The sequence below is a fragment of the Comamonas sp. genome (assembly GCF_036643215.1).
In the GTDB taxonomy this organism is placed as follows: domain Bacteria; phylum Pseudomonadota; class Gammaproteobacteria; order Burkholderiales; family Burkholderiaceae_C; genus Comamonas.
Genome location: NZ_JAVXSJ010000024.1, coordinates 1 through 57671, shown reverse-complemented (window position 1 = coordinate 57671; position 57671 = coordinate 1). Strand labels below are relative to the sequence as shown.

The following is a 57671-nucleotide window of genomic DNA, read 5'->3' as shown; positions in this document are numbered from 1 at the left end:
ACTACGATCACTTCTTTGCGGAGGTGGGCTTGAAGATCACGCAGTACTCACTGCTTTCCCACGTTGTCAAACTGGGGCCGATACGGCCGGTGGATCTGGCCAAGCGCATGCAACTGGACGCCTCAACATTGACGCGCAATCTTCAGCCGTTGGCAACAATGGGCTTTTTGACGATTGGTGCTGGAGCCGATGCACGCAGTCGTCTAGTCGCCGCAACAGAAGCCGGCGTGTCCAAACAGGCACAAGCACGACAGGCTTGGAAGGCCGCGCAGCTTGCTTTAAACGCGCAGTTGGGGACGGAGCGTGTGGCGGCGCTGCATGTCCTACTCGATTCCTGCATTGAATGCCTGGAGGGCGATGAAGGGGGCGACGATGCACAAACCGACTGAATCCACGAAATCCCTGTCCGGCGAATTGCTGCTGATGCTCGCTGGTCTGGCAGCGCTGGGATCGTTGGCCACCAACATCATCTTGCCAGCCTTCCCCTCCATAGGCTCCGAGCTTGGGACATCTGTCAAAGACCTCAGCGCCACTCTGAGCACCTTCTTTGTGGCTTTCGCGTTGGGTCAGCTTTTCGTGGGACCATTGTCGGATCGCTTTGGACGCACACCCCTAGTGGTATCGGGTTTGTGCGTGTTTGTAGTCGGTAGCGCGGTATGTGCCTTTGCGACAAATCTTCCCCAACTCATCGTCGGCCGAGTGATTCAAGCCCTTGGTGTTTGTGCTACGTCCGTTCTATCTCGTGCGATTGCTCGAGATCTGTTTGAAGGCGATGCGCTCGCTCGAGCGCTTGCACTGGTGATGGTCGCCATGGCAGCTGCACCCGGTTTCTCTCCACTACTGGGCGGTATCTTCAACAGCTTTTTAGGCTGGCGCGCAACCTTTGGCGTTGTCGGGGTGCTCGCCATCTTGTTGGGTGTCCACTATGTTTCACGGCTTGGCGAGACCCATAGCTCCGACTTACGCCGCCCGTTGGCGCTCAGTGCTATCGCCGCGACCTACAAAGCACTACTGACTGACCGTCGTTTTATTGCACCAGCAATATCTGTCAGCTTGGTCTTGGGCTCTCTGTATCTTTTTTTTGCAATGGCACCGGCCATCTTGATGGAAGGGTTTGGTTTTTCGCCCTTGCAACTCGCACTTTTTTTCGCGTCCACCGTCTTTGTTGTCTTTGGCGCTGGCCTGCTCGCTCCTCGACTTGCGCACCGGTTTGGCACACTGCGCGCTGCCCGTGCAGGCATTTTCATTGCCTTTGCCGCTGGTGCGACCTTGCTGGCTGTCCCGGAGCAGGTGTACTACTTTTCGGCGGCGTTGACAGTGTTTTTGATTGGAATGGGCCTGATCAATCCCTTGGGAACTGCCGTGACCCTGCAACCCTTTGGCCAAAACGCTGGGGCAGCCTCTGCCTTGCTGGGCTTCCTGCAAATGGGCTGTGCTGCTATCTCCATTGCAATTACCTCAGCCCTGCCGCTTTCACCCTATTTGGCATTCAGCGCTGTCATCGCCACCAGCTTGCTGATGGCTTTGGTGACGTTTGGGGCCGCAGTAAAGCGCTGAACGTTAAAGCTCAGGCCACATCAGATTGAGTAGCGTGAGCCGCTGCGGGAGGCGGTACGCCCTCTTGCTCCGCCAGCGTGCCAAGGATCTTGTCCCGACACACAGCCAAGATTTCGTCGGCAAGTGGTGAATCATCGGGAAAGGCCCGAGACATGACCAAGGCCCCGACGATATGCGCAAAGGTGTCGATGGACTTGGCCCGCACCTCGTTATTTCCTGCTCGCTCCGAGGTCGAGCATTCCTGTTCAAGGGCCTGCAGCAAGCTTTCGATGCCTGCAGCAAATGTCCTCTTGACCTCTTGCGTCTGGCGCGCTGCATCGAAGCCCAGAGCGGCCATGGTGCAGCCTGCCGCCCGATTGTCACGATGTCCCAAGGGCGCTCCAAAGGCAAAGTCGTAGTGCGGATGCAATAGGAGTGCATAAAAACTATGCACTCAATGATGCAAGTCCTAAGCGACATTCAGGTTGAGGGAAGATTTTTCCCGAAAGGTAGCCAATTGCACGTAATCGAAGCAGGCGATAGCTGCTTGGTACTGCCAGACCCCGACGCCCACACTACGCTCTGTGCGGTGCCACGTAAGTACCTCGGCCGTTTGGCACTGATCCGTTTAATGTTGCTGAACCATCGAGTCGGCCTCATGAGTGAACAGAGGAGATGGGGTCTTAACGCGGACGACGTTTGCTCAAGCATTGCAGATTCCGCACCGGAATGCGAGGTTCTCGAAATCGATGAGATTTCTTCGTGAGCGATTCTCACTAACCTTTGCATTTTCCCTCGGAGGTCGCCAACTAGCACCTAAGTGATAGGCTCGGCGTGACAATTTTCACAGCGGAAATTCAGGCAGAGCGCCTCGCACAAGTCTAGTGTCTGCCTCAGCCGTCATCGATCAGCCATAAGTCGATGACGGCTTTATGCCTGGACCCGCCGTTCGCGGTCACGTGCCGAACGACAGCTTCAGGCGGCGGATTCAACCGGTCGATGCAACACACTATGACCCGGCCCAGGCCGAAGGAGTGCTGCAGATGAAGTACCGGACACGAATCTATTACACCGACAGTCAAAAGGCATTGATGTAGGAGCGCTGGAAAGCGGGCTGGACTCTCCATCAGATTGCTAAGCTGTTTGATCGAGGGTGTGGTTCGGTAGGAGGCATCCTGGCTCGAACAGGCGGTATCCGTCCGCCCCAACGATATCGCTCCAGATTGGCTCTGACGCTGGCCGAACGAGAAGAGATTTCGATTTCTGTCGCGAAAGGGCTATCAATCCGTTCGATTGCCGGCAAGCTCGGACGCGCGCCGTCCACGGTCAGTCGAGAGATTAAACGCAACGGCAATCAAGAAGGATACAGAGCGACTCAGGCTGACAGCGCGGCCTGGCAGCGAGGGTGTCGACCCAAGGTCTGCAAGCTGGCTGAGAACCGTGTATTGGCCCGAATCGTGGCGAACAAGTTGCAGATGCTGTGGTCGCCAGAGCAGATTGCTGGCTGGCTCAAGCAGGCTTATCCCTGCGACGAGAACCACCACGTGTCACACGAGACCATCTACCGCAGTCTATTCATTCAAACGCGCGGCGCCTTGAAGAAAGAGCTGCTGGAACACCTCAGGCGCACCCGCAGAATGCGACGTTCACGGCACTACACGCAAAAGACAGCCATCCACGGCCAGATCGTCGATGCGATCTCGATCCGTGAGCGCCCGGCCTGCGTCGAAGACCGGGCGGTGCCTGGACATTGGGAAGGTGATTTGGTCTTTGGTAGCGGCAACAGCCAGATCGCGACGTTGGTCGAGCGTCAAACGCGCTACGTGATGTTGGTGAAACTGGATGGTAAAGACTCGCAAACAGTCGTCAAAGCGCTCATCAAGAACGCCTGCAAACTGCCACAAGACCTCTACCAATCTCTGACCTGGGACAGGGGCACCGAGATGCATGCCCATAAACAATTCACCTTGGCCACAGATATCCAGGTCTACTTTTGCGACCCACAAAGCCCATGGCAGCGTGGAAGCAACGAAAACACGAACGGTCTGCTCAGGCAATACATGCCAAAGGGCATGAATCTGTCAGGGCTGTCGCAGCATCAGCTCAACGCGATAGCGAGACAATTGAATGAAAGGCCACGCAAGACGCTCGGCTTCCATACCCCCGCTGAGATGTTCAGCTCATGTGCTGCATCGACCGGTTGAATCCGCCGCCGATAGTGTGAGCACACGTATGCACCAGGAAGCAGACACCCCGCCACGCGAGTCAGCTCGGAAAGATCAGCGCTCAGCAAGGTCCACGGACTGGTGCTATCGGCGGCCGGTAGCGGTCGCTCGTCTTATGAAAATGGTTTACCTTGTGAAGGAAATCACTGACATTGGCAAGCGCGGTTCCTCCCATTGGTAGGCCTTGCTCAAGACATTGCGCTCAAGGGATTGGCTGCTCCAGCAGATATCCAGCAGATCTGCAATAGTCCATGCAGCCCAATCAGAGCGGAAGGGTCTCTCTGCAACGTCTTCAGGCAAGTCTGGAGAAGATGAGGCTCGCCAGATAATCGCGGGAATACGGTAGCCAGCCTCGGTGCTCTTGCTGTGCCCAGCATGGTTGCGGACATGGCCCACTTCCTGGCCATGGTCGGATAGATACATCCATGCCACCTTACCTTTCACCAAAGCTGCAGATTGGGTAAGGCGCAGTGTTTCCGCCACCACATAATCGTGATATAGCAGCGCTGCATCATATTCTTGCCGTTGCCTTCGTACCCATAAGGAGGTACCTTTGTTCTTCAGCGATGCATCAATCGCATCAGCTTCATCATCGAACGGATTCTGGCCCTTGGGGTATCGCAGGCTGTAGTGCGGATGGGCGCCAAGCATGTGAACCACGATGAACTTGCGCTCGGAAGGCGCATCAAGAGCTGTCTTCAACTCATCGACCATTTCCCCGTCCAAAGAGACCGAGGAACGCCCTGGAGAGCGATTTACCATCTGCACGATGTCAGCCAGCTTGGCATGCTGCTGCTCGATTCCTACATCGTCGTGGTTACTGATCCACCAGACCTTGTAGCCCGATGCTCGAGCAAGCGCGATCAGATGATGGGAATCAGGCGAGCTTGGGGCACCGAAGCCAAACAAGTTACGCACTGCGGGCAGAGTACTGGCATCCACAGACCATGCATTGCGCAGCACGGTCATCTGGGCCCCAGATGTCCTTTGATACTCCTGAAGCTGAGGCGTTGTCTGCCTGTCATAGCCATAGAGCGACAAGTTGTCTCGATTAATGCTTTCACTGAGAACCAGCACTACGGTAGATGGACCAGCATTCGTCAACATAGGCTTTGCTTGAATGGCATGGTCAAGCAGTCTTGCGCGTTCCTCATGCTGGTCGGCCAGACTGGCTTTCAGTTTTTGAGCGGAGTGAACCCATTGGGTCCAGAAAATCGCGGGATGCAGCCTGCGCCAAGGCTTGCTGGAATAGGCCAGCGCACACACAAAGGCCACGACCAATGAAAGCACCACCAGTCTTCTGCCCTTGCGCAAGGCATCCCATACAGTTCGCCCCGTGAGATGCCACACCAGCAAAGCAAGCAAGACAAGGCCGCAGCATATAAGCACGACACTGCGCCAGTGCATTGACAGATATTCGGAGCTTTCACGCCAGTTGGTATTGGCCATCGCACCGATCACCATGGCGCCCTCTGGTGACGACTGGTACAACTCCATCAAATAGGTACGCATGGTGCCGTCCAATGCAAAAAGCATCACCCAGGCAAAGGAGAGACAACGTCGTGCCTTGAGCCAGGCAGAGCTGCGCATCGGCCATGCCAGCCAGATTAGTACTGGCAGCATGAGTACCAGCAACTGGGCGACGCGCCGACCGTCATGACCCAGAACAATGAAGAATAGGGCAATGGCAGCCAAGCCGCTTAGCGTAGACCAAGAGACGCGCATGCCGTAAGACGCACTGTAATCAATGGGGATGGATGTTTGGAGCAAGACACTTAACTCATGAAGTTCCGTGAACGCAGCAAAATTTTCTTCAAGACTTGGAGAAGCGAATAACTCACTTACCGAACCTTCTTGCTGCTTCGAAGGGATTCGCTATTCGACCTGCGCCAGTGAGGCGCGCTGGTGAATACTTCTGCGAAGTTATGTGTCTTTTGTGCTGAAGTTGACGCTAGCGGCGCGATCCTAGCACCTTTTTTTTCAACGCAATGTAGCGTTGCCGGAAGCTTGCTAATTGAAAAATCTAAGACCGCTTAGAGTCGACAGCACCTATTCGCGGGCCGAGATAGCGGACTTCCAACATTCCGAGGACAGCCTGTTAGCGAGGGACTGCTGCTGACCTGAAAGCAGCCACTGGAGAGGCGACTGTCTTGGCGCTCTGAATGACCTCTATGAGGCGGTGACCGGTAGTTCGCCCTGCGGCCATGAGCAGCAGTAACCGCTGCAAAGCCGAAGTTGGTGCCTAGGAGCGGCTTCAGGCTGCGGATTCAAGGGACACAGAAGGCTACGTTATGGCTAACAGCACAGCCAGCCATATCGGTGCTCGCCATCGTGGCGACTGATAAAAATTTACGGACTATCAGAAATATTTTGCACAGCACTTGCTGGACGCAGATAATTTCTTACAGAGCAGAAACTTTTTCACCTTTTCCTGGTGAAGGTCAATAATTTCTGCAAGTCCGAAACTATGGTTAGACGCAAAGAATACACACCACCACCTGCCCTTGTTGTGATCGACACCCCAAAGGATGTGGGTGAACACGTCCGCGCCTCTCGCAAGGCGCAGCACATGAGAATTGATAACACCGCAGAGCTGAACAACGTTTCCGTAGACCTGCTTTCCCGACTGGAAAATGGCTCTGGCGGCGTACGCTTGGACAAGCTGATCACGGTCCTTGATGGCCTAGGCCTGAAACTCATGATTGGAGAGGCCGATGAAGTGGCCCGCCTGATGCATTCTCGTATAGAGCGCCAGGAACCACGATAACCAAACTCTTGCTGGTTACAACACGGTCGGAACCACGTTACCGATTTGTATTCTGAGCCAGAAACGGGGACTTGGGGTTTGGCCTACAGCTAAGCCTGGCTCACCAATGAACGAACCTTCATGCTCAGCCGCTGCATTTTCTTGGCGGACTGCTTCAAGCCGATTGCGACAGACCCATAGTGCTGCAATGCGCTCAGTGCGGGGACGCTTGAAGTGTGCGGCATTCGGGTGAATCGTTCGCTTGCTTCAGGTAAGCAATCAAGTCGCTGCGCTCCTTGGGGTCCGAAATTCCGGCGTACGTCATCGCGGTGCCTGGAAGCGTCTTCATCGGCTGAGCCAGAAAGCGGTCCAGTGTTTTTTCGTCCCAAATGAAACCGGAATTCTTCATAGCGGACGAGTACGCAAAGCCGGGTACAGAACCCGCACGCCTTCCCAAAAGACCGCAATGATGTGGCCCTACCCTATCAAATGCCAGAGCATGGCAGGCCGCGCAGCGGGCATAAACCTGTTCGCCCGGTAACTTGTCTGGGGCTGCATGCGCTGTCTCGGCGAACGACAGCACACCAAGCAGCAACCACTGTGCGGTACTCATGATACGAAAGCTGCGGGGACTGGCGCTTCACCTAAGGCATGGCGCAATACCGCCCAGTGCATGGCCTCATCGCCCAAAATACTGGCCGCAGCCTTGGACAGCTCTCGATTGCCGAATAAAGGGACAGCTCCTAGATAGGCGCTGACGGCACCTTGCTCCAGTCGCGCCGCAAAGCGCAGCACATCTTCCTGTGATTTCAGCTGATTGACCGGAAAGTTGTAAGCGTTTTTTGGGACTGCGGGTTTGCCACCCAGTTTCTCAATGGTCTTGGCCAGCACATCGGCATGTGCTTTGTGATGGCCTTGGAAAGTCAGGGCCAGATCCAGCACCGGCTGTTGTAGCAGTTTGCTTTCTGCACCTAGCTGATAAGCGGCAATGGCCTCCAGCTCCGCGCCCAGGGCGGTGTTCAGAATTTGAGTGTCCTGCGCTTTCGCATCGCCGGTCTTGGCAGCCAGTGCCTCATGGCCGGCCAATAGTGCAACAGCAGCTCCAGAAAGTATCAGTCCAGAGCGGCCAAGAAAGAGGCGTCGTGCCTCTTGTGGGTGAGTGATATGCAAGAACGACATGACGCACTCCTTCGTGGGTGATGAGACCTACGCTCGGTGTCCGAAAATTCGGAGCCCAAGGTAAGCACTCATCCATTGGATGGTTCGGCGCTTCATCACGTTCCGCCCCTGCTGGCAGCAGGGCCGACGATCCGGTCAGCATGGGAACGCTTAGCCCGGGTACACCATCCAATGGTCATAGGAGGCGTACATGCCGCACACCCAATCTTCGAGCCGTAGCGCTGTGGCTGCTGATGCATCGGATCTGGAGCTCGCTTTTCGAGCAGCAGATGGTGACGAGGTGGCCTTCGAGGCCATCATGCGACGTCACAACCGCTTGCTGTTTCGCACGGCACGGGCAATTTTAAAAAGTGATACGGATGCCGAGGATGCCTTGCAGCAGGCCTATTTGCAGGCTTGGCAGGCGCTGAAAAATTTCAGGGCGGATGCCAAGTTATCCACCTGGCTGGTGCGCATCGTTGTCAATCAAGCACTTGGACAGCTGAGACGCAGTCAGTTGAGAATCGTGCCGCTGGAGTCGGTGATGACATCGAAGGAACCCATGGAAACCCATTGGCAGCAGGATGATGTGGACCGTAGCCCCGACCACACGGCCATGCGTGCGGAGCTGCGTCAAATAATGGAAGCACGCATTGATATGCTGCCCGACGACTTCCGCCGGGTTTTCATGTTGCGTGGCGTGGAAGAGATGAGCGTGCAGGAAGTTTCGCTGACCTTGGAAATCCCGGAATCGACGGTACGTACGCGGTACTTTCGTGCTCGAAGCATGCTTCGTGAAGGACTATCACAAGACCTTGACATGGCTCTCTGTGATGCATTCACCTTCGACGGTGAGCGGTGCAATCGCATCGTTTCCTCAGTGCTGGTGCGACTACCTCCGCGCTAAGCACAAATCGACCAGCGTTTTGTAGATAGTTCACCCGCAGCCGTGAACTACTGAGTAATGACGGCCAGACTACCGAGCAGCAAACGCTGATGAGAGAGCTTGGGAGCGGGCTCTTCGCCCAAAGACATGCAAATTGGCCAACAGCCCTGAGCTGAGCTGACTCAAATCTTGGCGAGCAAATTACTCGGTGGCTCAAGCAAACTTACCCCAATGACAAAGATTTTCAGGTGCCTCATCTACTCAGCCAGCGCCATCGAGTTGGTGAACATATGCTTGAGGAAGCTGTCCAAGATCCGAGGCTCGTTCCCCAGCGATGAGATCGCTATCCAAGCTGTTCTACCTGGCCCTGCGCAACATCAGCCAGAAGTGGCCTATGGAAGGCTGCGCTGAACCGCCCTACTATTCAGTTCTGAGGCTGCATCGCTATCCATTGTGTTCGAACCGTTCACACAAAAAATTGGGCACACTCGAAGGTGAACTTGGCGCACGAATCTAATTTGCGTGTTTGTACTTGGACATACATTTTTCATATTTCAATTATCTAATGTTTGTTTAGAAAGCCTTTATATAAATTAAGACTTGTTTAAACACGCTTTGATAAAATAATTGTCATGAAGAAATCGTCACACACTGCCATGCTCCCTTTTGAGGCGGAGGATGTGGCACGGCTGCTGGGAGCGAAGATACGCACAGCAAGAATTGCTCGTAATTGGACGCAAGTGGACTTGTCAGAGCGATGTGGCATCTCAAAAAGCACCGTCTTGAATATTGAAACGGGAGCGGTCAGCGTCCAATTCGGCTTTGTGCTTAAAGCTCTATGGGCTGTGGGTCTTATAAACGACGTTCTTGATCACCTGAAGAACGTTGGTATCAATGATCATGAATTCGCTCTGCTGGAGTCAGCGCAGCCTAAGCGAGTGCGTGACAGACGTAATTCATGACTGAATCGACCAGACAGCTTCAGGCTGGTTGCAGCCGCTGAGCTTTGGCAAGCTTGCGACCGCTGCCGCCAAGACCAGACGTTGACCCGCTATCCGGTCAGATGTCCGCTATGAGCCTCAAACCGGAAATTTGCTGGTTCACAGTACCTCGGACAGCCCGAACGGCAGCTCTCGCAAGCTGCGAACAGGTGCTGACGACCCAAAGCAGGCATACGGAAATTTCGAAAAGACTGGTGTAACTATTCGGGCGTGCTGTTGTTTCCCTTGCAAAACAAGCGTCTGTACTCAGAAGGCGATGTCTGGAGCTGGTTGGAAAAGTGCTGCCGTAGTGACAGCGCAGATCCAAACCCAACCTCAGTGGCAACTGCTTCGATAGATAAATCGGTGGTTTCCAATAACTGCTGCGCCCTTGCTACTCGTTCAGCAGCTAGCCACTTGACCAAGGTAGTTCCGGTCGCCTCGCGAAAGCGGCGAGTGAAAGTTCTCCGACTCATGCGCGCCACATCAGCCAAGGCATCAACAGTCAATGGGTCTGAAAGGTGGCTTCGTGCCCATTCGAGAACTCCCTGTAAGCGGTTCTCACTGGGAAGCTCGGGTACGGGCTGCTCGATGTATTGCGCCTGGCCTCCTTGACGATGCGGAGGCGTGACCAGTAGTCGGGCCACACGATTGGCTACATCAGCACCGTGGCGCTTTCGCACCAAATTTAGACAACAGTCAATCGCAGCAACGGTTCCGGCAGAAGTGATGACGTTGCTGTCGTCCACGTAAAGAACATCGGGATGAAAGTCGGCCTTGGGGAAGCGTTTTCCAAAAAGCTCACGGCATGCCCAATGTGTGGTGACTTGCCGTCCGTCGAGCAAACCAGCATCTCCTAGGACGAATGCGCCAAGACACAAACCAACCACCTGCGCACCGCGTGCATGAGCTTTTTTCAATGCATCAGTCAGTACGGAAGGTGCCACGTTTTCAGGATGATTCCAGGCGGGAACGATGATGAGGTCTGCATTCTCCATGGCTTCCAAGCCGCCCGGCACCTCAATTTCCATACCTTGGTCACAGCGCACACGCCCGGGTGTCGGTGCGCAATAGCTAACCACATAGGGCGGTAGTCCTTGGGGTGCGGGTGATACGCCAAATACGATGCCAGGCACAGAAAGGTGAAACAGGCTGACTCCCTCAAAAGCGAGAACAGCGACTCGTACTGGCTGCATGTCTACTCCTGATAGTTTTCAAACTTGGCCCAATTTTATCGTTAGTTGTCATTTGGGCCAATGGTGCTCAACCCCTTCAATTTAGACAATTGAACCAACGCGCATTCAGAACCTTTATTGCGCGGACTTAACCATCTACATGAGTAAAGGAAACACCATGAAAGTTTTGAACATATTGCGAAGCGCTGCCGTTTTGGGTGGTATTGCCACTCTCGTTGCATGCGGAGCAACAAGCTCCAAAGCAGCTTCTGAGAGTAAGCCAGAGGCTGCGGCCAAGACGGTTGAAATCCAGCAAGTTCGCAATGCCACCATCAAAGTCAACTACGCAGGAACCGCCTTCCTCATCGACCCGATGCTGGCAAAGAAAGGGGCTTACCCCGGGTTTGAGGGAACCTATAAGAGCCACCTGCGCAACCCACTGGTAGAGCTGCCAATTCCAGTTGAAGAAGTGATGCAGGCTGATGCGATCATCGTCACGCATACCCACCCTGACCATTGGGATGAGGCCGCTCAAAAAAGCCTGCCGAAGAACATGCCCATCTTTGCGCAAAACGAAGCTGATGCACAAATCATTCGCAAAGATGGATTCACTGATGTGCGCGTATTAACCAAAGACACTGTGTTTAACGGCACGCGCCTGATCCCAACGGGTGGTCAGCATGGGGATGACAAAGCCATCGCTGTCGCTGGTGAAGTTCTCGGTCAAGTGATTGGCGTTGTTTTTCAGCGTGAAGGGCACAAAACGGTTTACGTCGCTGGCGACACGATCTGGAATAACCATGTGGAAGCTGCTATCCGTCAATACCAGCCAGATGTGATTATTCTTAATACTGGCTATGCCCGAATCCTGGGATTGGATGGCTCAATCATCATGGGCAAAGAAGACCTTTATCGCGCATCTCAAGCGGCACCAAATGCCAAGATCATTGGTAGTCACATGGAAGCAGTGAACCACGGCATGCAGACGCGCAAGGAATTGCGAGACTACATTGCAGAAAAGGGATTGGACTCCAAGCGCATCTTGATCCCTGCTGATGGTGAAACCTATCGCTTCTAACGATATACACTTCCTTGAAAGCCTGCCCCCTCTCATTCCATCGGTAGGGGGCAGGACTACCAAGTGTGGTTCTTGCGTTATGTCCGCTATTGGCCGATCTGCGACTGTCGCTGACCGCCCCCTTTGCAGACCTCGCACCCTCTACTCTAGCGAAAGAGTCATCTGGGTTTAAAAGGATGCAGCACTTGTTAGAGCCGATCCAATCTTGACCACCAGTGCCAATCGAATATTGACCAGGGACTAGAGTTGCCTTCGAGAAGGCCAACTGTGAATAACTATAGGCTGCTTGCCTCGGTTGCTCCTCCTTTTCTTGAGTCGATCTGTAGTTTTTCCGAGCCTTTAGGCGAGGCCCCTTACTCCAAGGTATTGCTGGCTTGGGCCTCTCGGGCAGTTGCCATCTTCCTTGCTTGCTCTCGTGTCTTGATGCGGCCTTTGGCCTCGTTGCTGCTGTGCCGGTAGCGGTAAGACTCGCTGCCAGTTTCGATGATGTGGCAGTGGTGTGTGAGCCGATCCAGCAGCGCAGTGGTCATCTTGGCGCCCCCGAACACCGTCGAGCATTCGGCGAATGTCAGGTTGGTGGTGACGATGTGCCCTGCCCACTCACAAGGCACGGAGTAACGGTTGCGACTGGCCGCGCTACCAAGCAGGTGCTGCTGACTCGTGCCAACTTCTCCACGTAGCCATCGAAGGGGGTCGGCATCGACATGAGGTGGCCTTTTTCCAACTCCCACATCTCGGCCACGGTGAACTGCCGATGGATCGGATGTGCGGTGTCGGCCCACACCGAGCGACAGCGCTCCGCCAGCCAGGCGTTGAGTTCGATGAACGAGCCGAAGCCGGCGTGCGGAGGCTTCGATCCAGATGCGCCGGCGGCTATCCTGCACGTTCTTCTCAACCACGCCTTTCTCCCAGCCCGAGGCGACGTTACAGTAGTCGGCGTCGAACAGGTAGTGGCTGCACATGGCTGCACATGGCTGCGAAGCGGGCGTTGACGATGCGTTGCTTGCCGCGCTGGACTTTGTCTACGGCGGTCTTCATGTTGTCGTAGATGCCACGCCGGGTGACACCCCCCAGCGCCTGGAAGGATCGCGTGTGCGCATCGAACAGCATCTCGTGCCCTTGGCTGGGATAGGCCACCAGCCAGAAGGCCCGACTGGCACATAGCTTTAGGTGCGCCACCTGGACGTTGTAGAACACCCCGCCGACCACCATGCCTTCGTCGCTCCAGTCGAACTGGAAGGCTTCACCGAGTTCGAAGCTCAGAGGAATAAACCTTTGGTGGGGCTAGAGACCGACTCCACCCGCCAGCGGCGGATGTACGCAGTGACGGCGCTGTAGCCGCCGCGGTAACCCTGGGCCTGAAGCTGTGCAAACAAAGCCTGGCCACTGCGTCGTCCCTGCCTTGGACGATGGCTGTCGGTCGTAAGCGCTTGGTGTAAGGTTGGTTCAAAGGCGGTGAGCTTGCCCTCGACGTTGCCCCGTTCGCTCCGAGGAACAACTTCGCTCGGGGCCTTCAGCCACTTCTTGACCGTGTTGCGCGCCAAGCCGGTGCGCTTCGCGATTTCGCTAATGGGGAGCTGGTCGCGCAGTCTCATGCGCCTGACCCTGCCAATCATGTCCATGGTGATCACCTTGTATCCCCTGCTGAAAGATTCAGCAGGCCAGTGGAACACCCTGGTCAATTTTGGATTGGCACTAACGTTGACTGCTCATATGGACTCCTATTGGAACGGAAATAGGAGGCTTTTGGCTATCTAGGAAACTCTGGTCGATTCACCAGATACTGGGCCTAGTACGCATAAGGCTTGCATGCGACATATATGAATTTTAAAACCGGACAGTACAAAAATACCTCGTTCAGTTTATAGTTTAAACTGATCAGTTCATTTTTTGGACTTTTGGGTTTTCATCGGTGCGTAGCCAACGCACTAGGGAGCATTCATGTCTCGTTTTATTTTTGTGAGGCGGTGTGCCCCCTGTTTACAAGCACACAGAACTAGGCACCGAACGCCGAATGCAAATCACTTTCTCACCGGGACAGCCTATGAGTGGTGAGCAGGCAGCGAGCTCAATCAGCAACTGGTCTTCAGGCGGTAAGTGCGCAGTGGGGCATTCGCCAAGCGTTCCGTCGCGTGTCACACGCAGAGGTGTTCAAAGAGCTAGGTTGCAATTCGTTTGACGAATAAGACTACAGACGAATTGGCTTGCTTTTAGGCTCACATGACGGAGCATTTTTGCGACTTGGCCTCAATCAAAAACGATCCACCATACCTGCTTAAGCACCGAAATTTGGCATAACGCTCGCCGTGTATTACGAACAAGCAAAAGGACCTATATGCATATCTCAAGAAGCTCATTCATACGCGCGACAGCGCTTGCGACGGTCCTTGTGGGGGCCAACGTTGCTCTATCGGGTTGCGCCGTTGATGTCCCCAATGGGGTGAAGCCAGTCACCGGTTTCGATGCCAAGCGGTACATGGGGACTTGGTACGAGTTGGCACGCATCGATCACAGCTTCGAAAAAGACTTGACCCAGGTCTCAGCTAGCTACAGCCTCAACGATGACGGAAGCGTTGCGGTGCTGAACCGAGGATTCGACTCAATCAAGCAGAAATGGCGCGAAGCCGAGGGCAAGGCTCGATTCCTAGGTTCGTCAGATGTGGCGGCTCTGAAGGTATCTTTCTTCGGCCCTTTCTATGGCGGCTACAACGTGGTGAGCCTTGATGAGGACTATCAAACCTCTTTGGTGATTGGCAGCAGCATGGATTACTTCTGGCTTCTGTCACGCAATAAGACCATTCCCGAGCAACAGTTCAATCTGTTGCTACAGAAGGCCAAAACCCTGGGCGTAGACCTGAGTCGTGTCACGAAGGTCCCTCAATCGAACCAGCCTTGAGTTCAGAAAAATCATTTCCCTGCGACTTTGCGTCCACGCGGATGGATCTTGTACTTAGAGACTTTGAATTCCCATGAGCACCCCCAACCCTACAGAGAACAGCAACAACAAAACCATCGCAATCATTGGCGCAGGCATATCTGGGCTGGCCTGCGCCCAGGCCTTAGTCGAAGCGGGCCACTGCGTCCATGTATTTGACAAAAGTCGGGGCCCCTCCGGCCGAATGAGCACGCGCCGCAGCAGCGATGGAGACATTGATTGGCAGTGTGACCACGGAGCCCAGTATTTCACGGCATATCATGCTGAGTTTCGAAAACAGGTCTCCGATTGGCAGCAGGCAGGCGCTGCGCAGGTTTGGCAGGGCCGCATCGGCAAACACGATGGTCATGACTTCGCCTTGCAAGACAGCTTTTTGGAGCGCTTTGTCGGCACCCCACGCATGACCTCTCCGGCTGCACATATGGTGCGCGACATGCATGCCATATCGCAATCTGTGCGTTTTCAGTGGCAAGCCACCGTCCAGCCTTTGCAACCGCGTTCGGCGTTTGGCTGGATGCTGCAAAGCCAGGAGCATGGTACCGAGCCACACCGCTACGAAGCGGTTGTGCTTGCCGTTCCGGCACCCCAGGCCGAACCGCTGCTGGCAGGTGTTGCACCGCAAGCCTCTGCCCTTGCACGCAATGCCAGGATGCTGCCCTGCTGGGCACTCATGGTGCGCTGCCATCAACCGTTGTCATTGCCGGTAGACGGCTGCTTTGTCGAGCACAGCCCATTGCGTTGGATCGCACGCGACAGCAGCAAACCTAGCCGAGGCGGCACCGAAACCTGGCTGCTACATGCCGCACACAGTTGGAGCGAGGCACATTTGGAAGACGATGCCGCAACTGTCACGGCCGCACTGCTGCATGCATTTGCGCAACTGGGAGGCCCCGATCCCGCCAGTGTTCTGACTACCGCTCATCGCTGGCGCTATGCCGACACCGCCAACCCATTGAACGCGGGCGCATGGTGGGACGCTGCAGCAGGTTTGGGAATGTGCGGAGACTGGATGCACAGCGGCAGCGTGGAAGGTGCCTGGCTGAGCGGACGGAGCCTGGCCCGGCATGTCCACACCGCGCTGCACGCATACGCGGGCTGAGACCGAAAGAGGTATACCGTGCACCGCAAACCGCATTTACCTGAAAAGTTATGCCTTTGCTGCGGGCGCCCATTTGCCTGGCGCAAAAAGTGGGCTCAGGTGTGGGACGAGGTCAAATACTGCTCCGAACGCTGCCGACGGCAGCGCAAGCAGTTACCTCCATCTGGGGAGCAGACATGAGCACGGTGCTGCTCTGGTTACGCAACGACCTACCTCGGCAACCGTGTGCGCCAGGTGGCGGCCAGCTATCTGATCCATGATCTTGGCTGTGACTGGCGCGCCGGCGCTGCCTGGTTTGAGTCACAGTTGCTTGACTACGACGTCTACAGCAACCATGGCAACTGGCTGTACATTGCCGGTCGGGGTACGGATCCACGCGGGGGGCGCCGCTTTGATCCTGTCAAGCAAGCTGCGACCTACGACGCTGATGGCGCCTACCAGCGCCTGTGGGGTAAAGCATGAGCGATAGTACGACCGCCACCCACAGCGCACATACACTGCGTCTGGTACTGGGAGATCAGCTCAACCCGGAACACAGTTGGTTTCGGCAGGTGGACCTGCAGGTGGTGTATGTGCTGATGGAGGTGCGTCAGGAAACCGACTACGTGCTGCACCACGCACAGAAAATCCTGGCCATTTTTGCTGCCATGCGCGACTTTGCGCGCAAGCTGCGCGCTGACGGCCACCGGGTTCGTTATGTGTCGATCGACGATGCCAGTAACCGCCAGTCCATACCCGAAAACCTGGCGGCGCTTGCTGTGCACTACGGTGCCCGCACGGTGCAATGGCAACAGCCCGACGAATGGCGGCTGAACTCCCAACTACAGGCCTGGGCTAGCAGCCAGCAGCTGAGCTGCACTGCAGTAGACAGCGAACACTTCCTGACGGCACGCGATGACCTGGCGACCCAGATGCGTGGGCGCCGCCAGTGGTTGATGGAGCATTTCTACCGTACCATGCGCCGCCGTTACGGACTGCTGCTGGACGAGCATGAACAGCCCGTTGGCGGACAGTGGAACTTTGACCACGACAACCGCAAACCCTGGCCAGGAACCCCTGTCGAGCCTGAGGACTGGCGTCCCCTTCACGACCACAGCGCGCTCTGGGGGATCGTGCAGCGCAGCGATGTGCAAAGCTTTGGTGACGCGCAGGCGGACGCCCTGCGTTGGCCATTGAACCGGCAAGAGGCAATGCGCTGCCTTGGGGCATTTGTCACCCATGCACTGCCGCACTTTGGCGAGTATGAAGACGCCATGTCCAGCCAAGCGCCGCGCTTATTCCACTCTTTGCTTTCGTTCGCGTTGAACGTGAAGATGCTGCGACCTCTGGAGGTGCTGCAGTCTGCCGAAGCCGCATGGCGCTCAGGCCACGCGCCGCTAGCTGCTGTGGAAGGCTTTGTGCGCCAGATCCTCGGCTGGCGTGAGTACATACGCGGCATCTATTGGGCACATATGCCGGGCTACGAAAGTCGCAACGCGCTGGACCACCACTTGTCGCTTCCGCACTGGTTCTGGACCGGGGACACGCATATGCGCTGTTTGCAGCAGTCCATCAAGCAGTCGCTGCAAACCGCCCATGCCCACCATATCCAGCGGCTGATGGTGATCGGCAACTTTGCCTTGCTGGCGGGGCTAAATCCGACGGAGCTGCACCGCTGGTACCTGGGCATCTACATCGACGCTTTTGAGTGGGTAGAGCTGCCCAACACCCTGGGAATGAGCCAGCGCGCCGATGGCGGCCTGATTGCCACCAAACCCTATGTCAGCAGCGGAGCCTATCTGCAGCGCATGGGCGACTATTGCCAGGGTTGCGCGTACACCCCAAAGCAGAAAATCGGCCCGAGTGCCTGCCCTTTCAACGCTCTCTACTGGGACTTTTTTGCGCGTCATGTCGAAGAACTTGGCAGCAACCACCGGTTGGCGTTGGTCTATCGACAATGGCAGAAATTCACGCCTGAGCAGCAATCAGCGTTGCGCGCACATGCTCAGCAACTGCGCGAGCAGCTCGACAACCTGTAGCAACGACATCACCGAGGCCTACCATGCAATCTCTGCCCACTGGTTACCGTGCTCTCATTCTTGGAGCCTCCGGCGCTATAGGCGCAGCCATTGCATCGCAGCTGGAGGCAGATCCGCGCTGTGCCGCGGTCGCCGCTCTGAGCCGTAGCAGCAGTCCCGCCGTCGACTTTGGAGCCCTGGACTCCATCGCAGTTGCCGCCGACTCGCTGCGTCAGCAAGGTCCCTGGCACCTGATTGTGGTTGCCACAGGAATGCTCAGCGGCCCAACCGGCACTCCCGAAAAGCGACTGGCTGACCTGAACGCCGCACACATGGCAGCCAGTTTTACCATCAACACCATCGGCCCGGCCCTGGCCTTGGCACACTTCTCACAGTTGCTTCCAAAGAACGAGCCCGGCGTGCTTGCGGTTCTGTCGGCCAAGGTTGGCAGTATCGGCGACAACCGTCTTGGTGGCTGGTATAGCTACCGAGCCTCGAAGGCAGCACTGAACATGCTGCTCAAGACCGCGTCTATTGAAATGGCTCGCACCCATCCAAAAGCTGTCCTGGCAGCCCTGCATCCCGGCACCGTTGACTCGGCTTTGTCGGCTCCGTTTCGCGGTGCTCAGATCGGCCGCCACCCTACCGATGCTGCGCGGGATTTGTTGGCGGTATTAGACGGCCTGCAGCCAAAGGACAGCGGCGGCTTCTGGGCATACGATGGAGAACGCCTGCCCTGGTGAGTCTTTTGTTCACTTCCAAAAAAGGAGAACCCCATGCGCATCCTGTTAACCGGAGGCACCGGACTCATTGGACAAGCCCTCTGTCGGCTCTGGCGGTGCCAAGGTCACGACCTTTGGGTGTGGAGCCGAACGCCTCAGCAGGTAGAGAAATTGTGCCTGGGCTCCAAGGGTATAGCGCAACTTGAATCACCCAATGGCAGCGCTCCATTCGATGCTGTCGTCAACTTAGCGGGAGCACCCATTGCAACTCACCGATGGTCTGCAGAGCGCTGCGGGCTTTTGTGGAACAGTCGAATTTACCTAACGCGAACCTTGGTGGATTGGATGGAAAGGCAAGTTTCGATACCGCCAGTGTTGATCTCGGGATCTGCTGTAGGCTGGTACGGTGACGGCAAAGAACAGTGGTTGTCAGAGGACAGTTCACTGGGCAACATCGATTTCGGAAGCCGCCTTTGCGTGGCCTGGGAACAGGAGGCTGCACGCGCGCGCCAGTTGGGAGTGCGCGTTGTATCGCTGCGCACCGCCCCAGTGTTGTCGTCTACTGGGGGAATGCTGGCACGGCTGCTGCCGACATTTAAACGAGGCCTTGGTGGCAAGCTGGGAAGCGGCTATCAGTGGATGCCCTGGATACACATCGAGGACCAAGTCGCACTTATCGACTACCTTCTTAACAATGAGATCTGTAGCGGTGCGTACAACGCTTGCGCACCTGAGGTAGTGCGCAATATTGACTTCACGCAAATCCTCGCACGGGAGTTAGGCAAACCGGCCATATTTCACATTCCGGCCTGGGCGTTGCGACTGGCACTGGGGGAAATGTCCGTTCTGTTGCTAGGAGGTCAGCGCGTGATTCCGCAGCGCGCACAGGAAGCAGGATTTTCTTGGCGATACCCGGAACTATCCGGAGCGTTAAGCCACCTGCTTCGCGAGCCTTGAACTAGCTGCCACTTGACATGGCTTTGTTGAATTACAGGGACTTCCCATAGATGCAAGCACTGATGGGGATTTTTTGAACACCTTGCCTGCAAGGCGATCAAGGTGCTTGAACCAAGGAACAGAATGCACATCTACAGACGGGGTTTGGCACGAGGTGTGCGGCCCCAGAAACGAACTGCTCAGCAGGGCTCCATTCAAATCACGTGATGTCATACGACTCACAATGCAACAATCGAGCTTGCCTGCTGCCGGTCTGACCTGTTCATTGCATCGTTGATTTCACGTCTGGCATGTTGGATTCATTGCTTTAAGCCATCACCGAAGCTGGCTGCATGGGCGAGGTCTGATGTGCGCAGCTTCGGAGGATCGCTCATGAATCATGAGTGCCCACAGGATGCGAGCATTTTTGTTGGTCAAGGCAACCACGGCTTTTTGCCAGCCACTGCGCTGTCTCAGGGCGATGGCCCACTGAGAGATGGAATCAAGCTAAATCGACCAAACTCTCGCTACGGTTACAACACGGTCGGCACCACATTGCCGATTTGTATTTTGAGCCAGATACGGGGACTTGGGGTTTGGCCTAGAGCGAAGCCTGTCTCACCAAGAAACGAGACTTCATGCTCACCTCAAAGCGCCCCCTGGACCACGGTGCTGAATTCACCTCTCCACCCGCATCCTCATCGTTCATCTTTTGCATCAATTTAGAACCCGCCTCCAATCTAAGGCACTGATTCTTTCAGCCCTTGGCGGCAATACAAAAAGGGGAAGTTCCAAGGGAGCCTGTCCCTTATCTATCGCGAGTAGATCCCACTGCTGTCGCAGTGTTTCGAAAGTTGAATCCAGGTAGTCATTGGCTTCTTCATAGCCAATCCCCAACTGCTTAGCGCCGATCAACAGGTTGTTTGTGTTGGCTCCTGAGTCACCATTGCGACGAAGGCCCATGGACAGTGAACGAGGTGATTGAAGATGTTCGTCGTTTGGCGTGTTCGGAGCAATGTCGTATGCAGGCGAAAGCTTCCAACCGTCTTGGGTGCACAAGAAGCCGTGGTTTCTAGGGTGATCATCTGCATTACCGACAAGAACGTTGAAGGCCATACGGCGCCATAGTTCTTCGGTGTGCTCCCGCACCCCCCAGCGCATTGCATTCATGGCCAGGCCTATGTAGGTACGGTTTGGATTGTTCCTCGACGCGGCTGCCCCGCCCAAGACTGTAGCGGCACTTGCGAAGTGCACTCGAAGACAAGTTCCGTCCTTCAACAGCTTTCGGTCAAAGCGCTTGACGAGGATGGCTCCGCGTTCATGTCGGCAGACATATTCAACCTCAGCAGCATCAATACCGCAAAGTCGCGCCAACCTCATGCACACATATTCCCGAAGGGTAGACGCAGGATCATCTTGGCCGTCCGCGAATTTGGCAATCCACTGCTGCCCTTTGTGAAAAACCGTCATCTTGGGACGCTCACCTCCAAGACCGGTTGAAATGTGCCCTGCAACTTTGTGGACCACATGAGAGCTCGATGTGGCAGGGTCAAAGAAGTCCATGGCCTCAATCATGGCCTGCGAGCTATGAGGCTTAAACGCGAGCTTTTCAGAGATGTTGTCGCAGAGCTCAATGGCTCCGACTGCATCACCAGCGCCGAATTCAAGGGCTTGCAAGCTGGTCAGGCTTGAGACTGCTTTACTACGTTGCAACATGTTCAGCCCGAACCCTTCTGGCTTCACATCACGGAAAATGTCATGCAGGCCTTCATAGTCGGTGGTCTTGGAGACGCCGCTGTACCGAGACAATTGGTTCTGGTCCAAAGGAATGGCTTGGGGCATTACCCGGTAGCTTGGGTCGTAGTGGAACGAGCCCAGCATTTTTGAGCCATCCACCGCAAGCTGATATTCCCCCGCAACGATGGGCTCGGCCTGATCAGGGAGCCAGATCCATACGGGTTTTCTTGTGTCCGTCATGCATTACGTTTCTCACGCACTCGCTTAGGCTGTGCTGACTCCAGCAGAGTGAATTCATGATCATTGATGCCAACGTTCTTCAGGTGAACAAGAACGTCGTCTATAAGATCCACTGCCCATAGAGCTTTCAGTACAAAGCCGAACTGCACGCTGACAGCTCCCATTTCGATGTTCAAGATGGTGCTTTTTGAGATGCCACATCGCTCCGACAGCTCCACTTGCGTCCAATTACGCGCAATTCTTGCTGTGCGTATCTTCGCTCCTAGCAGCCGTGCCACATCCTCTGCCTCAAAAGGGAGCATGGCAGTGTTTGACGATTTTTCATAACAATGATCTTATAAAAGTGTGTTTAAACAATTCGTAATTTACATAAAAACTATTTAAACAAAAAATCCAATTAAAATTAAAAGAGCGTACGCTCAATAAAAAATCCGAATGCACTGACTACTTGGATCGACGACGCTGCAAAGCCACAACCTGTTGACCCGTCACGAGAAAATCGACCGCTACGACTAGAAAATTCTTTGCAGCGCCAACGACAACTTGCATTAACATCTTGATTAGAGCCCGAACTCCAACAACGCGAATTCCACCCGTGGCTCTATCATCAAACGAGCTGATAACTAATTGCGCTCATTAATAATTAAGGATCCAAGGCTGTATTACTCTCCCGCGAAAAAAACCTAGATCCATCTCACGGAGAGCCGTATCCCGGATTGCGCGCAGCGGATGAAAAATGGCCATCGCGGCCTTGGTCAATAAGAATGCTCGTAGCCGCTGGGCGATGATGGCACGCCTGCAAAGTTTTGAACCACTCTCACCAGCACAAGACAAACTGACGTCGCAGCTTAAAAACTCTTTGAGATTACCAGACGTAAAATCTAAATCATCTATTTAGATATAAGTAATTTTTTATATTGTTCAAGAAGCAAAAAGAATGAATCATTATTTCCATTTTTATTTTCTTTAAAAGATATTTCCTCTTTAACAAATGCATGAAAGTATTTTAATGCCAAGTAAAAAATATTATTATCTAAAGATTCCATGCTTTCCGGTCTGACACTCTTCAAATCAGGATGTTTCCACAATATTTGAAATACGATAGCGACTGGCGCAAGTGCATGACGCCCCATCGCCCCATTAATCAAATCCTCTTTATCAAAATGAGTGAAACCATAGAGGCTTTTATCAAGTCTTTTTAGTTCGTCAGCTGTAAAAATTCGCAAGGGGTTCAATTTCCATTGTGGATCTTGAATTTTTGCATTTACCTCGGTAAAAGTTAAACCTTCTGATGGGTGAGTACCAAATGTCATGACGGCTATTGCAAGCTGTAAGTGAAGCTAAATTTCAAAGCATCTATTTTGCACCATAAATGGTGGTGCATAGATGGTGCTAGAACTCGACAGTTGGACCATGAAAAGTCCACATGACATCGATGCTCAGCGTGCGGTCGCTGCAGAAATTAAGTACAGAAGGGGATTGCTAAAAGTCAGTCAAGAGGAGCTAGCACATCTCGCCGGCGTCCATCGTACGTTCATAGGAAAGTTGGAAGTTGCGCAGACCCAACCGTCAATTTGTGTACTTTTTAGACTTGCTCAAGCTCTAGAAGTTGAATTTTCAGAACTAGCAACTGCAATCGAAAGACGTTACAGGATTGAAGTTGAAGGTCGACACTCCGACTCTCAACCAACTATGAGAGGTACTTGAAGGCGATACCTAATCGCCACGACAGGAGATTGGATATGTAGATGCTATGTACGAGAAGGCAAAAATTCTATTCTCGAACGAGGCGTATCCAAGCTTGGCAGCGGCTGAGCTGCACAGATGACACAGCCTCCAGAGGCGAGCAACCACCTAGAAAAGCTGATTGATTCTGGTAGACCACAGCAGCCCAGACAAAGTAAACAAAGATTGCACAAAGTCAAAGATTTGTCGTATGGGCAAGCCGAACAGATGCTTCATGGCCTGGCAACACTGGATGGCTGCATGTGAGAACTGGGGGCAGTGGCAAACCATGAGTCCAGCCAGATGGTCAGAGAACCACTGGCCTTGAGTGCGGCGTTGTACTGCTTCCAGTTGGTAGAGCGATAGCGGTCCTTGGAGTGCGGGAGCTGACTCAGCGCGTAAGGAAAGCTGACGCAAAGTGGCGATTTATGCAACAACGCTGCATCAGGCGGTCTTTTGGGACACACACATCATCTAACAAAAAGAGTGTTAGATGAAATATTTCTCCTATAAAAATTGGTCTTCATCTAACAAACTTCCGACAATAAGGTTATGGCCCATGGCGTCCATATCGCCCCAGCGCACGCCAAAGCGTGTTTCATAGACCCACGTTTTTTGCTCGGGCAGCTCAATTCTCATAACTCTGGCACTCCTCAATGGCGGTATTAGCAGGCGGCTCATAGTCATCCTGCTCTAGTTTCTTTGGAGGATGGCGCCCACCCGGGCGAACACTAGCCTATGGACTTTGGCGCAATACAGATTGATACGCTGTCACCTTCTCTGCACGGCTATGGGAAGTGCTCAGCATAGAATCGCCCGCATCGCGGTATTTGTGACAGGACATAAGCAAAGCCGCGCAAGTTAGTTTTCCCATTCAATATTCAAGCGAGACTACCCCGATGACGAACGATGAAATCCTGGCCCAATACGGCCCGCGCGAGGCCATGGAATATGACGTGGTGGTGGTTGGCGGAGGCCCCGGCGGCCTGGCCACCGCCATCCGCCTCAAGCAGCTGGCTGCTGAAAAAGGTCAGGATGTTTCGGTTGTCGTTCTGGAAAAAGGCTCCGAGCCCGGCGCACATACCCTGTCGGGCGCCATCATGGACCCCCGCGCTCTGACCGAACTGATCCCCGACTGGAAGGCCAAGGGCGCCCCCCTGAACCAGCCCGTGACCGAGGACGCCATGGTGTTCCTGGGCGAGAAGGCTTCGCTGCGAACGCCCAACTGGCTGCTGCCCAAGTGCTTTCACAACGAAGGCAACTACATCGTGCGCCTGGGCTTTGTCACCAAGTGGCTGGCCGAGCAAGCTGAAGCGCTGGGCGTGGAAATCTTCCCCGGCTTCACCGCCGCTGAAGTGCTCTACAACGAAGACGGCTCGGTCAAGGGCGTGGCCACCGGCAATATGGGTATCAGCAAGGAAGGCGAGCCCACGGGCGACTTCCAGCTGGGCATGGAGCTGCACGGCAAGTACACGATATTTGCCGAAGGCGCACGCGGCCATCTGGGCAAACAAATCATCGCCAAGTACTCGCTGGACGCCAACCGCGACCCGCAGACTTACGGTCTGGGCATCAAGGAACTGTGGGAAATCGACCCCGCCCGCCACAAGCCCGGCATGGTGGTGCACACCGCTGGCTGGCCCATGAAGAGCGACACCTACGGCGGCGCCTTCCTGTACCACCTGGAAGACAATCTGGTCACGCTGGGCTTCATCACGGGTCTGGATTATTCCAACCCCTACCTGTCTCCTTTCGAGGAAATGCAGCGCTGGAAGACCCACCCCAACATCCGTTACTACCTGGAAGGCGACGAAGCCAAGGGCATCAAGCCCGGCAAGCGCATCTCCTACGGTGCCCGCGCCATCACGGCTGGCGGTATCTCCAGCCTGCCCCGCTTTGTGTTCCCCGGTGGCGCACTGGTCGGCTGCGAAGCTGGTTTCCTCAACGTCAGCCGCATCAAGGGCAGCCACGCTGCCATCAAGACCGGCATGCTGGCCGCTGAAGCCGCGTATGCCGCGCTGGTGGCGGGCCGTCAGCACGACGAACTCAACTCTTACACCCATGCGTTTGAAAACAGCTGGCTGTATGAAGAGCTGTGGAAGGCGCGTAACTTCAAGGCATGGTTCAAGAAGGGCCTGACCACCGCTTCGATCATGAACGGCCTGGAGCAGTTTGTGCTGCGCGGCAACATCCCATGGACGCTGCACCGCAACAAGCCCGACCATGCATACCTGAAGCCCGCAGCCGAATGCACCCCCATCGAGTACCCTAAGCCCGATGGCAAGCTGACCTTTGACCGCCTCTCCAGCGTGTTCATCAGCAGCACCAACCATGCGGAAAACCAGCCAGCGCACCTGACGCTCAAGGACGCTAGCGTCCCCGTCAACGTGAACCTGACCAAGTTTGCCGGCCCCGAGCAGCGTTACTGCCCCGCGGGCGTGTACGAGTTTGTGGAAGATGATGCCAACGCTGGCAAGCAGCGCCTGCAGATCAATGCCCAGAACTGCGTGCACTGCAAGACCTGCGACATCAAGGACCCGACCCAGAACATCGTCTGGGTGACACCAGAAGGCGGCGGCGGCCCTAACTATTCGGGTATGTAAGCTGCTCTGAATTTCATCAAAAAAAGCCTGCACGGGTCAGCCTGTGCAGGCTTTTTTGTGGCCGAAACAGGGGGCAAAGCAGCTCAAACAACAGATTTACATGCAGCCAAGGCGCTGGCCTGCCAAAGTTTTACATTCAGCAAAAACCGTAGCACTCGCTGCTTGCTGCGGCGATGAAGGCACTGCTGCGCAATCCTCAAATCCAGGCCTTCCGCGCAGATTTCAGCAGGCAGACCACCTTCCACGCAGGAAAAATGCAGCAAATGAAGCCATAAAAGGCGCAGGCGACGCAATATTGCGCGTCTTCCAACTTCATTACCGCACTCTTAATCTAATCATTTACTGCTTTGCGCAGCTTTCATGCCATTTTTTCGCAATCCACGTATAGGGATAAACAGGGTTATCGCAAGCGAGAAGACAGGCAGGTCGGTGCAGTAGACTTTCCCGCGAGGCGCTGTGTCTTCAAGCACTGCAGCCTTAATTCATCTGATACATACAACAATCGCTGGAGATACACATGAAGCAGCTGTCCTTGGCACGCATGGGCGCACTGGCCCTGGCAATTTCCGCCATGACGGGCGCCTACGCCGCCGACACCAAGTCCGTGGCCGTGACCGCCATTGTTGAGCACCCCGCTCTGGATGCAGTGCGTGATGGCGTCAAGGACGCCCTGAAGGCCGCCGGCTACGAAGACGGCAAGACCCTGAAGTGGCAATACCAGAGCGCTCAGGGCAACACCGGCACCGCAGCGCAGATCGCCCGCAAGTTTGTGGGTGACAAGCCTGATGCCATCGTCGCCATCGCCACGCCTTCCGCTCAGGCCGTGATCGCTTCGACCAAGACAGTGCCCGTGGTGTTCTCCGCCGTGACCGACCCCGTAGCCGCCAAGCTGGTGCCTAGCTGGGAAGCCTCCAAGAACAACGTCACCGGCGTGTCCGACCTGCTGGCTCTGGACAAGCAGATGGATCTGGTCAAGCAGGTCGTGCCCAATGCCAAGCGCATCGGCATGGTCTACAACCCCGGTGAAGCCAACTCCGCCGTGGTCGTGAAGGAACTGCAGGCTCTGCTGCCCAAGATGGGCTGGACACTGGTGACTGCAGCGGCTCCCCGCTCGGTGGACGTTTCCAGCGCCGCCCGCTCGCTGGTGGGCAAGGTCGATGTGATCTATACCAACACCGACAACAACGTGGTGTCGGCCTATGAGTCGCTGGTCAAGGTGGGTCAAGACGCCAAGATTCCTCTGGTGGCTTCGGACACTGACTCCGTCAAGCGCGGTGCTGTGGCAGCCTACGGCATCAACTACCGCGATCTGGGCGAGCAGACCGGCCGCATGGTCGTGCGTATCCTCAAGGGCGAGAAGGCTGGCGACATCAAGCCCGAAGTCTCCACCAAGATGGAACTGTTCGTGAACCCCGGCGCTGCTGAAAAGCAAGGCGTGAAGCTGTCTGACGCTCTGGTCAAGGCTGCGGCCACCGTGGTCAAGTAAATCCCGGTCTGTGACTTGCGCTGCAGCCACTATGGCTTGCAGCGCCAGCACAGCGGCAGGTGCCATGGTGACATGGCCCTGCCGATTTTTTTAGACGTCTGCCGCGCCTGTCGCTTCCTCTATGTCTTTATTTTCCGTTCTCGGTGCCATTGAAATTGGCCTGATCTTCAGCCTGGTGGCGCTGGGCGTCTTCATCTCATTCCGGTTGCTGCGCTTTCCCGACCTGACGGTCGATGGCAGTTTCCCTCTGGGTGGTGCCGTCTGCGCCATTCTGATTTCCACGGGCACCAACCCCTGGCTGGCCACGCTGGCCGGTACGGCTGCGGGCGCTGTGGCAGGCTTCATCACGGGCTGGCTCAACGTCAAGCTCAAGATCATGGACCTGCTGGCCTCCATCCTGATGATGATTGGCCTGTACTCGATCAACCTGCGCGTCATGGGCGGTCCCAATGTGCCCCTGATCAATGAGCCCACGCTGTTCACCATGCTGCAGCCTGACAACATTGAAGACTATGTGATGCGCCCCATCATCTTGCTGGGCTTTGTCATCGTGGCCAAGCTGGCGCTGGACTGGTTCTTTGCCACCGAGCGTGGCCTGGCCATTCGCTCCACGGGCTCTAACGCCCGTATGGCACGTGCACAGGGCGTCAACACCGGCGCCATGATTTTGCTGGGCATGGCGATCTCCAACGGCCTTGTCGGTCTAGCTGGCGCGCTGTTTGTGCAGACACAGGGCGGCTCTGACATCTCCATGGGCATCGGCACCATCGTGATTGGTCTTGCTGCAGTGATCGTGGGCGAAACCATTCTGCCTTCACGCAAGATCATCTGGGCGACGCTCGCCGTGGTGATTGGCGCCGTGGTCTACCGCTTCTTCATCGCCGCCGCGCTCAATATCGACGCGATTGGCCTGAAGGCGCAGGACTTGAACTTGGTGACGGCAGTGCTGGTCACCATCGCTCTGATCATTCCGCAAATCAAGAAAAAGCTGAGCAAGCGTAAATAAAGAAGAAGGACTGCGGAGAACACCATGCTGAACGCACAAAACCTCGAACTCACCTTCAACCCCGGCACGCCGATTGAGACACGCGCCCTGCGCGGTCTGTCGCTGTCCATCCCTGATGGCCAGTTTGTCACCGTCATCGGCTCCAACGGCGCGGGCAAGTCCACATTTTTGAACTGCGTCTCTGGCGACCAGAGCGTGGACAAGGGCAAGATTGAAATCGCCGGCATCGACATGACGCGCATGCCCGTCTGGTCCCGCTCCAAGCAGGTCGCCCGCGTGTTTCAGGACCCGATGGCCGGTACTTGCGAAGACCTGTCCATCGAAGAAAACATGGCGCTGGCGCATGAGCGCGGCAACTTTCGCGGCCTGTCCAAGGCCGTAAAGGCCGCCAACCGCGACCTGTACCGCGAACGCCTGTCCACGCTGGGTCTGGGCCTTGAAAATCGCCTGTCCGACCGCATCGGCCTGCTGTCTGGCGGCCAGCGCCAGGCCGTGAGCCTGCTGATGGCTGCGCTGCAGCCCTCGCGCATTCTGCTGCTGGACGAGCACACGGCCGCGCTGGACCCGCGCACCGCAGAATTTGTGCTGCGGCTGACCGACCGCATCGTGCAGGAAACCAAACTGACCACCATGATGGTCACGCACAGCATGCGCCAGGCGCTGGATGTGGGCACGCGTACCGTCATGCTGCACCAGGGCAATGTGGTGCTGGACGTGAGCGGCGAAGAGCGCGCCAAGATGGATGTGCCCGACCTGCTGCACATGTTCGAGAAGGTTCGCGGCGAAAAGCTGTCGGATGATGCATTGCTGCTGAGCTGATCGAACAGCACGCCGCACTCCACAGCGAGCCAATCGCTATCAAAACAGAAGCTGCCATCGCTTTATCTATAAGCGCTGGCAGCTTTTTTCATTCAAAATAATAACTATCGCCCAGCGATAAAGTTAATTTGACTTTATTAATTGACGAAATGACTAACAAATCAGCCTAAACATCAGCATTCAAGATCTTCAGCAGCCAAAGACCCGCCCAACAAAGACGACGAATCGACGAAGGTTTAAGGATATTTGAGAAAACCTCTGAATACTCAGTTATTCGATATGAATCAATAACTTAGGCATTCAAATCAGTGGCAAACGCCAGCTCGCCCGGCGCCTGCTGCACAGCACAGGCGCAAATCGCTCACAATCGGCACCCTGTCGGCAGCCTCTGAGGACGATGCATGTCATCGCGCATCACGCTGACCGCGTTGATATCCGGGTCAACCGGACATCACAACGCCACTTACAACATGAAGCAACGGCTTGTACCCAAGCCACTTTCCGCCTGCTTTATGCGCTGCAAAAATCAGAATCTCTCATGAGCGATAGCCAAGCAAAAACTGACAACGGTGGTTTGCACCGTTCCCTCAAGGCCCGCCATATGTCGATGATCGCCATCGGCGGCTCCATCGGCACCGGCCTTTTCGTGGCCTCGGGCGCGACGATTTCTCAGGCCGGCCCTGGCGGTGCCCTGCTGGCCTATATGGTCGTCGGCCTGATGGTCTACTTTTTGATGACCAGTCTGGGCGAAATGGCCGCGCACATGCCCGTGTCCGGCTCGTTTGCCACCTATGGTGCCAAGTATGTGGACGAAGGCTTTGGCTTCGCCCTGGGCTGGAACTACTGGTACAACTGGGCCGTGACCATTGCGGTCGATCTGGTGGCCGCACAGCTGGTCATGGCCTACTGGTTCCCCGGCACCAACGGCATGCTCTGGAGCGCCCTGTTTCTGGCGCTGATGTTTGGACTCAACGCTCTCTCAGCCAAAGGCTTTGGCGAGTCAGAGTTCTGGTTCGCTGCCATCAAGGTCACCACGGTGCTGGTCTTCATCGGCATTGGCGTGCTGATGATTTTTGGCATTTTGCAAGGCGGCGCGCCCGAAGGTTTCTGGGGCAATGTCGCCAACTTCACCGCCGGTGATGCACCTTTTGCAGGCGGCTTTGCTGCACTGATTGGCGTGGCCATGGTGGTGGGCTTTTCGTTTCAGGGCACCGAACTGATCGGCATTGCCGCTGGTGAATCGGAAGACCCGGGCAAGAACGTGCCCAAGGCCGTGCGCAAGGTGTTCTGGCGCATTTTGCTGTTCTACGTCTTCGCCATTCTCATCATCGGTCTGCTGATTCCGTACACCGACCCCAAGCTGCTGCGCAACAATCTGGGCGACATTGCTGTCAGCCCCTTCACGCTGGTGTTTGAACGTGCTGGTCTGCTGGGCGCCGCTGCCGTGATGAATGCCGTGGTGCTGACTTCTGTGCTGTCCGCCGGTAACTCGGGCATGTATGCCTCGACCCGCATGCTGTACGCCATGGCAAGTCAAGGCATGGCACCCAAGCTGTTTGCCAGGGTGAACTCCCGCGGCGTGCCCGTGATGGCTCTGATTGCCACCACGCTGATCGCCGCCATGTGCTTCTTCACCAATGTCTTCAGCCCCGGAGTGGTCTATATCTGGCTGCTGAACCTGTCGGGTATGTGCGGCTTTGTGGCCTGGCTGGGCATTGCGATCAGCCACTACCGCTTCCGCAAGGGCTGCGAAGCGCAGAACTTCGACATGAACCAGCTGCCCTACAAGGCGGCGGCTTTCCCCTTCGGCCCCATCTTTGCCTTTGTGCTGTGCCTGGTCATCACACTGGGTCAGAACTATGAAAACCTGATCAAGGACCAGATCGACTGGATCGGCGCCATCGCCACCTATATCGGCCTGCCTTTGTTCCTGGCCATCTGGTTTGGCTACAAGTGGATCAAGGGCACCAAGATCGTCAAATACGAAGAGATGGATCTGCGCGGCTCGGATTAATTTTCAGCCCATCCTCCCCTCAAAAGGCAGCTCCGGCAACGGCGCTGCCTTTTTTATTGACACAGATATGAACCTTTTGATTAGTCTTATCAGACGATTCATGACATGACAAATATCCCCAGAATTCATCCATCACAGGCAACGACCTGCATGGATTTTTAGAGGGGGAAGAGAGCGATGCAAGATAAAAAGATGAGCGCAGCCCTGATGCTGTGCATGGGTTTGATGGCCGGAGCCGCCTTTGCCAAGGTGCCCGCCGCAGAAGCCGACAAGCTGGGCAAGGAGCTGACCTGCACCGGCGCCATCAAGGCAGGTAATGCAGATGGCAGCATTCCCGCCTTTACCGGAAAAATTCTGGGTGTACCGCCCGGTGTGAAGTTCACCAAGTCGGTGGGCCAGTTCCAGCCCGACATCTACGCCAATGAAAAGCCGATCGTAGAAATCACGGCGGCCAACATGGCCCAGTACGCCGACAAACTCAGCGATGGCCAGAAGGCGCTGCTCAAGCGCTTCCCCACCACCATGCGCATCCCCGTCTATCCGGGTCACCGCGACTTCCGTTATGACGACGAAATCTGCGCGGTGATCAAGCGCAACGCACTGGAAGCCGAAGTCGTCAATGAAGGCAATGGCGTCAAAGGCTTCATGGGCGCACTGCCCTTCCCCATCCCCAAGACTGGCCTTGAGCTGTTCTGGAACAACCTGATCCCCAGCCGTGCCAGCACCGAAGAGGTGGAACGCGACATGGCTTTGGTGGGTGCAGGTGGCGATATTGCCTGGGGCCGCACCAGCTACATTCAGCTCAGCCGCTATGACTCCAAGGAAAATCTGGGCAAACCCAACGATGGCAAATACGCGTATGTGACCAACTTCTCGATGCTGCCCGAGCGCGAAAAAGGGGGCGTAATTCTGTCGATTGAGCCCATGAACTTCGGCACAGACAAGCGTCTGGCTTGGGCCTATGACCCCGGCACCCGCCGTGTGCGCCAGTTGCCCGAGTTCGGCTATGACCAGCCCTCCCCCGGCACTAGCGGCAAGGCCACCATCGACTCAGAGCGCCTGTTCAACGGCGGCTCCGAGCGCTATGAGTGGTCCATGCAAGGCAAGCGCGAGATGTACATCCCTGCGAATACCTTCCGTATCAACCAGCAGATCAAGTACGCCGAACTGCTCAAGCCCGGCCACCCCAACCCTGCCTACACCCGCTACGAGCTGCGCCGCGTCTGGGTGCTTGAAGGCAAGCTCAAACCCGGCTACCGCCACGTTTACTCCAAGCGCGTGATGTTCATTGACGAAGACACCGGCCACGCCGTCTCGGGTGACTTCTACGATGCACGTGGCCAGCTGTGGCAGCACGGCGAGATCAACTACTACTACGCCTACGACATCAAGAAGTGGCATGCCGGCACCTCGTTCTACTACGACTTGAATGCCGGCTCTTATGTCAGCATGAATCTGGTGCAGGAACGCCCCAAGGCTCCAATTTTGGGCAAGGACAACCTCAAGCCCAGCCAGTACACCCCCGAAGCGATTCGCAATCTGGGTAACTAAAAAATAGACCGGTGGTTCAACCACTGCGCGCACCACACCGAAAGGTGGGAAGAGAGGCCTTGAGCCTCTCTTTTTTAATCTCATCAAAACAAACAGCGGCTAAGCTTCGGGGGTTCTTCGAGATTTCATTCGCGGACAATGACCTCCATGCAATCTTTGGCCCGCTGGCTCCCTTTTCTCAATTGGCCCAAACCCACACCAGCCCTGCTGCGCGGTGAATTCTGGGCGGGCCTGACTGTCGGCCTGATGCTGCTGCCGCAAGGCGTGGCCTATGCAGCGCTGGCCGGCATGCCGCTGATTACGGGCATTTACGCCTCCATCATTCCGGCCGCCATTGCTGTGCTGTTCAGCCCCTCACCCCGGCTGGGCGTGGGCCCCACGGCGCTCAGCGCGCTGCTGATTGGTGCATCGCTGACGGGCATGGCCGAGCCCGGTTCTACCCAGTGGGTGGCTCTGGCGGCATGGATGGCCATTCTTTCGGGCCTGCTGCAGTGGAGCCTGGGCATGGTCCGCGCGGGCTGGCTGCTCAACCTTGTCACCTCGCCCGTGCTGGCGGGCTTTACCCAAGCGGCGGCTTTGCTGATTCTGGCTTCACAGCTGCCTACGCTACTGGGCATGCGCTCGGACTGGAGCACGGTCTGGAATTCGCCCTCTATTTATCTGTTCAACGGTCAATCCATTGCCTATGGCCTGGGCAGCATGGCCTTGCTGATGCTGGCCAAGAAATGGCGCCCAGCTTTCCCCTCGGCCATTTTCATCATCGGGCTGACCGGCCTCATCAGTTGGGCGACGGGCTTTGCCGATGGCGGTGGCTCGGTCATCGGCCACCTGCCAGCCGGTCTGCCGCACTTTCAGTGGCCGGGCATGCTGGAATGGGAGCAGTTTGCCGGGCTCATCATGCCGGTTCTGGTCATTTCTCTGGTCAGCTTTCTGGAGACCGCCTCCAGTGCGCAGGTCGAGCATCAGCAGGCCGGTACGCGCTGGAATGAAAATCAGGATTTGATTGCACAGGGCCTGTCCAAAATCAGTGCGGGCCTGTTTGGCAGCTTTGCCACCAGCGCTTCATTCTCGCGCTCGGCCGTCAACCTGCTGGCCGGCGCCAAGACGGGCTATGCCAATGTCTTTTCCATTCTGCTGGTGATTGTGGTGGTGCTCTGGTTCATTCCATGGCTGTACCACGTGCCCCAGTCTGCGCTGGCAGCCATTGTGATCACGGCGGTGCTCAATCTGGTCAGGCCCAGCGCCATTCTCAATCTGTTCAAAATTTCCAGAGTCGAGGCCTGCATCAGCGTCGCGACGCTGGTGCTGACCATTGCCACCGCGCCGCGCATGTACTGGGGCGTGTTCGCCGGCATCATGCTCAGCCAGGCCTACTACCTCTACCAGCACCTGCACCCGCGCATTATTGAGGTCGGCCTGCACCCCGATGGCAGCCTGCGCAGCCGCCAGCTCTGGCAGTTGCCGGTGCTCGCACCCCAGCTCATCGCCCTGCGCATGGATGCCGATCTGGACTTTGCCACCGCAACCGCGCTTGAGCGCTATGCAGCCGATGCCTTGCAGCAGTCGCCCCAGACCCAGGACCTGGCGCTGCTGATGCAATCCATCAACAGCATCGACATTACGGGTGTGGAAACCTTTGCCAGACTGGAGCGGCTCGTCACTCTGCGCGGCGGCTTGCTGCATGTGGTGGGACTGAAGCTGCCCGCAGAGCAACGCCTTGAGCGCGCAGGCCTGCTGGGAAGAAAAGGCAGTCCTGTGAGGCTGTATCGAACCGATGCCGAGTTTTTGCAAAGCCTTGGCAATTTCCCCACAAAGCTGACCTAAATCAACGCTACGGATAAACCTGCAGTTACAGAAAATCAAGGCGCACTGCTACACTGATAGCCATCATTGATAGCAAGTTGTGACCTCATCCGCACCTCATCAATCCGTGTTTCTGCGCGATCTGCGCCTTGCCACCGCCCATAATCTGGTGACACGCACAGGCGGCGGCGAGATTCGCCTTCCCACGGACACTCCCACCCATTACCTGCAAGCACTGATTGACGGTCTGTGCGAGCTGTCTTTGCGCGACCCCCTCACGGGGCTTGCCAACCGCCGCCATTTCCGCTCCGTCATCGAGCGTGAGATGGACCGCGTGGCCCGCTCCGGCGAAACGGCTCTGCTGCTCATGCTGGACATTGATCACTTCAAGCAGATCAATGACACGCATGGCCACATCGCGGGTGACATGGTGCTGCAGTCCGTGGCGCAGACCCTGTCCGAAGGCATACGCCCCATGGACACGCTGTCCCGCTATGGCGGCGAAGAATTTGCCATTGTTCTGCCGGTCTGCCCCGCCCATCAGGGCCACGCGGTGGCTGAACGCCTGCGCCAGACCATTGAGTCCACGCCCATCCGCATCTCCTCCGGTCAGACCCTGCATGTGACTGTGAGCATTGGCGGTGTCTACGCCCAGCAATGGATTCGCAGCACGACCCAGCTATGGACAGAACGTGCCGACCGGCAGCTGTACCTGGCCAAATCGGCAGGCCGCAACTGCGTTTTCATGGAAGACCCGCCCGACAGTACCGTGAGTGCCGAGGAAAAAAGCCTGCTTTTCAGCCCTTTGCCTGCCGCCGCTTTCGAGGAAAATGACTCAGAGCACAACACAGCACCAGACGTATACACCGACGCCCAGCGCCAGGTCATAACACCTTGAGACGATGGATACATTGGTCACACTTCCCACACTGCCCGCACATATTTCCATGGAAGATGCATTACGGGCGCCCAGCCGATCCAGACTGGCCCACATCATCGCTGTCACCAGTGGCAAAGGCGGTGTAGGCAAAACATTTGTGTCCGCCAACCTGGCTGCTGCCCTTACTCGCCACGGCTTCAATGTGCTGGTGCTGGATGCAGACCTGGGCCTTGCCAACCTGGATGTGGTGCTCAACCTCTACCCCAAGGTCACCCTGCACGACGTCTTCACGGGCCGCGCCTCGCTGGATGAAGCCATTCTGACCACCTCCGGCGGCTACTCCGTACTGCTGGCAGGCTCTGGAATGATCGAATACTCGCGCCTTACGCCCGAGATTCGCGCCCAGTTCATGCGCACCATCGAGACGCTGCGCCCCCGCTACGACATCATCTTGCTCGACACCGGCGCTGGCATCTCTGATGTGGTGCTGTTCTCGGTCTCCTTAGCCACCGAAGTGCTAGTCGTGGCCACACCCGAGCCCACCTCGCTGACCGACGCCTACGCCGCCATCAAGGTGCTGGCACTGCAGCAAAAGCGCCAGCAGGTGCGCCTGGTCATCAACCAGGCACAGCGCCCCGGCGATGGCCGCGCCATTACCAGCCAGCTCCAGCAGGTGCTCAACCGCTTTGTGACCACCGAGTCTGGAGAGCCGCTGCAACTCACGCACTGGGGCGATATTCCGGTTGATTCTGCCGTGCGTGAAGCCGTGATGCGCCGCCAGTTGCTGCTGCAATCCATGCCCGGAGCACCCGCTTCTCTCGCAGTGGCACAGCTGTCCAATAAAATCAAGGCAGCACTGACGGCCCCGGTCTGAGCTGCGTCACCCTCGACGCAGCCACCGAGTGGCCGCACCCGGATACCGACGTGGCCGACATACTCAACGTGTATTTGACTTCGCAATCTAACACGTTGATTTTGCTAGATATTCAACCTACCTGACTGCCGCAACAAGCCAAGGTGTTACGAAAACGTGACGCCACAAGGTGACAGGGCGCAGCCATGCAATCAGGACTCGGACTCACTCGCAACCGCCACGGCAATCAGTTCCACGCGCGCATCCATATCCCGAAGGACTTGGTTCCAGCCCTTGGGCGTGCCGAGATGCGGCTATCACTCGGCACAGAGCAACGCCGGGAGGCAATTCGGTCAGCACACCTCATTCAGGCGAGGAAAATACCGGCCTTCGATGAATTGAGAGCCGAGATGAACAAGAACAACCCGATCCCCACGCCAGAACAGCAAGAAGAGGCCCGCAATCGCCTTCTGACCCTTATCAAGCAGCGCCAGCAGGCCCAGCCCATCCCAGACCACGACGAAGCTGCAGAGGCTGCCCAGTACGCCTCAGACGCTGACGAGTACGCCGCAGAGGCTGCTCGGCAGCAGAAAGCCCGCGAACAGAGGGAACAAGCTGCAGCATTCAAGCCTGATGACGTGCATGCCCTCATGGTGCTGAGGGAGGAAAGCGATAACGAAAATGCCCAGCTCCGGGCGGCGCTTCAAGCCTCAGAGGCAGCCAAAGATGCAGCGCTCCAAGTCGCAGCACAGTACATCAATGAAACCAAGGCGGCGCAACAGCAGGCAGAGCGAACCAAGACAGTCGCCATCGCCATTGGTCAACGTGCAGCCCAGCTCCAAACCGAGCGCGTGGCCGAGCGCGCACGTATCGCTACAGAGCACGCAAGCCAGATAGCTGACGTATCCATGGCCGCGCTTGCACGCTCCGGCACACAGGCAAGCCAGATAACTGATGCAGTCCTTGAAGCAATGACTAAAGCGCAAGAACTCCCGAAAGTTCAATTCTCAGAACTTGTGAAGGATTACGAAGATAATAAGACGGGACTTACTGACTCTTCAAAGAATCAATACCTCAAGGCAGCACGCGCTTTTATGTCAACAATGGGGGATATGTATATCTGCGATATATCCCGCAAAACAATTCGTGAATTTCTCGACATTGAAAACGATATGCCGCCAAACAAAAATGGCAGCAACAGGTTCAAAAATTTGTCACGCCGTGAAGCGGCCGAAATAAACAAGAAAGAAGAAGGGAAAACAGTAGATATAAAAACATCGACCGAACACGTGCTAAAAGTCCAAGCGTTTTTTACATGGGGACTTGAAAATTCAGCAAATCCCGACAAATGGGGTTTTACAAAATATGGCAACCCGTGCAGAAAATGCAAAGATAACATTTTTACAGCTGATGAACGGGAAATGCTTGAAAGCACAACGAAGACCCGCAGAATCTTTAGCAATGAAGACCTGACAAAGCTATTCACGGGAAAGATGCGAAGTATTGATAGGCTTTACGGTTACGGCATCAAGCGCTTTCGAGGGCGTTATCACTACTGGCTGCCGCTTCTGGCTCTGTTCACTGGGGCACGGGCAAACGAGCTTGCCCAGCTCCGGCTGTCTGACATTGTTGAAAAAGACGGGATCATGTGCATTGACATCAACGCCGGTGAAGACATTGACGGCATGAGAAGAAAAAGCACAAAGACGGTAAAAACATCAGTAAGGCTTGTCCCAATACATTCGGACTTGATAGCGCTTGGATTCCTTGATTACGTTGAAGAACTCCGATCCACAAACCATTGGTGTTTATTCCAAGAAATGGATCCACAAGATGTGACTCGCGACTCCAAAACTTACGACTACGAAATGGTGAAGTGGTTTATAAATTACCGCAGGGCGTGCGACGTTGTAGAGAATGAAGAAGGAAAGGCTGTATTCCATAGTTTCAGACACACGATGGCATCCAAGCTATTAAGCGCCGCAGTCCCAGAATATGTAGTCAATGGAATACTAGGTCATGCTCAATCAAGCATGACAACGCGGCAATACATGATACTGGAAACCTCTACTCTACGTGGGGCAATCGAGAATATGAAATTACCAAGAGATGTTTTCTCACTTATCCCGAAATGGGAAGACGTAAAGCCCCGTTTTATAACCAAAATGCCTAGCCCGGCAAAAATTCACGCAGCACCCGCAAAGAAGAAAAGAGAAATGCGCTGATCAGGACAAATACAAACAGCCGCATGAGCGGCTGTCCTTCGGGCCATTGGGCTTACCAAGGCGTTACTTTACGCTTGCCGGGGCGTCACTCATGGCGAGAGCTTCTTTTCGAGCATCGTTCACGCGCTTGATAGTCGAACGGCTGGCGCTGGTTGCTATTTGAATGTCCGTCCAGGACATGCCCTTGTTCAACATGCTGGCAATCACAGCATGGCGCTCTGTATTTACCTGTTTACCCCTGAACTTGCCCGCAGCTTTAGCCTTCGCAATGCCCTCACCTTGGCGGCGGCGGCGATCCGTGTAGTCCTTGCGAGCAATCGCCGCCAGCATATCCAGCAACATGCCGTTCACCGCTTCGAGCATCGCGCCGGTAAATGAGTCCCTGTCCTTCGTCAAGCATTCCACAGAAGTAGGCAAGTCCAGGGCAACGATACGCACGCCATGCGCCTTGATTTCATCCTTGAGCTTTGACCAGTCGGAATCATCCAGGCGGGACAGTCGGTCAACCTGTTCAATCAGCAGTATGTCGCCGGGATGGCAATCATTCAGCAGTCGAAACAGCTCCGGGCGCGCGAGGCTGGCCCCTGATTCGTTCTCGGTGTACTTGGCGGCAATGATTAGCCCCTTTTCCTTGGCGAACTGTTCAAGAGCCGCATCAGCGCGGCTGGCGTCCTGTTCTTTTGTCGAAGCGCGAAGGTAGGCACGAACAAAGGGGGCTGACTTGTTTGGGGCTTGCATGTTTTGGAACCGAGTTCGCTTTGAGTGGTTCGATTATATTAGTTCTTTTTATATGGTTCGATTGATTGATTTAACGAACTTTTAAATGGTTCGCATGGGGTATACCCAAAAGAACTGTGAATTTACGCAGCTATCAATTTTGAGCATGCCTTAGCATTGCGTCGCTCACCTGTCGACAGTGCCGCCTATTCGCCTGCTGACCTTGTACCCCTTATCTCGAATCGCTCTGGCATTGAAGCCCTTGATGCAGTTTTTTCTTAATGTGAAATTAAACTGTACAAATGAGACGCATTCAAATACATTAATGCAAATACTCACTTATAAATAAATGGAGAAATTCAATGCATTTTGAACTCATGAAGCTTGAAGATGCTGCTGACGTGCTGACGCTTGACACCAAGTGCATACAGCATGAAGACGGCACCATGCGCTACGCCCTGCCATGCGGTGCAAAGATGATCGAGGTCATCCCAGGCCAAACCTTTTTCAAGGTGACCCTTTGACAATGGGCGCAACTTCCAGCGCTGAAGCTTCGGCCCCTTTCGCGCTTCCAACGGCACGTGCCGCCGAATGGCTGGCCGAGCATGCACCGATTCGCAATGCTGTTCAGTGGAGTGCTTGGCTACGTCACAATAACCGCTCAGGTCGTCACGTTCGCTACCGCATGCGCTCCCAGCGCATCGGCAATTGCCTCCTGTTCACCATGGAAGAGCTTGCCCGCGTGCGCAAGTTTGAGATGGAGCGGGCATCCCGCCATGGCTACTCGGAAGAGTCCCTGAAATTCCTCATCGCCCGGCGCGAAGAGACCAAGTAATCCACTACCGACAAGAAAAAGAATAATGAACGTCGAAAAATTTCCCACCCTTGCTCTCGATGCGTTCAAAGCCGTCCGTGCATTGGTTAGCGTAGAAACCAAAGGAATGTGCGCTTCCCTGTATCTGGACCAAGGGCGCGACAAGCTAACGCGTATCAGCGCGACGGCATGCAAGGACAGTGGCTGGCTCATCACCGGCGCTCACGAGATGCATGGCTTGGACGAAGACGTACTTACCGACCTTGAAGCCGCGCCCCAGCTCTCGCCTCCCGTGACCCATGCTGGAGTGACTCACATGCACGTCAATTGGTGCGGCCATGAGACGCACGCATTTTGGCGAGGCACACCAAGTGGCCCCGCTGGCTGGGTTTTCTACCCTCCGAACTTCACGGGCGATGGTTACGACACTCACGACAACCTAACCGCTACCTGATTTCACAGTCCCTTCCTCAGTCAACACAACAAAAAAACATGACTGCAAAAATCGAACTTTCATTGCTGGAGCGGCGTCACGTTGACGCTGTTCTCGCTCGCGTCCTTGGCTTTGATTACGACTGGCCAACATACCTCAAACTGTGGGCATGCCGCACGTCTGACAGGCGACACGCTGGCATCAAGGGCAGTGCAGAGCTATGTCTACACCCCTGCGCTTACAAGCGCACCAGAAGCGGCCAAAGCAAAGTCCCTCTGTACCGCGAGAAGGACATTGCTGAATTCATCCGCAAGTTCCGTGCACGCTTTCCAGGGTACAAGCCATCCCGCGCAGCGATCAAGCGCTATTCGGTTGACGCCGACCTGCTAGCGTCACCTATCTGCCCCGCCAACTGGGTAGAAGCTACTCCGGTTTGACATGACAGCGCCAGCAAAAAAGAAGCCCAGCGCCCCAATGCTGGGGCTGTCTGACTACGCGATCCTCAACACTTGCATGACACGGGCCAATGTTGATTGGATTGATGTAGTTATCGAGACCACAGCCGCACATCAGCCACGCACGATCGAAGAAGCGTTGCCCCACGCTTGGCCCCGCGAGGGGCGCGGGGCTGTGCATGTGTCGTTTGCCATGCCTGGCAAGACAGGTAACGCAAGCAAGCTCATACGGCTGACATTTCACGACCCTCTGTCCGGCAACTTCAGCCGTAAAGCTATTGAGCACTTCATCTTTAGAGAGCTTGGCGCAGTTCGTCATAAGGAATTTGATGCAATCGAACACGGCACTGATCTTGTGCGGCCAGCAAGCAAGACCGGCGCAGTTACTCAGGAGCTGATGAACGCATGGGGTTCATTTGCCGCAGAGTTGGCGCGCTGCATTCAGCCCCTGAATGGCATTGCGATCTACCGACTGCCAAGCTTGCGCACGCATACCAACAAGATAAGCGGCGACCCGTACAAGGGTATCGCCCGTGCCCTGACGTCGGGAAAAACCGTTTACATCGGCAACGATCCGAAGAAAGATGGGCGCATGTGCGAATGCACACTGCTTCGGCATTACAAAAAGACAAGCGACCACCGAGGCAGCCCTGAATGGCCCGAATCACGGCACTTTTTCCGCATCGAACAAACATCACTAGGGCGGGCAATGCCAATTGATGATGTTCTTGACCTCCTGGACGAAGACCTGCACAAGGGCAATACCGCAAAGGGAGAGCTTGCCAAGTGCTGGCATGCACACCACATTAAGCTAGGCTTTTCCGGACTTGTGCAGCGCTGGAAGCTACAGTTTGAAGAGAGCTTAGACGAATGGATCAAGGCAGAAGCCAAGACCCCAAACAGGAATCAGAAGCCTTATAAGTACGCTATGCAGCTTGAGCCAAGTTGCAAAGTCCAAACGATTGACCAAAACGGAAAAGTGATTAAGCTGCCGATCACGCCCCCCGAGTGGCCTGCCAGTCAATCGCTTTGGAATGAGCGCATAAGCAAGGCGTTTCTACGCATGGCCGCATAACCCCGCACATTTGTGTGACATGACCACTTGTGCTGGTTACGACTACCCAGGATAAAAAGTATTCAATTCATGCAAGCTGGCAAGTGTGCGCAGACGCTTTTAGTTTTGTCTGAATCGCCTGTGGCTCTGTCAATTTGACCACCTCACCCAAGCTCCCATCGTCATTCACCCACCGAAGGCGGTTGCCATCCGGCGTGAGGAACAAGACTTTGCCGTATGCTGCAGGGAAGTGTTGTGATTTGCGCGCCGCGTCCTTGGTGCTTTCCTTAGTTTCCAGCAGCCGCTGAATTGGGGTTTCTCCAGCGTCATGCGAAATACAAACCACGAAGTCCGGATAGAAATAGTGATCGTGTTCAGCCCGCACCACGCGCACTGAATATGGCTTTTTGTCGGGGTTTCGATGCCACCAGTGAACGAAGTCAGCCTCATCAAGTGCTCTGGCGAATGCTTGCTCCAAGCTATTGAGCTTCACCCAGCCATCGTACCGGCCGACACTGAAGGTGCTACCGTCTTCGAGTGAAAATAGCTGATCGGCCCACCAATTCCGCTCTTCCATGTAGAGCACGGTTTCTACACTCTGTGCGTCGTCGGTAGAGGGTGGTAAGACGCCATAGATATTTTTGCTGGAGACTTCTAGCGCAAGGTCTTCTGGGAAAATCATTACATCGGGCAGAGGCTGAGCATCGACTAGCTTCGCTTGGTCTGCAATGGCTTGGAAGATGGCTTCACGCAGTTCCTGGGCACAATCACGGATAACCCAGTGGGCCGCATCCCGTGAAAGACGCACAAGGTCTTTCTCCGAAAGCATCACTTGTGCAGGAGTGACCGCAAGCGCAGTGTCCAAAGCGGGTTTCAATCTGGCAGAAATGGTTTTCACGATGATGCGGTAGTCCTCTTCCTCCGCATGCGGAAGCTCCTCAAGGGCAGTCATGGCTTCCCGAGCCAAGCCTGCTCGGTCTGTCACGACTTGGATCTCATCTTCGTAGCTGGTGCCTTCGGTGAGTTCTTTGTGAACTTCTTTTTGCCGAACTCGATTGAGTGCGGCGTTCACTGCTGTCTGAGCCAGCGCTGCACTGATTTCCAAAGATTGGGCAACCTGCAGCGATATAGTCGATAGATCAACCAGTGAAGGTTTTTCTTCAGACTTTAGTGCCGCACCTAAAGTAGGCAGGTTGTCTTTGCGATGAAAGGCTTTTAGTCGGTTTTCAATCAAAGCTGACAATACCTCGGAGCGCGTGCGAGGTTTGCTGATGCGAGGTGCTTTTTTTTGTGTGGGCTCTGCTGCATGAGTGTCGAGAGTCCATGTTGACTCGCCGAAAAGATCCTGCCCCCAGAGTTGAGGGGTGGTACCGCTGGTAGAAGGCTGCCCTGTAGGAGTTGTGAGTGTGAACTTTGGGTCCTGTACTTGGGTTGCAGCTTGTGTACTTGGCAGTCCCATGCTGTAGCTCAGCGGTTGATTGTCCGAGGGGCGGTTTGTGTAAACCACCCCCCCCGCAACCGTGTGTCTAACCATCAGTTTTTCGGTTTGCCCCTCAAGCTGACTTTTCACCTCACTAGTAGCTTGGACTGCAGCTTCAAAGCCAGCTTGCGCCTGTGCATTACCCAGATACACATAAGCTGTGTTGAGCTCTGCAGGAATGGGTTGTGGCTTCGGGAAGCTCTCCCGAACTTGACGCGCTACTCGCATGACGCGACCAATGAACTGCATGGCGAAGTCTGCATCATTTACAGGCTTAGTGCTGGCCAAAACAAAAGCGCGTGGAGCGTCGAAACCAGTACCTGCAGACTGCTTGAAGATCAGCACCTGTTTGGTGGTGTCGTTGGCAATTGCTGCCATCAATACTGGATCAGGCTCATCCGCAGAGTGCTTGCCGATGGCCTCGGGCGGCACATTGCATTGGCGCATCAGCTCATCGGCGGCCTCGTCCACCGTCCGCTCGCCATTGGCGACTTGCACCAGCAAAAGGGGTGTACAGGCAATGCCTGTTTTCTGTAGCAGCTGGCCTATCAACAAATTACGTGCCCAAGCTTGTCGCAGTACCGTGCGCCTCAAGTCGGTCACCTGCTGCATGGTGCTTCCCAGGCTGTACACCACCGCCTCGATGTACTGCTTGTTGAGGCGAGCTTTTACAACATCATCACGGCTGACCGAGAAGTGTTCTTGCCCGCTATAACCACCGTGAGCCAGGAAGTCTGTCAAACGTTGGTCCTTAGGTGTAGCTGTTGCCATGAGCAGGTAGTCAGCGTGCAACCAGTTGGCAAACTTGCCGAACTCGGTGCTCTTGTCCAAGCCAATATGCGCTTCGTCGACTACTAGGCCAACTTGCAAGCCTTTAGCGCGAGCGCGGGCAACCAAGGCTGCCAAAGTACGCACATCGTCGTCGGCATCGGCGTCATAACCTTTGGTGCGCCATTGTGCTCGGGCTACGCCTTGAGCGGTAGAAATGAGCACTGTGCCTGCGCCTACGTCCTGGTTGCGTCCTTGTGAAAACAGTACGGGCGAGAGTCCCGGCGCATGATGCAAGAGGGAGTCCAGAGTTTGTCCCACCAACGTCACAAATGGCACAAACCAGAACCACAGCACATCGCGCTGTTCCCCAATGCGCTGCAAGACTTGGCCCATGACAATGGTCTTGCCAGAGCCAGTTGGTGCACGCAGCAGGCACGGTGGCGATGGCGTGCGAAGCAAAGCCTTGCTGATGTTGTCCATCAACTCAGCCTGGAATTGCTCAGGTTGAAGCGTTGATGCTCGGACCGCTAAATCCAGAGAAGCTTGGAAAATGGGTTGTGCCGTAGTCATTGCTGTTGTCGTTACTTCGGGCTTGTTCATTGACGGCCTCCCTGGCCCTGAATCAGTGCTTGATGTAAGGCGTGGACTTGCGCCTCTACCCCTCTCTCAGCCAGCAAGGCAGCCAATGCTTTAGGGCGAGAGGCGTACACCACAAGCCGAGCCTCGTGATACTGCTCTGGCAGGCAACACAGCTCGTCCAGCACCTCGTTATTGACTGTGGGACACAGGGTCATCAGCCAATCGGCTCCTTTAGCGATCAGTCGAACGGAACCGCTTTGATGGGCTACAGGCGCTGATGATGCATGGCGCATGGTCAATAAAGTGGCGGCATGTTCTGCTGTGGCATCCAGCGCTACATCAGAGGCATCAAGCTTGTCTAGCTGCAGGTAGGCGAACTCCCCCCCTTGCTCCAAGCTGTAACTAGCTTTATTGCCATAGCCTTGCATGACCCGACGCATGCGCTCTGCGCAGACGTCACGACAGAGGTTTCTAGCAGGCTCTTTGTCGTTCGCTTCGGTGCTGCTGCAGAGCACGAACCGACGCTGCCCGCCGTCTTCAGCATTCAGTTCCATGACCACCTGAGCAGTTGTGCCAGATCCTGCGAAGAAGTCCAGCACAATGTCGCCAGGGCGCGTAGCTTGTGCCAATAAGCCTTTGAGCAATGACGGAGGTTTGGGGTATGGAAACGCTTTGTCGCCCATTACTTCCTTGAGCTCCTTTGACCCTTCCTCGGTGGTCCCCACTACAGGCATGTTGAGCCCTTCCACTAACGTGTCTTGCTCTTGTCTCGGGGTCAACCAAGATGAGATTGGCTGGTTCTCATTTTTTAAGCCTTCTTTAAAGCGTTTGAATGCTGGGCGCCCGTAGCCAATTTGCTTGCCCACCCAAAACTCAAGATCTGGCATGTCATCAAAGAGCAGAGGAGTACTTCCGCTCATCGGCACATCCTTGCGTTGAATTGCCTCTTTGAGCTGCTCCAGCGTTTCGAAGATTTCGACCCGCTGCTCTAAAGGGAACCAGATCAACTTCTTTGCTGTAAGAGCCTCAATCGTGTCTCCACGGATTTTTTGCCCTTCCTTGATTTTTCTTTCTGAGGCGTAGGCCCATACACGTTGCGGGTTGCATGGGTAATAAATGTTAGTTTCTGGGTCGTATATCGGGTAGTACGTATTGGGGCGCTCGCGGAAGTCATGCGCCTTTGTTAGGTCACTGAGTCGAAAGAGTCGCTCACCCTCCTGATACTTGTACATGGAGTAGGATTTTTCATCCCCAGTAAAGCGAAATCCTTGGTTGGCATAGACCAAGACATGCTCGTGGTTATCAGAGAAGAATGCCCCCTTTGTATCGTTTCCACCGGTTCGGCTGCGCCAGACAAAGCAGCCAACTCGACGACCGGGGAAAACTTCATCCATCAGCAACTCCAACCGAGCACGGTTTTCGTCATTGATGCTGACAAGAATGACACCATCAGCTGTCAGCAAGTCGCGCGCAAGCGTCAGTCGCTGATAAAGAAACTCCAACCATTGGCTGTGGCGCCAACGGTCGTTTTTGCCGACGTAGCTGTCGTTGTAGACCCAGTCTTTGTTGCCAGTGTTGTAGGGAGGGTCGATGTAGATCACCCGTACCTTGCCAGCATGGGTAGCTCGCAGCAAGCGCAGGCTGTCGAAATTGTCGCCCTCAATAATGAGATTGCGGTGCTCTGTGCAGCCCTCTGGCGTGTGACTCCACTCACGCACCAAGCGTGGTAACACGACGTTCGCATTCAACGCCTTATCGTGCGCAATAGCATCACGCTCCCAGTACAGTCCGAGCTTCTGTCGGGTCAGGTGCTCAGTCAGCAGCCGACGTAGTTCAGGCGCAGACATTTGCTCAAGGTTGTCTAGCAGGTTCTGCTTTCCAGCATTTTTCATTGTTTCACTGAAGGGCTCTTAGGCCCGCTTTCGTCGCTCGTGTGGGATCGTGTGGCCGCACTCAGCAGTCTGGTACGCTGCCAATTTGCGAGCGGCCTTTCTCAGCAGGGAGAATAAACGCTCTCTATCTTCACATTACAGAGTAGCACGCTGATCATCTCTCCTCTGATGCTAGGCTTGGCTTCCTTGATATCTGAAATGGGGGTAGCTGACGCTGAAGTTGTACGGAGTTTCAGCTTTGCAAGCTTGAGGCTCAGAGAAATCGCTTGGGCAAATCTCGCCACGAGATGCCTGCACGGTAGCGAAACAGCACAGCATCTACAAATAAGCGGTTGTTCTTGGCGGGAGCGCCAACATGTCCAGCCCTTCCTGGCAGAAGGTCTTTAATTTGCTCCCATTGGCTATCAATCAAAGCATATCTACGAGCCACGCTAGGTATAACGTAGCGTGAACCAAATTAGATGACACGCCCTAACGATTGCTTAAAAAAAGTGCACGGAATTTCCGACAGATTTGTTAGCGATCAGGAATCCAGGCCGCGCCCCCGCCGACGGCCGAGGCACCTTGAAAACTGCTGCACTCAGAGTAAGCATCGTCGTCAGCTCAGCCATGTGCGCCCGGCTAGAACCCATGCAGCAGGCCCTAAAAGCGGGAAAAGCCTTGTAACTGCCTAACAGACAATGAGCGTAGCGACTGATGGGGAGAGACAGAAGATGGATGTATGCCGTGCCTCGCTCTGCTTTGCATCGTTGATCACGGCGATGACATACAAGAAAGAGAGATACACAGAAAGAGATGATTAAGCCACTGACAGGCAATCGCTCTGCTTCGCATCGCTCATGCAGTGCTATGAGCAATCAAGCGACTTCCTCAATGTCATGCCTCGCTGACGCTCTGCATGAGAGGTACTCACTTTATCAGCAAACAGTCCCAGCGCCGCAAGCTGGCTGCGCCAACCAACAACGCGGCCACGGCACATGGGGCAGAAGCATCAGCATCAGGGCGCGAAGCGACTGGCAAGACAGCATCACGGGCTACAGGAGGTAGAGACCGCAAATAAAGCGCAAGCAAAGCGCAAGAGCTGACAGCATCGGCAAAATCAGCGCAATCTAGTGCAAGCCAGCTCCGGCACAGCATCAAAACCGCCTCAGTGCGATCAAAACAAGCGCAAGCGGCTCTCCATACCAAACCAGTGCAAAGGCCGCTTCATGCTGCGATTTAGCTCACTTCCGGCACGATCCAAGCATGCACATGTAAGGCAAACCACGTGATTCATGGGGAACCCGCCAGAAAACAAATAGGCTTCACAGATTTTCACTATCAGGCCAGCTCCGGCAGTAGCCCACCGCCTACCCAAGCACCCAACGCGAACACGCCCAGGAGTGGAACAATCTGGGAACCCAACAGGGTGATACGATCGAAACTCGTTCAGTCAGGAGAAATACTCTTGCACATACTCAACATCTCCTGCTACAAATTCACGCCCCTGCCCGATGCTGCTCAGCTACGCGAGACGCTGCATGAGCGCGCCCAAGCCCTGAACCTCAAAGGTACGGTGCTGCTGGCCGAGGAAGGCATCAACTTCTTTCTGGCTGGCCCGGCCGAAGCCGTCCACCGCTTTGTCGATGCGCTGCGCCAGGATGAGCGTTTTGCCGACCTGATGCCCAAGGAAAGCTGGTCCGAGACCGTGCCGTTTCGCAAGATGCTGGTCAAGGTCAAGAATGAAATCATTCGCATGGACCACCCCACCATTCGCCCCGCCAATGGCCGCGCGCCATCGGTTGCGCCTGCCACGCTGCGCCGCTGGCTGGAGCAAGGCCACGACGACGATGGCCGCGAAGTGGTAACGCTGGACACCCGCAACGACTACGAAGTGGACGAAGGTGCGTTTGCCGGCACCGTGGACTGGCGCCTGACCAAGTTCACGGAATTCCCGCCGGCCCTGCGCGAGCACAAGGCCGAATTTGCCGGCAAAACCGTGGTCAGCTACTGCACGGGGGGCATTCGCTGCGAAAAAGCCGCCATCCTGATGCGCGATGAAGGCCTTGAAAACGTCTACCAGCTCGAAGGCGGCATCCTCAAATACTTCGAGGAAACCGATGGCAAGTTCTACGACGGCGGCTGCTTTGTCTTCGACGGCCGCGACTCGCTGAGCACCGATCTGGCAAAGACCGAGCTGGTTCACCCTCGTCCCATCAAAAAGCATTTGATGGAACAAGACGCGGAGTAAGAAACGCAAAAGTGGCGCTCAACGCCACTATCAAAAACAAAGCGGCTCGCGCTGGTTCATACTGAGTTTCAGGATTATTCAACCCTGAAGCCCTTGTATGACACGCGCTGGCCGCTTTGAATTAGATAGCGTCTAAATTCTTCGCTGAACGCTTACTTGGCCCAGCGTGCAGCCGCCTTGGCGACGCGGTCGCCAAACTGGCGCGCAGTTTCCAGATCACCCACCGCCATTTCACCGGCCGAGGCGTCAGAAGGTGACTGCGCCATGGCACCGCTGAAGCTGCCAATCCAGTTCACATCGTTGCGTTGCGCCGCCTTGGTGTTCGATGGCAACAGACCCAGACCCACCCACACGCCGCCATGCTGCATGGACAGATGGTAGAAATAATCCAGCGTGACCTGCTTGTCGCCCTGCACGCTGGCGCTGTTGGTGAAACCGGCGAACAGCTTGTCCTTCCAGGCCTGCACAAACCAGGCCTTGGACGAGGCATCGGCAAATTTTTTGAACTGCCAGCTCGGTGCGCCCATATAAGTGGGTGCGCCAAACACGATGGCATCGGCAGCGGCGAGTTGCTCCCAGCCACCTTCAGGCAGATTACCTTCGGCATCAATGGCCAGCAGTTGCGCGCCAGCGCCCTGTGCCACAGATTGCGCCATGCGCTGGGTGTGGCCGTAGCCCGAGTGGTAGACCACAACGATATTGCTCATGATTTTTCTTTCTTGCTCGCTTGAACTGGCGCGGGCATACCACCCAGCCGCCGTAAACCTGTATGAAACAAGGCCCGCCGGATTTTCACCCGACGGGCCTTGTTTACCTTGCGCAATAGCGTATCAAATTTATAGCTGCTTGCGCGCTCTGCATCTGGGCTACAAAGCTATTTATGCCTTGCGGCCATCCACGCTCCAGGCGCCTGCACCATGGGCTGCATAGCCCAGCAAACCGCCGACCACGGCAATGTTCTTCCAGAACAGCAGCTGCTGCATCATGGCCGCCTCGGCGGGAACACCCCAGAAATTGTGGAAGAAGAAGGTGGCTACCAGGGTGAAGAAGCCCAGAATCAACGCCGCCCAGCGGGTATGCCAACCCAGCAAAATGGCCAGACCACCCAAAATCTCAATCACCAGCCCCACGCCCACCGCAATCTGCGGCATGGGCATACCCACCGATGTGGCATAGCCTACGGTGCCTGCAAAGCCACTGATTTTTTGAATGCCAGCCGGCAAAAACAGCAAGGCAATCAGAATACGACCCACAAGATCCAGCGGGTTCTTCAGTTGATTCAGCATTTCAAATTCCATTCCTTGCGGCTCTGGGCCGCATTGATTTACTTCTGCACAAGCCCTGCGATCAGGGTTCCAGATCAAACACCAGAACTTCCGCGGCCCGCCCATTGGCAAGGCGCAGCTGCTCCTCATTTTCAATAAGCGCAGCGTCACCGCTTGTCAGAGTTTGTCCATTCACATCTAGCTCCCCGCGAATCAGATGCACATAGGTCTTGCGACCAGCGGGCAAAGCCATCTCGGCTGATTCAGCGCCGTCAAAAAAACCTGCAAACAAGCGCGCATCGGCATTCATGGCCACCGAACCCTCAGCCCCGTCAGGCGAAGCCACCAGACACAAGCGGCCGCGTTTTTCAGCATCGCTGAACGCTTTTTGTTCATAGCCGGGCTCAACACCATTGCGGGCGGGCAGCAGCCAGATCTGCAAAAAGTGCGTGGTCTTGTCTTGGGCGTAGTTCTGCTCGCTATGCACCACACCCGTACCTGCGCTCATGCGCTGCACTTCGCCGGGCAAAATAGGTTTTTCATGCCCCATGCTGTCTTTGTGCGAGAGCGCACCTTCGAGCACATAGCTGATGATTTCCATGTCGCGGTGACCATGAGCGCCAAAGCCGGTGCCAGGGGCAATGCGGTCTTCATTGATCACCCGCAGATTGCCGAAGCCCATATGCCGCGGGTCGTGGTAGCCGGCAAACGAAAAGCTGTGATAGGACTTGAGCCAGCCGTGGTCGGCATAGCCGCGCTCCTGGGATTTGCGCAGAGTCATCATGGTGCGATCCTTTCGTTCAGGTGGTTGTGTTTCTGTATGGCTCAACTGTAGAAGTTGCCGCCCGCGCTGTGGCTGAACCCTGTTGATGGCATCATTCAAACTCTTTGAACCCTCTACCACCCCATGCCCAGCTCCCGCGATGTGCTCACCCCCGACAGCCTGGCCATGCTGCAGGCCATTGCTGAAACCGGCAGTTTTGCCGCTGCCGCCCGCTCTCTGGGTCTGGTGCCCAGTGCGCTGACGTACCGGGTGCGACAGATTGAAGATGCGCTCGATGTGCTGCTGTTTGACCGCAGCTCGCGCCATGCGCAGGCCACCGAGGCCGGACAGACCCTGCTGCACGAGGGCGCGCGCCTGCTGCAGGAGATTGATGCCGTGGCCCACCGCGTCAAGCGCGTGGCCACCGGCTGGGAGCCACAGCTGACCCTCGTGATTGATGGGGCCGTGGCGCGCACGCCCATCTTTGAGCTGGTTGAAGCCTTCTACGCCCTCAACCCACCCACCAGCCTCAAGCTGAAAGACGCCATTCTCAACGGCACACTGGAAGTGCTGACCAGCGGCCAGGCCGATCTGGCCATTGGCGTGGCAGTCAATACCAGCAATGTTTCAGAGCTGCAGACGCGCGAGCTGGGCGAGGTGGACTTTGTCTTTGCCATGGCCCCGCACCACCCTCTGGCCCAGCACGATGAGCCGCTGTCGGATGAGGTGCTGCTGCAGCACCGCATGATTGCCGTGGCAGATTCTGGCGTGCGCAGCAAGACCAGCTACGGCCTTGTCAGCGGGCAGGATGTGCTGACAGTGGACAGCATGCACGCCAAGGTCGAGGCCCAGGTGCGCGGCATTGGCGCAGGTTTTTTGCCGCGCGGCATGGTGCAGACCTATCTCGATGCGGGCCTGCTCATCACGCGCCAAGTGCAGCGCGCAAGCCGCAACCTGCGCCTGCATTACGCATGGCAGGGCGCCGCTCACCGCACACCCGGCCGCGCCCTGCAATGGTGGCTGGAACAGCTGGAAAGCCCCACCACGCGCAAGGCGCTTATGGAAAACCATCACCGCCAATAAGTGCTGACTTGCTTGCAGCCCCAGCGCGCCGATGTAGAGTGAATTGCGATGCAACAACTCAGCACAAGCAGCACTTGCTATCTTTAAAGTAGCTGCTACGCTAGAAGTCAAACGGTGTTGAAAAGGCTTTTACATGAACGCTTCCCGTACTCCTGCTTCCGCAACGGCTACTTCTTCAACCACCTCCCGGCCTCGGCGCATCGCCGTCATCGGCGCGGGTATTGCAGGTCTGGCCTGCGCCCGCACGCTGCTGCAAGCCGGGCACGAGGTCCATGTCTATGAGCGCCTGACACAGGCCGGTGGGCGCATGCGATCTGTCAGCGGCCCTTATGGCAGCTTTGACATCGGAGCCCAGTTCTTCACCGTGCGCGACCCGCGCTTTCAGAAAGTGCTGGACACCACGCCCGGCAATCTGCGCGCCTGGAGCCTGAACAACATACAGACGCGCAACGCCCATGGCCGCCGCATCGACAAACTGGCCCCCGTGCGTGAGACCCATTGGGTTGGCATACCCGACATGCAATCCCTGCCACTGGCATGGGCCACACCGCTGTGGGAAGCCGGCAAGCTGCATCTGGGCCAGTCCGTCCGGGCCATGAGCCACCACATCGCCAACGGCAAGGGCCAAAGCCACCACCAGTGGTCTTTGATGCTGGACACCGAAGACCACGGCCCGCAAATTGCCGATGGTTTTGACTGCGTGGTGCTGGCCGTGCCCGCCCCAGTGGCCGTGCAATTGCTGCAAACCGCCCCGCAAGGTGCGGCGCTGGCCAAATCATTGGCTACCGTAGAAATGGCACCCTGTTGGGCCATGACTCTCTCTTACCCCATGGCCGCACAAGCGGGTCTGAGCACGTTGGGCCCGCAGTGGAATGCCTCGCGAAGCACGCACGAGCGTATTTCATGGGTGGCCCGCGAATCGTCCAAGCCCGGCCGTGCACAGACCGAGCGCTGGACGATTCACGCCAACCCGCTGTGGTCCAACGAGCACCGCCATGACGACGCCACGCGCGTGCTCTCCAAGCTGCAAAAGGCCTTTGGCGAAATCACGGGCATTCGCGTCGCCCCTCGCCACGCCAGCGTCTACCTCTGGCAGAACGCACAGACGCTGGCCCCTTTGGGCCAGTCCTTTGCCTATGACCGATCGGCCGGCCTGGCCCTGTGCGGCGACTGGTGCACAGGCTCGCGGGTGGAAGACGCTTTTATCTCTGGTCTGGAAATGGCTCTGGCACTGGTTTGAGAGCAGCATGAGGGGCGTAAGATTGCGTCCCTCATGACTTCGGCCATCGCTCTCACTTTCCCCTCTCAAAGTGCCTCTTCTTCGGGGCGCTATATCGGCAGATTCGCGCCATCCCCCACCGGCCCGCTGCACGCGGGCTCGCTGGTCGCTGCGCTGGCCAGCTGGCTAGATGCCCGTGCACATCAGGGCCAATGGCTGATTCGCATTGAAGACATAGACCCACCACGCTGCCAGGTCGGTGCCGATCAGGAAATTTTGCGCCAACTGGCCGCCTTCGGCCTGCATTCCGATGCACCCGTGGTCTGGCAGTCGCAGCGCCATGCGCTTTACGAGCAGGCACTGCAGCAGCTACAAAATCAGCAGTTGGCCTACCCCTGTGGCTGCACGCGCAAAGACATTGAAGCCGCTTGGCAGGCACAAGGCCTCAAGCATGAGCGCCATGTAGAGCGCCCCTACCCCGGCACCTGCCGCAACGGCCTGCATGGCAAACCTGCCAGAGCCTGGCGCTTTGCGCTGGAGCAGCAGATTGCTGATTTACATAAAAACAGGCCTTCTGCGCTTGCACATCAAGCGCAAGCAGCTATTCAAACCATAGCAATCGGTCAGCTGCAACTCGAATGCAATACACCCGTGCTGCACTGGCTTGATCGAAGGCTCGGAGCCCAGCAGCAAAATGTGCAAACCAGCGTGGGCGACTTTGTGCTGCGCCGTGCCGATGGGCTCTGGGCCTATCAGCTGGCCGTGGTGGTCGATGATGCAAGCCAAGGCATCACCGACGTCGTGCGCGGCGAAGACCTGACGGATAACACGCCGCGCCAGTTGCTGCTGCAGCAGGCGCTGTGCCTGCCCCAGCCGCGCTATCTGCACACGCCGCTGGTACGCATGGAAAGCGGCGAAAAGCTCTCTAAACAGCATGGTGCGCCTGCAGTCGATGTCAGCCAGCCCTTGCGCGCCCTGAGCGACGCCGCTGCACAGCTAGGCCTGCCACAAGCGCCTATGACCCCATCCCTCCATGACGAAAGCCCCGCAAGCGCCTTGCCTTTGGCACTGAGCTTCTGGATCAATTGCTGGCGTCAAACCTACAATATTGCCCCGTGACTTCATCTATTCCAACCCCTACCTCCGATATGGCCGAAAACGTGCCCGCTGCTGACGCTTCTGCTGCACCAGCACCCAAAGACCAGGGCCAGGCGCCTGAAGGCGTGGCCTACCCCAAGGTCATCAAAAGCTTTGTGCGCCGTGCTGGCCGCACCACCACCGGTCAAGCCAAGGCTTTTGAAGACCTGGGTCCGCGCTTTTTGCTGCAATACCAGCAAGCTCCTCTGGACGCCGCTGCCGCCTACGGCCGCGACGGCAAGCTGATTCTTGAAATCGGCTTTGGCATGGGTGAAGCCACAGCCCATATCGCCCGCGTGCGCCCTGACGACAACTTCCTGTGCTGCGAAGTACACGAACCCGGCGTGGGCGCGCTGCTCAAGCGCATTGGCGAGCAAGAAATCTCGAACATCCGCATCCTGCAGCACGATGCCGTGGAAGTCATCGACAACATGCTGCCCGAAGCATCGATTGATGGCGTGCACATCTTCTTCCCCGACCCCTGGCACAAGAAGAAGCACAACAAGCGCCGCCTGATCCAGAGCCCCCTGATCGCCAAGCTGGCAGCCCGTATCAAGCCCGGTGGCTACATCCACTGCGCTACCGACTGGGAGCCCTATGCGGTGCAGATTCTGGAAGTGCTGAGCGCTGAGCCCACACTGCAAAACACGGCTGAAGCCTATGCTGAAAAGCCCGACTACCGCCCACTGACCAAGTTTGAGAACCGCGGCATTCGCCTGGGTCATGGTGTCTGGGATCTGGTGTTCAGGAAGAAGTAACCCCCTGAGGCGCTTTGCGCCTTCCCCCTTTCTCTACGCGCTGCGCGCTATGGAAGGGGGACAACATCATCGCTGCGGGGCGGCCCTTGCTCGATGTTTCTGGTTGAGGCTCGCTGCGGCATATTGCAGCTGGGCATAAAAAACGCTCCTCATTGAGGAGCGTTTTGCTTTGGGACAAGGCAGTATTCGCTGCCTTTTCCAACGCGCTTACAGGCGCTCTGTCACCCAGGCTTGCACGCTGGCCAGTGCTGCGGGCACGGCCGCTGCGTCGGTACCACCGGCCATGGCCATGTCGGGCTTGCCGCCGCCCTTGCCGCCCACTTGCTGGGCCACAAAGTTCACCAGCTCACCCGCCTTGACCTTGGCAGTTTCAGCCTTGGTCACGCCAGCGGCCAGTTGCACCTTGTCGCCATCCACCGCGGCCAGCACGATCACGGCTGCACCCAGCTTGTCTTTGAGCTTATCCATGGTGTCGCGCAGAGTCTTGGCATCGGCGCCTTCCAGCTTGGCAGCCAGAACCTTCACGCCGTTGATCACTGCCGCTTGCGTAGCCAGTTCGTCGCCTTGGTTGGAAGCCAGCTTACCCTTGAGCGCAGCGATTTCCTTTTCCAATGCCTTGATCTGATCCAGAGCGCCGCCAATGCGGTTGTTCAGCTCGGCTGCAGGTGCCTTGAAGGCTGCAGCAGCCTGATCCACAGTGGATTCCAGCGACTGCAGATAGGCCAGCGCGTTGATGCCGGTGATGGCTTCAATACGGCGCACGCCTGCGGCCACGCCAGATTCGCCCACCACCTTGAACAGGCCAATGTCGCCCGTGCGGTGCACGTGGGTGCCGCCGCACAGTTCGCGGCTGGAACCGATGTCGAGCACGCGCACGGTTTCGCCGTACTTTTCGCCGAACAGCATCATGGCGCCGGTCTGCTGAGCGCTTTCGATGTCCATCACGCGGGCTTCGGTGCTGGTGTTGGCCAGAATTTCAGCGTTCACGCGGGCTTCAATTTCGAGGATCTGCTCAGCGGTGACTGGGTTGTTGTGCGCAAAGTCAAAACGGGTGCGGTCAGCATTGACCAGCGAGCCCTTTTGCTGCACATGGCTGCCCAGCACTTCGCGCAGGGCTTTGTGCATGATGTGGGTGACCGAGTGGTTGCGCATGACGGCAGCGCGCACGGCGGTGTCCACTTGCGCCTCAACGGCATCGCCCACCTTCAGGCTGCCAGACTCCAGCTGGCCGTGGTGGCCGAACACATCCGCCTTGATCTTGAGCGTGTCTTCCACCGCAAAGCGCGCAGCGCCAGCCGTGATCACGCCTTGGTCACCCACCTGACCGCCGGACTCAGCGTAGAAAGGAGTGGTGTCCAGCACGACGACGCCGTTTTGGCCAGCCTTTAGCTCGTTCACGCTGACACCGTCAGCGTAAAGCGCTACGATTTTTGCAGCTTCAGCCAGCTTTTCGTAGCCGACAAAGGTGTTGGCATCGCCCGTGTATTCCAGCGCGCGGTCCATCTTGAACTTGCCAGCAGCACGGGCCGTGCTCTTCTGGTGCTCCATGGCGGCCTTGAAACCGGCCTCGTCCACAGTTACGCCGCGCTCACGCGCCACGTCGTTGGACAGGTCGAGCGGGAAGCCGTAGGTGTCGTGTAGCTTGAAGGCCACATCGCCGGGCAGCACTTTGACGTCACCCGCCAGTGCGCTGTCCAGAATTTCCATGCCGTTGGCCAGGGTCTCGAAGAAGCGCTCTTCTTCGGCCTTGAGCACGCTGGTGATGTGCGCTTCTTGCTCCTTGAGCTTGGGGTATGCATCGCCCATTTGCACGACCAGGTCCGCCACCATTTTGTGGAAGAACGGGGTCTTCTGGCCCAGCTTGTAGCCATGGCGAATCGCGCGGCGAATAATGCGGCGCTGTACATAACCACGGCCTTCGTTGGAAGGAATCACGCCGTCAGCCACCAGGAAGGAGGTTGCGCGAATGTGGTCGGCAATTACCTTGAGCGATGGGGTGCTCAGGTCTTCAATATGAGTCTCGCGGCCAGCGGCCTTGATCAAGGCCTGGAACAGGTCGATCTCATAGTTGCTGTGCACGTGCTGCAAGATGGCAGCCAGACGCTCCAGACCCATGCCGGTGTCCACGCAAGGCGCGGGCAGCTTGACGACGGAGCCGTCTTCCTTCATGTCGAACTGCATGAACACGTGGTTCCAGATCTCGATGAAGCGATCGCCGTCTTCATCAGGCGAGCCGGGAGGGCCGCCGGCAATGTGCGCGCCGTGGTCGTAGAAGATTTCCGAGCAAGGACCGCATGGGCCGGTGTCGGCCATCATCCAGAAGTTGTCGCTCTTGTACTTGCCGCCCTTGTTGTCGGCAATGCGGATGATGCGCTCTGCAGGCAGACCGATGACGTTCTTCCAGATGTCATAGGCTTCATCGTCTTCGTAGTAGACGGTGGCCAGCAGTTTTTCAGCAGGTAGACCGAAGACCTTGGTCAGCAGCTCCCAACCCCACTCGATCGACTCTTTCTTGAAGTAATCGCCGAAGGACCAGTTGCCCAGCATTTCAAAGAAAGTATGGTGACGCGCGGTGTAACCCACGTTCTCCAGATCGTTGTGCTTGC

General features: G+C 56.1%; 48 protein-coding genes and 8 pseudogenes (1 of these 56 running past the window's edge). 36 read left to right on the top strand and 20 right to left on the bottom strand.

Annotation, left to right across the window (positions count from 1 at the left end):
- Together RSF91_RS15530 and RSF91_RS15525 are read left to right on the top strand one after the other, a co-directional pair.
- Window positions 1–389, top strand: partial view of a MarR family winged helix-turn-helix transcriptional regulator gene (locus RSF91_RS15530; protein ID WP_332569262.1) — the 3' portion only. Its footprint begins 73 nt before the window's first position; only the last 389 of its 462 coding nucleotides appear in the window; its start codon lies off the left edge, out of view; its stop codon occupies window positions 387–389.
- On the top strand, window positions 319–1557 hold the full coding sequence (locus tag RSF91_RS15525) for a multidrug effflux MFS transporter (protein WP_332569261.1): 1239 nt from the start codon (window positions 319–321) through the stop codon (window positions 1555–1557). Before RSF91_RS15530 ends, RSF91_RS15525 begins: the two co-directional genes overlap by 71 nt.
- Before the next feature lie 10 nt (window positions 1558–1567).
- Here the strand turns inward: RSF91_RS15525 and RSF91_RS15520 are convergent, their stop codons facing one another.
- Window positions 1568–1930, bottom strand: a complete 363-nt coding sequence (locus tag RSF91_RS15520; protein ID WP_442878869.1) for a hypothetical protein — start codon at window positions 1928–1930, stop codon at window positions 1568–1570.
- A 649-nt stretch (window positions 1931–2579) separates the two neighbouring features.
- Here RSF91_RS15520 and RSF91_RS15515 point away from each other — a divergent pair.
- Window positions 2580–3740: pseudogene (locus RSF91_RS15515) on the top strand (IS30 family transposase).
- A gap of 147 nt (window positions 3741–3887) precedes the next feature.
- Here RSF91_RS15515 and RSF91_RS15510 read toward each other — a convergent pair.
- Window positions 3888–5456: a phosphoethanolamine transferase gene (locus tag RSF91_RS15510; protein ID WP_332569260.1), complete on the bottom strand. Its 1569-nt coding sequence runs from the start codon at window positions 5454–5456 to the stop codon at window positions 3888–3890.
- 874 nt (window positions 5457–6330) lie between these two features.
- Here RSF91_RS15510 and RSF91_RS15505 point away from each other — a divergent pair.
- Window positions 6331–6528, top strand: coding sequence for a hypothetical protein (locus RSF91_RS15505; protein WP_332569259.1), 198 nt, complete (start codon window positions 6331–6333; stop codon window positions 6526–6528).
- A gap of 193 nt (window positions 6529–6721) precedes the next feature.
- Here the strand turns inward: RSF91_RS15505 and RSF91_RS15500 are convergent, their stop codons facing one another.
- Together RSF91_RS15500 and RSF91_RS15495 are read right to left on the bottom strand one after the other, a co-directional pair.
- The gene (locus RSF91_RS15500; RefSeq protein ID WP_332569258.1) at window positions 6722–7120 is read right to left on the bottom strand and encodes a c-type cytochrome; all 399 of its coding nucleotides are present in this window, start codon (window positions 7118–7120) and stop codon (window positions 6722–6724) included.
- Complete coding sequence (locus tag RSF91_RS15495; RefSeq protein WP_332569257.1) at window positions 7117–7686, bottom strand: ferritin-like domain-containing protein; 570 nt, start codon at window positions 7684–7686, stop codon at window positions 7117–7119. Before RSF91_RS15495 ends, RSF91_RS15500 begins: the two co-directional genes overlap by 4 nt.
- A gap of 190 nt (window positions 7687–7876) precedes the next feature.
- Here RSF91_RS15495 and RSF91_RS15490 point away from each other — a divergent pair, with 190 nt between their 5' ends.
- From RSF91_RS15490 to RSF91_RS15480, 3 genes and pseudogenes are all read left to right on the top strand, one after another.
- A complete protein-coding gene (locus RSF91_RS15490) occupies window positions 7877–8572 on the top strand; it encodes an RNA polymerase sigma factor (protein ID WP_332569256.1) in 696 nt (231 codons plus the stop codon).
- A 225-nt stretch (window positions 8573–8797) separates the two neighbouring features.
- A pseudogene (locus RSF91_RS15485) lies at window positions 8798–8985 on the top strand (transposase); the annotation flags it as partial.
- Window positions 8986–9183: 198 nt separating this feature from the next.
- Window positions 9184–9513, top strand: a complete 330-nt coding sequence (locus RSF91_RS15480) for a helix-turn-helix domain-containing protein (RefSeq protein WP_332569255.1) — start codon at window positions 9184–9186, stop codon at window positions 9511–9513.
- Window positions 9514–9752: 239 nt separating this feature from the next.
- Here the strand turns inward: RSF91_RS15480 and RSF91_RS15475 are convergent, their stop codons facing one another.
- A complete protein-coding gene (locus RSF91_RS15475; RefSeq protein WP_332569254.1) occupies window positions 9753–10727 on the bottom strand; it encodes a GlxA family transcriptional regulator in 975 nt (324 codons plus the stop codon).
- Between the two features lie 157 nt (window positions 10728–10884).
- Between RSF91_RS15475 and RSF91_RS15470 the strand changes: the two genes are divergently transcribed.
- Entirely contained in the window at window positions 10885–11784 is a 900-nt protein-coding gene (locus tag RSF91_RS15470; protein ID WP_332569253.1) for an MBL fold metallo-hydrolase, read from the top strand.
- Window positions 11785–12233: 449 nt separating this feature from the next.
- Here RSF91_RS15470 and istA read toward each other — a convergent pair.
- A pseudogene (gene istA, locus RSF91_RS15465) lies at window positions 12234–13406 on the bottom strand (IS21 family transposase); the annotation flags it as partial.
- A gap of 818 nt (window positions 13407–14224) precedes the next feature.
- Here istA and RSF91_RS15460 point away from each other — a divergent pair.
- The 7 genes and pseudogenes from RSF91_RS15460 to RSF91_RS15430 all read left to right on the top strand — a co-directional run bounded on the left by RSF91_RS15460 (window position 14225) and on the right by RSF91_RS15430 (window position 19494).
- A complete protein-coding gene (locus RSF91_RS15460; RefSeq protein ID WP_332569266.1) occupies window positions 14225–14680 on the top strand; it encodes a lipocalin family protein in 456 nt (151 codons plus the stop codon).
- 73 nt (window positions 14681–14753) lie between these two features.
- Window positions 14754–15818: an NAD(P)/FAD-dependent oxidoreductase gene (locus RSF91_RS15455; protein WP_332569252.1), complete on the top strand. Its 1065-nt coding sequence runs from the start codon at window positions 14754–14756 to the stop codon at window positions 15816–15818.
- A gap of 18 nt (window positions 15819–15836) precedes the next feature.
- Window positions 15837–15998 (top strand): DUF2256 domain-containing protein, encoded by a 162-nt coding sequence (locus RSF91_RS15450; protein ID WP_332569251.1) that lies wholly within the window; start codon window positions 15837–15839, stop codon window positions 15996–15998.
- A 21-nt stretch (window positions 15999–16019) separates the two neighbouring features.
- Window positions 16020–16280, top strand: a pseudogene (locus RSF91_RS15445) (FAD-binding domain-containing protein); the annotation flags it as partial.
- Window positions 16277–17836 carry a cryptochrome/photolyase family protein gene (locus tag RSF91_RS15440; protein ID WP_332569250.1) on the top strand — a complete coding sequence of 520 codons (1560 nt, stop codon included), beginning with the start codon at window positions 16277–16279 and terminating at the stop codon, window positions 17834–17836. The pseudogene RSF91_RS15445 and the gene RSF91_RS15440, both read left to right, overlap by 4 nt.
- A gap of 23 nt (window positions 17837–17859) precedes the next feature.
- Window positions 17860–18558, top strand: a complete 699-nt coding sequence (locus RSF91_RS15435) for an SDR family NAD(P)-dependent oxidoreductase (protein ID WP_332569249.1) — start codon at window positions 17860–17862, stop codon at window positions 18556–18558.
- A 33-nt stretch (window positions 18559–18591) separates the two neighbouring features.
- A complete protein-coding gene (locus RSF91_RS15430; RefSeq protein ID WP_332569248.1) occupies window positions 18592–19494 on the top strand; it encodes a TIGR01777 family oxidoreductase in 903 nt (300 codons plus the stop codon).
- A gap of 315 nt (window positions 19495–19809) precedes the next feature.
- Here RSF91_RS15430 and RSF91_RS15425 read toward each other — a convergent pair.
- From RSF91_RS15425 to RSF91_RS15410, 4 genes and pseudogenes are all read right to left on the bottom strand, one after another.
- Window positions 19810–19980 (bottom strand): annotated as a pseudogene (locus RSF91_RS15425) (IS110 family transposase); the annotation flags it as partial.
- A gap of 210 nt (window positions 19981–20190) precedes the next feature.
- Complete coding sequence (locus RSF91_RS15420) at window positions 20191–21450, bottom strand: type II toxin-antitoxin system HipA family toxin (RefSeq protein ID WP_332569247.1); 1260 nt, start codon at window positions 21448–21450, stop codon at window positions 20191–20193.
- Entirely contained in the window at window positions 21447–21752 is a 306-nt protein-coding gene (locus RSF91_RS15415; protein ID WP_332569246.1) for a helix-turn-helix domain-containing protein, read from the bottom strand. Before RSF91_RS15415 ends, RSF91_RS15420 begins: the two co-directional genes overlap by 4 nt.
- 588 nt (window positions 21753–22340) lie before the next feature.
- Entirely contained in the window at window positions 22341–22763 is a 423-nt protein-coding gene (locus tag RSF91_RS15410; RefSeq protein ID WP_332569245.1) for a hypothetical protein, read from the bottom strand.
- Window positions 22764–22836: 73 nt separating this feature from the next.
- Here RSF91_RS15410 and RSF91_RS15405 point away from each other — a divergent pair, with 73 nt between their 5' ends.
- The gene (locus tag RSF91_RS15405; RefSeq protein WP_332569244.1) at window positions 22837–23157 is read left to right on the top strand and encodes a helix-turn-helix domain-containing protein; all 321 of its coding nucleotides are present in this window, start codon (window positions 22837–22839) and stop codon (window positions 23155–23157) included.
- A gap of 174 nt (window positions 23158–23331) precedes the next feature.
- Here the strand turns inward: RSF91_RS15405 and RSF91_RS15400 are convergent.
- Together RSF91_RS15400 and RSF91_RS15395 are read right to left on the bottom strand one after the other, a co-directional pair.
- Window positions 23332–23570 (bottom strand): annotated as a pseudogene (locus RSF91_RS15400) (transposase); the annotation flags it as partial.
- A 157-nt stretch (window positions 23571–23727) separates the two neighbouring features.
- Window positions 23728–23814: pseudogene (locus RSF91_RS15395) on the bottom strand (acyl-CoA thioesterase); the annotation flags it as partial.
- 260 nt (window positions 23815–24074) lie between these two features.
- Between RSF91_RS15395 and RSF91_RS15390 the strand changes: the two are divergent.
- From RSF91_RS15390 to RSF91_RS15345, 10 genes are all read left to right on the top strand, one after another.
- On the top strand, window positions 24075–25778 hold the full coding sequence (locus RSF91_RS15390; protein ID WP_332569243.1) for an electron transfer flavoprotein-ubiquinone oxidoreductase: 1704 nt from the start codon (window positions 24075–24077) through the stop codon (window positions 25776–25778).
- Between the two features lie 517 nt (window positions 25779–26295).
- Window positions 26296–27264, top strand: a complete 969-nt coding sequence (locus RSF91_RS15385; protein ID WP_332569242.1) for an ABC transporter substrate-binding protein — start codon at window positions 26296–26298, stop codon at window positions 27262–27264.
- Window positions 27265–27385: 121 nt separating this feature from the next.
- Window positions 27386–28270 (top strand): ABC transporter permease, encoded by an 885-nt coding sequence (locus RSF91_RS15380; protein ID WP_332569241.1) that lies wholly within the window; start codon window positions 27386–27388, stop codon window positions 28268–28270.
- Window positions 28271–28294: 24 nt separating this feature from the next.
- Window positions 28295–29089: an ABC transporter ATP-binding protein gene (locus RSF91_RS15375; RefSeq protein WP_332569240.1), complete on the top strand. Its 795-nt coding sequence runs from the start codon at window positions 28295–28297 to the stop codon at window positions 29087–29089.
- A gap of 538 nt (window positions 29090–29627) precedes the next feature.
- Complete coding sequence (locus RSF91_RS15370; RefSeq protein ID WP_332569239.1) at window positions 29628–31103, top strand: amino acid permease; 1476 nt, start codon at window positions 29628–29630, stop codon at window positions 31101–31103.
- A gap of 177 nt (window positions 31104–31280) precedes the next feature.
- A complete protein-coding gene (locus tag RSF91_RS15365; RefSeq protein ID WP_332569238.1) occupies window positions 31281–32654 on the top strand; it encodes a DUF1329 domain-containing protein in 1374 nt (457 codons plus the stop codon).
- 147 nt (window positions 32655–32801) lie between these two features.
- On the top strand, window positions 32802–34478 hold the full coding sequence (locus RSF91_RS15360) for a SulP family inorganic anion transporter (protein WP_332569237.1): 1677 nt from the start codon (window positions 32802–32804) through the stop codon (window positions 34476–34478).
- Window positions 34479–34557: 79 nt separating this feature from the next.
- On the top strand, window positions 34558–35355 hold the full coding sequence (locus RSF91_RS15355; RefSeq protein ID WP_332569236.1) for a GGDEF domain-containing protein: 798 nt from the start codon (window positions 34558–34560) through the stop codon (window positions 35353–35355).
- Window positions 35356–35359: 4 nt separating this feature from the next.
- Complete coding sequence (locus RSF91_RS15350; RefSeq protein WP_442878867.1) at window positions 35360–36211, top strand: MinD/ParA family protein; 852 nt, start codon at window positions 35360–35362, stop codon at window positions 36209–36211.
- Between the two features lie 185 nt (window positions 36212–36396).
- Window positions 36397–38415, top strand: coding sequence for a tyrosine-type recombinase/integrase (locus tag RSF91_RS15345; RefSeq protein ID WP_332569235.1), 2019 nt, complete (start codon window positions 36397–36399; stop codon window positions 38413–38415).
- A gap of 63 nt (window positions 38416–38478) precedes the next feature.
- On the opposite strand, the gene RSF91_RS15340 is transcribed toward RSF91_RS15345, so the two are convergent.
- Complete coding sequence (locus RSF91_RS15340; RefSeq protein ID WP_332569234.1) at window positions 38479–39153, bottom strand: recombinase family protein; 675 nt, start codon at window positions 39151–39153, stop codon at window positions 38479–38481.
- Between the two features lie 341 nt (window positions 39154–39494).
- Here RSF91_RS15340 and RSF91_RS15335 point away from each other — a divergent pair, with 341 nt between their 5' ends.
- The 5 genes from RSF91_RS15335 (at window position 39495) to RSF91_RS15315 (ending at window position 41909) form a co-directional block, all read left to right on the top strand.
- Window positions 39495–39656, top strand: coding sequence for a hypothetical protein (locus RSF91_RS15335; protein ID WP_332569233.1), 162 nt, complete (start codon window positions 39495–39497; stop codon window positions 39654–39656).
- A 2-nt stretch (window positions 39657–39658) separates the two neighbouring features.
- Entirely contained in the window at window positions 39659–39967 is a 309-nt protein-coding gene (locus RSF91_RS15330) for a hypothetical protein (RefSeq protein WP_332569232.1), read from the top strand.
- Between the two features lie 106 nt (window positions 39968–40073).
- On the top strand, window positions 40074–40400 hold the full coding sequence (locus RSF91_RS15325) for a hypothetical protein (RefSeq protein ID WP_332569231.1): 327 nt from the start codon (window positions 40074–40076) through the stop codon (window positions 40398–40400).
- 38 nt (window positions 40401–40438) lie between these two features.
- A complete protein-coding gene (locus RSF91_RS15320; protein ID WP_332569230.1) occupies window positions 40439–40816 on the top strand; it encodes a hypothetical protein in 378 nt (125 codons plus the stop codon).
- A 1-nt stretch (window position 40817) separates the two neighbouring features.
- Window positions 40818–41909, top strand: a complete 1092-nt coding sequence (locus tag RSF91_RS15315; protein ID WP_332569229.1) for a hypothetical protein — start codon at window positions 40818–40820, stop codon at window positions 41907–41909.
- Window positions 41910–41976: 67 nt separating this feature from the next.
- On the opposite strand, the gene RSF91_RS15310 is transcribed toward RSF91_RS15315, so the two are convergent.
- From RSF91_RS15310 to RSF91_RS15300, 3 genes and pseudogenes are all read right to left on the bottom strand, one after another.
- Entirely contained in the window at window positions 41977–44739 is a 2763-nt protein-coding gene (locus RSF91_RS15310; protein WP_332569228.1) for a DEAD/DEAH box helicase, read from the bottom strand.
- Window positions 44736–46610 (bottom strand): site-specific DNA-methyltransferase, encoded by a 1875-nt coding sequence (locus tag RSF91_RS15305; RefSeq protein WP_332569227.1) that lies wholly within the window; start codon window positions 46608–46610, stop codon window positions 44736–44738. The genes RSF91_RS15310 and RSF91_RS15305 overlap by 4 nt, the downstream gene beginning before the upstream one ends.
- A gap of 259 nt (window positions 46611–46869) precedes the next feature.
- Window positions 46870–47040: pseudogene (locus tag RSF91_RS15300) on the bottom strand (transposase); the annotation flags it as partial.
- 1017 nt (window positions 47041–48057) lie between these two features.
- Here RSF91_RS15300 and RSF91_RS15295 point away from each other — a divergent pair.
- Window positions 48058–48840: a sulfurtransferase gene (locus RSF91_RS15295; RefSeq protein ID WP_442878866.1), complete on the top strand. Its 783-nt coding sequence runs from the start codon at window positions 48058–48060 to the stop codon at window positions 48838–48840.
- 152 nt (window positions 48841–48992) lie between these two features.
- On the opposite strand, the gene RSF91_RS15290 is transcribed toward RSF91_RS15295, so the two are convergent.
- The 3 genes from RSF91_RS15290 to RSF91_RS15280 all read right to left on the bottom strand — a co-directional run bounded on the left by RSF91_RS15290 (window position 48993) and on the right by RSF91_RS15280 (window position 50889).
- Window positions 48993–49547, bottom strand: a complete 555-nt coding sequence (locus tag RSF91_RS15290; RefSeq protein ID WP_332569226.1) for a flavodoxin family protein — start codon at window positions 49545–49547, stop codon at window positions 48993–48995.
- 171 nt (window positions 49548–49718) lie between these two features.
- Window positions 49719–50126 (bottom strand): DoxX family protein, encoded by a 408-nt coding sequence (locus RSF91_RS15285; protein ID WP_332569225.1) that lies wholly within the window; start codon window positions 50124–50126, stop codon window positions 49719–49721.
- 61 nt (window positions 50127–50187) lie between these two features.
- Window positions 50188–50889, bottom strand: coding sequence for a pirin family protein (locus RSF91_RS15280; protein WP_332569224.1), 702 nt, complete (start codon window positions 50887–50889; stop codon window positions 50188–50190).
- A 123-nt stretch (window positions 50890–51012) separates the two neighbouring features.
- Between RSF91_RS15280 and RSF91_RS15275 the strand changes: the two genes are divergently transcribed.
- The 4 genes from RSF91_RS15275 (at window position 51013) to trmB (ending at window position 55065) form a co-directional block, all read left to right on the top strand.
- On the top strand, window positions 51013–51951 hold the full coding sequence (locus tag RSF91_RS15275; protein WP_332569223.1) for a LysR family transcriptional regulator: 939 nt from the start codon (window positions 51013–51015) through the stop codon (window positions 51949–51951).
- Between the two features lie 133 nt (window positions 51952–52084).
- Complete coding sequence (locus RSF91_RS15270; protein ID WP_332569222.1) at window positions 52085–53191, top strand: NAD(P)/FAD-dependent oxidoreductase; 1107 nt, start codon at window positions 52085–52087, stop codon at window positions 53189–53191.
- Between the two features lie 33 nt (window positions 53192–53224).
- Window positions 53225–54289: a tRNA glutamyl-Q(34) synthetase GluQRS gene (gene gluQRS / locus RSF91_RS15265; protein WP_332569221.1), complete on the top strand. Its 1065-nt coding sequence runs from the start codon at window positions 53225–53227 to the stop codon at window positions 54287–54289.
- A 29-nt stretch (window positions 54290–54318) separates the two neighbouring features.
- Window positions 54319–55065, top strand: a complete 747-nt coding sequence (gene trmB, locus RSF91_RS15260; RefSeq protein WP_332569263.1) for a tRNA (guanosine(46)-N7)-methyltransferase TrmB — start codon at window positions 54319–54321, stop codon at window positions 55063–55065.
- A 207-nt stretch (window positions 55066–55272) separates the two neighbouring features.
- Here trmB and alaS read toward each other — a convergent pair.
- The coding region (gene alaS, locus RSF91_RS15255) for an alanine--tRNA ligase (RefSeq protein WP_332569220.1) at window positions 55273–57671 on the bottom strand (2399 nt) is incomplete at its 5' end.

What these genes read in the sequence shown, in the direction of transcription:
- RSF91_RS15315 (WP_332569229.1), top strand. Translation starts at nt 40,818, where the DNA reads ATGACAGCGCCAGCAAAAAAGAAGCCCAGCGCCCCAATGCTGGGGCTG.
- RSF91_RS15285 (WP_332569225.1), bottom strand. Translation starts at nt 50,126, where the DNA reads ATGCTGAATCAACTGAAGAACCCGCTGGATCTTGTGGGTCGTATTCTG.
- RSF91_RS15470 (WP_332569253.1), top strand. Translation starts at nt 10,885, where the DNA reads ATGAAAGTTTTGAACATATTGCGAAGCGCTGCCGTTTTGGGTGGTATT.
- RSF91_RS15500 (WP_332569258.1), bottom strand. Translation starts at nt 7,120, where the DNA reads ATGAGTACCGCACAGTGGTTGCTGCTTGGTGTGCTGTCGTTCGCCGAG.
- RSF91_RS15410 (WP_332569245.1), bottom strand. Translation starts at nt 22,763, where the DNA reads ATGACATTTGGTACTCACCCATCAGAAGGTTTAACTTTTACCGAGGTA.
- RSF91_RS15375 (WP_332569240.1), top strand. Translation starts at nt 28,295, where the DNA reads ATGCTGAACGCACAAAACCTCGAACTCACCTTCAACCCCGGCACGCCG.
- RSF91_RS15380 (WP_332569241.1), top strand. Translation starts at nt 27,386, where the DNA reads ATGTCTTTATTTTCCGTTCTCGGTGCCATTGAAATTGGCCTGATCTTC.
- RSF91_RS15275 (WP_332569223.1), top strand. Translation starts at nt 51,013, where the DNA reads ATGCCCAGCTCCCGCGATGTGCTCACCCCCGACAGCCTGGCCATGCTG.
- RSF91_RS15320 (WP_332569230.1), top strand. Translation starts at nt 40,439, where the DNA reads ATGACTGCAAAAATCGAACTTTCATTGCTGGAGCGGCGTCACGTTGAC.
- RSF91_RS15310 (WP_332569228.1), bottom strand. Translation starts at nt 44,739, where the DNA reads ATGAACAAGCCCGAAGTAACGACAACAGCAATGACTACGGCACAACCC.
- RSF91_RS15340 (WP_332569234.1), bottom strand. Translation starts at nt 39,153, where the DNA reads ATGCAAGCCCCAAACAAGTCAGCCCCCTTTGTTCGTGCCTACCTTCGC.
- RSF91_RS15480 (WP_332569255.1), top strand. Translation starts at nt 9,184, where the DNA reads ATGAAGAAATCGTCACACACTGCCATGCTCCCTTTTGAGGCGGAGGAT.
- RSF91_RS15365 (WP_332569238.1), top strand. Translation starts at nt 31,281, where the DNA reads ATGCAAGATAAAAAGATGAGCGCAGCCCTGATGCTGTGCATGGGTTTG.
- RSF91_RS15350 (WP_442878867.1), top strand. Translation starts at nt 35,360, where the DNA reads ATGGATACATTGGTCACACTTCCCACACTGCCCGCACATATTTCCATG.
- RSF91_RS15280 (WP_332569224.1), bottom strand. Translation starts at nt 50,889, where the DNA reads ATGATGACTCTGCGCAAATCCCAGGAGCGCGGCTATGCCGACCACGGC.
- RSF91_RS15270 (WP_332569222.1), top strand. Translation starts at nt 52,085, where the DNA reads ATGAACGCTTCCCGTACTCCTGCTTCCGCAACGGCTACTTCTTCAACC.
- RSF91_RS15430 (WP_332569248.1), top strand. Translation starts at nt 18,592, where the DNA reads ATGCGCATCCTGTTAACCGGAGGCACCGGACTCATTGGACAAGCCCTC.
- gluQRS (WP_332569221.1), top strand. Translation starts at nt 53,225, where the DNA reads ATGACTTCGGCCATCGCTCTCACTTTCCCCTCTCAAAGTGCCTCTTCT.
- RSF91_RS15495 (WP_332569257.1), bottom strand. Translation starts at nt 7,686, where the DNA reads ATGTCGTTCTTGCATATCACTCACCCACAAGAGGCACGACGCCTCTTT.
- RSF91_RS15385 (WP_332569242.1), top strand. Translation starts at nt 26,296, where the DNA reads ATGAAGCAGCTGTCCTTGGCACGCATGGGCGCACTGGCCCTGGCAATT.
- RSF91_RS15290 (WP_332569226.1), bottom strand. Translation starts at nt 49,547, where the DNA reads ATGAGCAATATCGTTGTGGTCTACCACTCGGGCTACGGCCACACCCAG.
- RSF91_RS15490 (WP_332569256.1), top strand. Translation starts at nt 7,877, where the DNA reads ATGCCGCACACCCAATCTTCGAGCCGTAGCGCTGTGGCTGCTGATGCA.
- RSF91_RS15415 (WP_332569246.1), bottom strand. Translation starts at nt 21,752, where the DNA reads ATGCTCCCTTTTGAGGCAGAGGATGTGGCACGGCTGCTAGGAGCGAAG.
- RSF91_RS15435 (WP_332569249.1), top strand. Translation starts at nt 17,860, where the DNA reads ATGCAATCTCTGCCCACTGGTTACCGTGCTCTCATTCTTGGAGCCTCC.
- RSF91_RS15325 (WP_332569231.1), top strand. Translation starts at nt 40,074, where the DNA reads ATGTGCGCTTCCCTGTATCTGGACCAAGGGCGCGACAAGCTAACGCGT.
- RSF91_RS15330 (WP_332569232.1), top strand. Translation starts at nt 39,659, where the DNA reads ATGGGCGCAACTTCCAGCGCTGAAGCTTCGGCCCCTTTCGCGCTTCCA.
- RSF91_RS15440 (WP_332569250.1), top strand. Translation starts at nt 16,277, where the DNA reads ATGAGCGATAGTACGACCGCCACCCACAGCGCACATACACTGCGTCTG.
- RSF91_RS15475 (WP_332569254.1), bottom strand. Translation starts at nt 10,727, where the DNA reads ATGCAGCCAGTACGAGTCGCTGTTCTCGCTTTTGAGGGAGTCAGCCTG.
- RSF91_RS15455 (WP_332569252.1), top strand. Translation starts at nt 14,754, where the DNA reads ATGAGCACCCCCAACCCTACAGAGAACAGCAACAACAAAACCATCGCA.
- RSF91_RS15360 (WP_332569237.1), top strand. Translation starts at nt 32,802, where the DNA reads ATGCAATCTTTGGCCCGCTGGCTCCCTTTTCTCAATTGGCCCAAACCC.
- RSF91_RS15505 (WP_332569259.1), top strand. Translation starts at nt 6,331, where the DNA reads ATGAGAATTGATAACACCGCAGAGCTGAACAACGTTTCCGTAGACCTG.
- RSF91_RS15390 (WP_332569243.1), top strand. Translation starts at nt 24,075, where the DNA reads ATGACGAACGATGAAATCCTGGCCCAATACGGCCCGCGCGAGGCCATG.
- RSF91_RS15370 (WP_332569239.1), top strand. Translation starts at nt 29,628, where the DNA reads ATGAGCGATAGCCAAGCAAAAACTGACAACGGTGGTTTGCACCGTTCC.
- RSF91_RS15335 (WP_332569233.1), top strand. Translation starts at nt 39,495, where the DNA reads ATGCATTTTGAACTCATGAAGCTTGAAGATGCTGCTGACGTGCTGACG.
- RSF91_RS15305 (WP_332569227.1), bottom strand. Translation starts at nt 46,610, where the DNA reads ATGAAAAATGCTGGAAAGCAGAACCTGCTAGACAACCTTGAGCAAATG.
- RSF91_RS15405 (WP_332569244.1), top strand. Translation starts at nt 22,837, where the DNA reads ATGGTGCTAGAACTCGACAGTTGGACCATGAAAAGTCCACATGACATC.
- RSF91_RS15345 (WP_332569235.1), top strand. Translation starts at nt 36,397, where the DNA reads ATGCAATCAGGACTCGGACTCACTCGCAACCGCCACGGCAATCAGTTC.
- trmB (WP_332569263.1), top strand. Translation starts at nt 54,319, where the DNA reads ATGGCCGAAAACGTGCCCGCTGCTGACGCTTCTGCTGCACCAGCACCC.
- RSF91_RS15420 (WP_332569247.1), bottom strand. Translation starts at nt 21,450, where the DNA reads ATGACGGACACAAGAAAACCCGTATGGATCTGGCTCCCTGATCAGGCC.
- RSF91_RS15525 (WP_332569261.1), top strand. Translation starts at nt 319, where the DNA reads ATGTCCTACTCGATTCCTGCATTGAATGCCTGGAGGGCGATGAAGGGG.